This window comes from Candidatus Comchoanobacter bicostacola (assembly GCF_024172705.1).
Lineage (GTDB): Bacteria > Pseudomonadota > Gammaproteobacteria > Comchoanobacterales > Comchoanobacteraceae > Comchoanobacter > Comchoanobacter bicostacola.
Genome location: NZ_CP092900.1, coordinates 921163 through 978833 on the forward strand (window position 1 = coordinate 921163; position 57671 = coordinate 978833).

Here is a 57671-nt window from a genome sequence, read left to right on the forward strand (position 1 = left end):
TAACTTGTAATTTGACTGGCTGTTTGCCCCGTTAGCGCATCATCACAGTGCGCAGTAATCTCAATACGTGAAAACGGCTCCTCTTGAACCTGCCTGAAGAGCGACCTTAGTACCAACACTGCTTCTGGGCGTAATGTTACACGATCAGGCTCAAAAAACAAATTAGAGTTAACCACCAAACGAGTTCCATCTACAAAGTAAGATACCTGAGCAAATCTCTGAAACTCTATATCAACTTGTCTTGGACCGCCACAACCAGTTAGCATGAGTAATAAGCCAACTACGAAAACCCTTGCATTCACGACCTTGCACCTTTTCCATTCATATCTAAATATACTATAACGTCAATTCACAAGAATGAACAGTTTTTTTCATTTAATCCATTAATCTATTTTTTTCAAGACCACCCCTCGGGCCAGACCTTCTGGATCTATAATTTTTTTCTCAAGGACAAATCCTGCTGATTCTCCCAGCATAATTACAGCATCTTGCTGTTTATACCCATGTTCTATAATGAGCCACCCTGCTTGATTCAAAACAGAGTTTGCTTGCTTAATAATTTGCTTAATATCCGCCAACCCTTTATCTCCACTAATTAATGCAGTCTCAGGTTCATACTCAGCAACTTGCGTACTTAAGTCTGGATCCCCTTTTTCTATATAAGGTGGGTTAGCGATTAGTAAATCAAACCCCTGTGGCAAAGCATCATACCAACTACAGCACTTCAGTGTCACTCGCGCTTCACACTGATGCCTTAAAATATTTTTATGCGCAAGTGTAATCGCCTGAGTTGAACAATCAATACCCAATACATCCACTTGACGGTGTTTTGCTAAACTACACGCAATAATCCCTGAGCCAACACCACACTCAAGCACACGATCTCCAGGCTTTAATACCGCTAAAGCTGCATGCACTATTGATTCAGTCGCCTGCCTCGGAATCAACACCCCTGGAACAATCTCATAATCAAGCCCCATAAAATTAATGTATTGTAAAATATAAGCCAGTGGCATGCCTTGCTCATACTGAGCTAAATACTTTCTAACACGCTGTTCTTGATCATCCGTGCTGGTTATCACCTGACCTTTATGTAAATCTGACCATGATACCGATAAACAATGCGCGATAATCCAAAAGACCTCCCGATAGCTTTGCTCACTACCGCCTGTCTTTTCTACCCATTCGCGATGCAACTGGGCAAGATCAATCCCCATCGTTTAAACCTGACAACTGTCGGGCCTTATTTTCACGAATCAATGATTCAACCAACTCATCAATATCACCTTCCATCACCTCACTTAAGCGATAGAGTGTTAACCCTATTCTATGATCGGTTAATCGACCCTGTGGGAAATTATAAGTACGAATCCGCTCTGAGCGATCACCGGATCCTACTTGAAGTGAACGCTGACTTGCAACTTTCGCTTGCTGCTGCATACGCTGCTGCTGCAATATTTTTGCAGACAACAAAGACATCGCTTTTGCTTTATTTTTATGCTGTGAGCGCTCATCTTGGCATTCTACAACAGTTTGTGTTGGAATGTGGGTGATTCTTACTGCAGAATCAGTCGTATTAACGTGCTGTCCCCCAGCACCACTCGATCGATAGGTATCAATTCTTAAATCAGATGGATTAATATCAACCTCTGCAATCTCATTCACCTGTGGCAAAATAGCAACGGTACAAGTCGATGTATGTATTCTACCTTGTGATTCTGTCTGAGGAATTCTTTGCACCCGGTGTGTCCCACTTTCATACTTCATGAACCGATAAACATCATGACCTTTTAGTGAGTAAACAACCTCTTTATATCCCCCTGCAGATGACGTTGATTGGCTAATCATCTCACAACGCCACTTATTTCTATCCGCATACATCATATACATACGCAGCAAATCCCCAACAAATAAGGCTGCCTCGTCTCCACCTGCACAGGCTCTGATCTCTAAATAAATATCTTTATCATCATCTGGGTCTTTCGGTAATAGCAAGAGCATCAACTCTTGATTCACTTCACTCAATGCTTGTGTTGCTTCTTCCAGCTCCTGCTGCGCTAAATCACCCATTTCCGGATCATTCAACATCATTTCAGCTTCTTCCTTAGAGACTTCCAGTGACTGATAGCGACCATACGCATTAACGATATCTGCAAGGCTATGCATTTCTTTAGCAACTTTCTCATACATTTTATGATCAACCATAACCTCTGAGTCTGATTGCATGTTTTCTAACGTCTGGTATCGTTTAACCATTTCATCCAATTTTAGGCGAATCGACTGTTGCATATACATTTATCCAAGTTTTTGACATCATACGTTATATCACAAATAAATCAACTAACAATTAATGACTTATCCCTCTTCCTAACCCATAGCATATAACCAAAAACCGTTAACTCTATCAACAACCACAACGGTAATGCCATCGCTAATTGAGACAATACATCGGGCGGTGTTAGCACCATAGCCATGAAAAACAACCCAGGCACCCAGTAGCTTCTAGATTGTCTAACTTGGACTGGCGTTAACCATTCTTGATGTAGTAAAAATAATAAAATCAGTGGTGTTTGTGCCATCAAACCAAACAATAAACAAATATGAACGGTTAATATCCAAAGTGTACTTACATTAGGTAAAAACAAAACACCCATCGGGATCCACTCTTTGGTAAACAAAAGAACCAACGGAACTACTTCATATAAACCAAAAACAGCCCCTAGAACAAAGAGCAACCAGCTAGCTAATGCAACAGCATAAACTATTTTTTGCTCATGAGCATAGAGTGCTGGCGCTACAAATACCAAAACATGGTAGAGTACTACCGGGATTGTGAGCCATAACGCTAACCATGAAGCAAAGTGCCAGGGCAACATTAATCCAGCAGAAACATCACTCACAACCAACTGATGCGCCACGGGACCCCAAACCCCCGTAAAAAAATTAAAGATGCTTTGATACTGAATCACACATAATAGCCAAGATACCGCATAACATCCTAAGCACTGTAATAACCGAGCTCTTAGCTCATACCAATATTGCAGCATACTAATCTATTTTTTCAGCTTCTTCTTTTAAAAGCTTAACGGTTTCAGACCAACGACGCATTAAAGCCTTAACCTGCTTAGGGCCCATAAAAACCATGGCGACACACGCCAAAACCAGCCACTCTCCTGTACCTAACTTAAACATTATTTCTCCTTATAAGTAACTCAAATATCCAGAGGGTTGCACATACCCCGTTAAAACCAGCGCAACAATTAACACAAAGCAAGCAATAGAAACGCCTACCCGCATGAACCAAATTTGATTTAAACGCTCGGCATCTCCTTTTGCCAATAGGAAAACACTATGAATCACCAACCCCAGTGGAATCAGCACCAATCCAATGATTAGCGATTTAATCGTATCCATAAACCCTCCATGATCTTTACGACAATTTACACCGCTTGCATTCTGGTTACAAGCAAGCTATCGTGAAAAAAAGAGACGCGGATGTCCATTTTACTCTATTTAATCACTACACCCATACTACAATGGCTCTGGCCCAATTTACAGATTGAGCACCCTCCATTGCCCACCATTCATTATGAAATCCTCAATATTTACCCGCATAACACTGAATGTTTCACCCAAGGACTGGCGCTACACCAAGGCAGCCTTTATGAATCCTGTGGTTTATACCATCAATCCAAGTTGATTCGTTATACACCGGGATTCACAACCAGCCAACCCATTGCCCACTTACCTTCATCTGTATTTGCCGAAGGGATCGCCTCTGACCAACACACACTCTACCAGCTTACTTGGAAGAATGCAGTCCGCTACCATTATGCTAACCAGCAAGTTAGAACGCATATACACACAACTCAAGGCTGGGGGCTTACCTATCAAGCTCCTAGTTTTTATGCAACGGATGGTTCTCATCTACTCTATGTCTATGATTCTAATTTTAATTTAAAGCAGACCTTATCTGTAACAGATCGCAACCAACCCGTTGCTCAATTAAATGATCTAACCTATGTGCATGGATTTGTTCTAGCCAATATTTGGTATGAGGATAGATTAGCGCTCATCAATCTTGAAAACGGATCTGTCATGGCATATGTTGATTTATCATTTTTAAGAACAGTGACTCCAGGTATTTCACAAGCAGATGTAGTTAACGGACTATGCACCCTACCAGATAACACCATACTGATTACTGGAAAAAATTGGCCTAACTTATTTAGAATCAAACTCTATGGACTTTAATGATGAACCGAGCCACACGATCTATTTGTATTATATTAACGCTGATTCTCACGAGCATACTCACTTATTGGCAAGCCAGTAAGGCGTATAATCAGTATCTCACACTTAATCAAACAGAGTCAGCCTACTTCCCTATTGCACCCGGTGATAATCATAAGCATATTGAGCTCACTGGTGAATTTCAGCCGCATTTATTTATACAGCCTAGAAGTCATCAGCATAAGCCTGGGTATTCTGTATGGGCGCCTTTTGTGCTACCCGATAAAACCTGGATTATTGTTAGTTTAGGATTTATGGAAGAACCCAGTATTCCATCTACACAGCTCGTCTCTGGGATCATTCGTTACCTATCGAGTCCTCCTTTTCAGCTGAGTCAGCAAGCATTATCAGAGTTTCCAGCGATTGTTCCGCAGTTAGACTTACCATTATTTGCGCAAGCACTTGATCAAACACTTGCTCCTTATGTCATTTTAATGGATGGTTATGATGATCAAACATTGGTACAAGCATCTACAGATACCATACTCAAGCATGTTAATTATGCCTTTCAGTTCTTAATTATTGGCAGCATGATTGCTTTATGGATTTTACTCCGTGGCCCCCGGGGTATTCGAGGGCGAACCTCCAGCATTCCTTCGGTGAGCCCTTAATCTTGGCTGGGCACCGACTCCTTTTACCCCTAAATACACTAGGAAACACACTAGAAATACTCTATAGTTAATCATCAAATGGATGATTGATGACCAATGACAAAACAAAACCAAACACTTGGATTAATTTTAGCAAGCTTTTTAGTCCCGATTCTAATTGCCAGCATTCTTGCATATACCCAATACACAGGAGAAACCGCTAACCTAGGCACTTGGATAGAAGAAAAACAGTCCCTGAACACCCTTTTAACGCCCCTACCCGAAGCCAATAATTACCAGTGGTATGTTGTTTATAACTGTCAAGAGTGTCCCTACGACCAGTCCATTAAAAATGCTTTAGTTACCCTCAATACCAAACAAGACTTAGTCTGCTACATCGGTAAAGAAGCCATAGAAACAATGAGCCTTTCCCAACAAGACATCGATGATCAAACCCTCTTACTCGCCGACCCACATAAACAACTGATACTGTCCTACCCGGCTGAACAACCACTCGATTTAATTAAAGACCTCAAGAAAATATTAAAGTCCGTCTCTAAATGAAACAATCTATCTACCTTTCACTCCTTATACTTGCACTAGGTGTCGTTGGCCTAGGCGCCTATACCCGTCTTAAAGATGCGGGCCTTGGCTGTCCAGACTGGCCAGGATGCTATGGTTATCTACTCTACCCAACCACCCCAGAGGCCATCACCAACGCCAACAACAGCTATCCAAACACACCCTTTGTAGAAGAAAAGGCTTGGCCTGAAATGTATCACCGTTATGTTGCAGGCATACTCGGTCTAGGTGCCATTGCCATCGCCATCCATCAAATCAGACATAAAGTACGAACACGCAGTGCCTATGCATTAATTCTATGCGTAGGCGCACAAGCACTATTAGGCGCCTGGACGGTTACTATGCTCCTCCACCCCATCGTAGTCATGAGCCACCTACTCGGTGGATTCACCATCACCAGCTTGATATTCTACCAGCTATTACGTCAACACCATCAACCCACCCGACTTAGCCAACTTACATTAGCACTCATCATCGCACAAATTATAATGGGCGGCTGGACCAGTGCTAACTATGCAGCCCTAGTATGTCCCAACTTACTCACCTGTGCGAATCAATTCTTCCCCCCACTAAACGTATCAGCTGCTTTTTTTGATGGCTGGTCCATTGGCACCAACTACGAGTACGGCATTTTAGATTACAGTGCCCGTGTTACCATCCATATGCTCCACAGATACCTGGCACTCATCACCTCATTCATGCTGATCTTTACCCTTATCAAACAACGCAGAACATACAAACTATCCGAAAGCATTCTCCCAATCAGCGTACTATGCTTGCAACTTGCACTCGGTATCGCTAACATTAAGTGGTTATTACCCATACACATTGCCGTCGCACATAACTTAGTTGCTTTATGTTTACTACTCAGCTGGATAAGATACAGTCAATTACAGCCCATCTCTCAACGATTATCCACACCCTCAGTACACTGAGTAAGTCCAAAGTGGTACGACTCATGCTACTCACAGCATTAACGGGTATGAGCTTAACCCCAAGCATATATTGGGATCCCTACACGATATTCTTTGGTTTATTAGGGATTGGGTTAGCAGCCTCCTCAGCTGGCATGCTCAATCAAATATTAGAGGTTGGTCTTGATACCCAAATGCATCGAACACGATCTAGACCCCTAGTTCAACAGAAAAACCTTCACCAACACGCAAAACAGCTGTGCTTTTTCCTTGCATTATCATCAGCTATTATACTCATTAGCTTTACTAATCTTTTAACCGTAATACTCACCAGTATCGCTATGCTAGGTTATAGCTGGTTTTATACACAAATATTAAAGCCCAATACCAGCCAGAATATTGTCATTGGTGGGTTATTTGGTGCGATGCCCCCACTGCTCGGTTGGTGTGCTTTAGAAGGCTCAATCAGCTATCAACCCCTAATCCTTGTTACCATCATCTACACCTGGACGCCACCCCACTTTTGGTGCTTAGCACTAGCTAAACTTGAAGACTACCAGCGCAACCAAATTCCTATGCTCCCCGTGATCTATGGCACACCCTATACCCAAACACACATTATTTGCTACAGTATCTTACTCATTCTAATCACCCAGCTTCCCTACCTAACACAAATGAGTGGTGTTTTTTATGCAATAACTGCCAATCTTGCTAATATTTACCTCATGAGAAAAATGATTCAAGTACGTAATTCTAAGAACCCAAAAATCTACTTAAGCGGTTTCTTAGCCTCTAATTTCTACCTCGCCGCCCTATTTTTAATCATTATGATTGATCAATGCTTATGAACATTACAGCCACCCCTAAATACCAAACATTAAAACAAGAAATTGAGCAATCTAACTCAACCCCAAAAGAATTAACCCTCCATCTTAAAGACCCGCACCATGAAGTGGTTTTAGATAACTGCACATTCAAATTAGACTTCAAAAAAGCGAAATGGCGCAGTATGACCATGAACACTGACCACCCCTTACTGCGTGCAATCGGAAGAGATGACCATATTCTTGACGCATTTGGCGGGCTAGGTAAAGATGGCTGGATTATCGCCAACCAAGCAAAGCAAGTGACAACCTGTGAGCACCAAATAGTGCTCTTCTCGATCTTAAATCAAGCAGCCCAACACCATAGCTTAACAAACTGGAAAATATTACACCAAGACGGTCATAAGCTCTTTGACCAAAACTTTGATGTTATTTATTTAGACCCCATGTTTGAACACACCAATACAGCAAAGCCAAAGATAGAAATGCAGGTGATCCGATTACTTGCACATATGCTACCCGAAACAGATTGGAAAAAAGCCTATCAATGTGCAAAGAAGCGGCTTATTATCAAACAAAACTATAAAAGTCCTATACTGGGTTGTTTACCCAAACCCAGCTACCAAGTCACAAACGGTAAAAAATCACGCTATGACGTGTATATTAAACCTTAGGTGTGTGTCCTTTTTTAGACTGATTAGCGCGATCTAAACTAAGATCGTTATCATTCGCCATATCACCCATATTTCCGAGAGTTTCAGAACGCTCTGATTTACCATCCTTAGGTAAAAAATCATCATCGATTGATGCCAATACTGATGACAGTACCTGCAGCGACCCTGCTGTCATTAAGCTACTCACAAACACGCCTTGTAGTAAGTCACCTTGTAAAAACATCGCAGCTAGAATCGCCATATCACCAGATACGGGACCATAATGCCCTATAGGGCTCACTGCAAAGTATTTAACTAAATTCTGAACTTTCATTATCCTCTCCCTGTTTCTAGTATAGGGGTATAACCATGGAAAACCATTTGTCAGAAAAAATTACATTTATTTATATAAACTAGAAAAAAGTCCTAATTGAACAAAAAAAAGGAGGCCCAGAGGCCCCCTAAAAAACTTTAAATTTTCTAACTTACAGCACTTTCTGCCTCAAGCCTACGCTTTTCAACCATATTGCTGTATAGCACGTTGAGTCGGGTTGCAGAAACCAACCAACCGATAGACAAGAAAAAGAGAATCACAGTAAGGTAAGGCATAATTTCTGTTTGCCCACCAGCAACCACCGCATAAAGAATCATTTGTATCCAGCTAGCACCAGATTTACCTAGTCGACCAGCCACACCATCAGCAGCAGCTTTACCACTAATTCTTAGGTCGTAATCTAAAGGAATAAAAGCCATTTCTTTAGTTGGGTCGAAGAATGAGTATTTGGAGCTCTTACTCAATACGACACCCAACATCCCAAACATAACAGTAAAGGCTAGCGGAGAGGTGAATCCTGCTAAAAGCATCCAAGGCTCAAAGGCTCCTGGGAACAATACAGATGCAAAGTATCCAGCTCCAGTAACACTAATCATGATAGGTGTTACCAATGCACAAGGTAACCAGCCGAAGCGTCGTAAGACTCCTTTACTGATCATTACTAAAACAAGTCCTGAGTATCCTGTCATTTTGGAGTAGGTTGCCATCATAGCTAAGTAAGCATCCTGGGTAGGATAATATGATTTAGCAGCTGACTTCCAGCATACCTCAATCATATTGATAGACATACCATATGCAAGGATTAGGATTGATAGATAACCAATATAAGGAGAAGAAGCCAACTGCTTCATACTGTCGACAAAACCTAACTTCATCTTTGACTTTTTCTTACCTTTATCTGCAATATCTTTCACAAACATAGGATCAGTCAAGACACGGCTGTTAACATGATTAAACAGACTGAGCATTACTACACCCATACCAATAATCATATAGGTTGAAAACAGCACCGTGTCATATTCTATACTACTGGCGTACTCTAAGAAGTTTCCAACACAGATCGTTGCGAATGCATTTACAAATAAGAATAAAGGATAAAAACGCTTTGCTTCATTGGTTCCTACGTTGTCATTAGCAAACTGCCAGAATAAAATAGACAGGCAAAATGTCCCCCAAAGTTCAGCAGCCACATAAAATAAGGAGTAACTCCAAACCCCAATAACTGGAAACACAAACTGTATGCGCGGAAACGCAAGTTTCCACGCCATTACCTGCTCTGGCGAAAAGTGTATTGCCTCCGCATTAGGATACAGGAAGAGCGCAAATAGAGTAAAGAATGACAAAAATGAACCTACAATAATATAATAGGACTTCTCGAAATCACACGATTTTCTGAGCTTTACGTACATAGCACTTAGAAATATAACTGATGGCAACACTGCTAGTGTTTTAAGGTAGGTGACCGCCTCAGCACCTGATTCAGGCGCAGTCAAAATAAGCGCATCCTTCATGTTACGAAGTACGGTAAAGTTAAAAACAGTTATCCCTATAATCAGTGCAAAGGGTAAAAACTTTTTTATTTCCCAGTTCTCAATAGGGAAAATTGATTGGCGCAGAGCGCTCATATTGGTGGACTCAGTATTCATAGAAAGCTAAAAAAAAATTAAACAATCTGCAGTCAAATGCAGCACTAGCGCAGGAATCCTCTCCGAGGCATCTACTTCATAACCTTACCAAAACATCCCTCTACTTGCAACACCTAGCAACCACTTGACTTCAACACCCAACCCAGATATAATAAAAAAAACAATATAAAACATGGGACAACAACATAAAAACTAAAATAACTGGAAGATTGATTCCTGACGATCAAAGCACAATATAAAAGACAGCTAGAGCCCGGCTCTCTAAACATCACCCCCAAAGAAATATTGAGCACAAAATCATGAAGATGTATAAAAAAGCCAAGATTAACAAAGGCGCTTTCGTCTTAGATAAACTTGCTCGAAAAATCGTAGCATACAAACTTAAGTTTCCGGAAGCGCTATATCGTAAGAAAAGTAGAAGTGAATTTGTAGAGTGGATGAAAAGAGAGTCCCTTAGAGGAAACACACTACCGATTGCTAGCGGTCTGATCCGCCACCTCAAGCGCGCTTCGAATAATAAAGAAAGAGTTTCTAAACTAATGAAGACTACGGTAGCCTCTTCTGCTGTGCAGAGAATTTTATTAGAAAACAATGGAAAGTTAACATCTGGAACACGCTCAGGAAAATCTTTCTAGATTACTTTAAATTTGAGCCAAGTCACCCTCTTCTTCCAACCAAGATTTTCGGTCCTTGGCTCTTTTTTTAGCCAACAACATATCCATGATGACACAGATATCCGAGTCATCATTTTCAGTGAGTTGTACCAATCTACGCGTATCAGTATGCATCGTTGTTTCCCTCAACTGCTTAGGGTTCATCTCACCCAACCCCTTAAAACGCATTACCTGGATATTTTTTGCGCCTTCTGATTCAAGTTTTTGCTCATAATGCATACGCTCATCGTCATCTAATGCATACACTACTTTCTTACCTGCCTCTATTCGATACAATGGCGGCATCGCAACATATATATGACCATTCTTAACCAGCGCTGGGAAGTGGCGTACAAATAACGCACACAATAGAGACGCAATATGTGCTCCGTCAGAATCAGCATCAGCTAAAATACAAATCTTTCCATATCTTAAACCAGAGATATCCTCACTTGCAGGATCCACGCCAATCGCAACCGCAATATCATGCACCTCTTGTGAAGCAAGTACACGATCTGAATCAATTTCCCATGTGTTAATAATTTTCCCACGAAGCGGCATAATCGCTTGCGTATATTTATCACGTGCTTGCCGGGCTGATCCACCAGCTGAATCTCCTTCTACTAAAAATAGTTCAGTCGATAAATCTTCTTCTATACAGTCTACTAACTTCCCAGGGAGGGCTGCAGTCTGATGGGTTTTAGCCCTTGTAACTTTTTTAGCTTGTCGCATACGGGTTTGGGCCCGACTCACCCAGTCTTCAGCCAAACATTTTGCATCATTAACATGCTCATTCAACCACAGACTCATCGCATCTTTTGCATTACTACTTAAATATGTATATGCACTTCGTGAACTCAAACGCTCTTTTGTCTGCCCCACAAACTGAGGATCCTTCATTTTAAATGACATCACATAATGACAATGCCCAGTGATATCTTCTGGCTTGAGCTTAACTGATCTCGGCAATAACTGGTGAAGGTCACAAAATTCACGAACAGCATCTACAATTCCAGCCCTCAAGCCATTTTCATGCGTACCACCATCTGCTGTAAAAATCAAATTGACATAACTTTCTTGAAAAATACGCGCATCTCCCTCTGGCGCATTCCACGCTACCACCCAATCCACCTGCATATCACTGGTTTCATGACTATGCACAATCGGTTTTTTAGGAAGCAGCGCTTGGTCTTTTAAAACATTGGATAAATACGCCTCTATCCCTGTTTCATAGTGCCAAGTAACTTGCTCACCCGTTGCCTCTATAAACAGCTCAGTCGTTAAATCTGGACAAAGGATTGCTTTAGTTTTTAGTACACGCTTGATTCCATCTATAGGAAATGCTGATTTATCAAAATACTTAGCATCTGGCCAATAACGCAATGCTGTTCCCGTGGTACGCTTCGCAGCACTCCCAATAACACTCAAAGGTGATTGTAATGCGCCATGTTCAAAAACAATTTGGTGAATACTTCCGCCCTGCTTAACACTCACCACTAATTTTTTAGCGAGCGCATTAACCACTGACACGCCAACCCCATGTAAACCACCTGAAAAAGAGTAGCTATCATTTGAAAACTTAGCGCCTGAATGCAGCTTGGTTAAAATCATTTCGACTCCGCTCATGCCATATTCAGGGTGCACATCAACCGGCATGCCACGGCCATCATCTTCACAAGAAAGAGATCCATCTTCATGCAAAACAACCTTAATACGAGAAGCATAACCATTCAGCGCTTCATCTGCAGCATTATCAATCAACTCACATGCTGTGTGCAATGGGTCTTCGGTATGCGTATACATACCGGGCCTTTTTTGAACAGGCTCTAAACCTTCTAAAACTTCTATTGAGCTTGCTGTGTATTGGGTCATAGTATCGGATCTTGACAATTCATCGTTGCACTTAAAATAACAGCTTTAATTATAGGAAACAATGGATTTAATTAGATTTACCCAGCATGCTGTTTTCTAATCACCTTTCTGTATTCCGTAACCATGTCTCGTATTTCAGGCGCCATGGTAGAAGGGTTAAAGCGACGTGTTTTTTCATCCCAAGGGGCAATGTGACCCCCTTCACCTTTAATAACAGGGACATCCTGTTCAAAGTCTTTTGATGTTAACTGGTGTCTACTCTCAATACTCTCATCATTGTTTGCACTTAAAATTTTTGTTCTTCCTGGATTGACAGCAGGTATTCTTACAGAGTTCCCTGTTATCCAATAACCTATTTTAAGCAATTTTTCCCTGAATGGAGCAGATTGAGCGGCGGAATATATAACCATCGCTACCAAAATAATAACCCCGGGAACTGTAAGATATGTGCTAAAAGTAGACAGAACAAGAACCCCACCTAAGAACAAACCCATGCCCGGCAGCTTGAATCGACTGCTACTCATTGGAAGCAATGCATCAGGCTTCGGCGCACGATCAAAAATTATATGTGAGGAACCAACATGACCCTTATCATTGTTCTCGATGTTCAAGAACTCCATTAATGCAAGGTTACCTAACGAATGTCCCTGAAATGTGATATTTTCTTCACTGAAACCTGCTTTATTTAGAGTCTTTGATACTGAACGTATATTGTACGCATATCCCTTAATCGAAAAAACAGCATAAGAGAACGGCAATAACAACAATAAGGCCGGAACAACAATTAATGAAGAGACGTAGATTAAAGCAATCGGTGACGCACAGATCGCAAGCCAACCAATAATACGAAGATACCAATGGTTTCCTACAAATCTAGAGTCAGCTATGCCTTTCTGCTCAACAAAAACATGATAAGTATCTTTTTCTAACGTTGGTAAAACCCTTGCTATGCAAGTGGAGACATTATCTGCAGACCCTAGAGCGTAAACTTTAACCTTGTCACGCGCTCCATCAATTGAGTCTAAATCTTTAACCTCTTCGCCATTACGTATAATTACAGCAGGTACTTTAAATAATTTAGAGTAACGCTTAGTTGAAAACAATCGTAAAATCTTATCTTTACCAACAGCTATCCCTTTCGGAAATATAACTCGGACCAACATTTGAATAAGAAAAAAGCTTAAAAATATCGCAGAAAAAACAGCCCCCGCACCTACTGGTATAGGCAAGAACCACATCCCAATTAAACAAGCCAAGCTAACAACGAGACCAACCACATACTTAGGCAAAACCCTACTCTCTAATGGCTTGTAACCCTTAAAATCATCTTTATGTTCTAAGGTTATGTTTGGAACCTGATGGCCAATACTGATGAGCGGGCCCGTAGTGAATTTTAAAACAAAACCAAAGATGGTTCTAGGTAGAAATGTAATAATGCTCAATATATCCATAGTTTTTCTTTTTTAATTAATTTATAGAACTATTATACTAAAAAATATAGAAAATGTCAACCAAAACTGAATTTGGCAATCGACCCTAAGGTCTTAACATGCTGATTTTAAACCATTATTTTTGAATCCAAAACGGTTTTTCACCGGATCCAGATATCATGATCAGCAACTCATGCCCTGCCAGCCCACTTGTTGCGCGCGCAGATACACGACCCCCATCACTGCAAACCAAAGACCCCGAATGAACCTTACATTTGATTGAATCGATATACTCCACCTGGTTGCTTTTTATTTGTAATAGCAACCGATCTGTTTCCGATGGCTCCGTTTTACCAAAGATATGAATATTGAATATTGTCCCCTCATCTGAGAATACCGATCCATTCATAACCTGATATGAATCTGGTGAAACTTGGATCCACGGCCACTCCACCACACTTACCCCTCTGCCATCATGCAGATGACCTGCTCGCCCAGGAATCTGCTCAAACATGACATCAACCGCTGAACTTGAATCGTTCTGGACTGAAATACTCAAGTCCAAAAAATCATCCGCAATTACACAGCTACATGCCAATAACAATATTTTAATAACCTTCATAATATCCGCTCCCTGGAATTACTTATTTAAGTATTTAATACACTCAACCACATTATTCTTGATTATAACCAAAGAATATGTTGATCTTATGTTTAAGTACCTAACCTTATCACATAATGTCAAATAAAGTCTTTTTATTTCTTTTCACTGTATTATCTACTTGCTCACAGGCAGATCAACATAGCCTAGCGCACATCATGCGTGATGCCAGGGAGCACGACGCTGGATACCTAAGTAGCAAAGCAACCTTTCAATCAAAAAAAATCAGTGCACAAAAAGATATGAGAGCGATGCTACCAACCGTAGACTTATCAAGCAAGCTCATTAACAAATATGGAGACACCCAAACCAATCTAGAAAGCAAATTCAGTGTTTCTGTCCCAGTTTATAACCCTAAGTCACAACTCAAAGCAAAGTCTGGACACCTATCAATGGAGAATATTTTGCTGAGTGAGAGAGCATTTGAGCAAAATTACACCCTGGACGTTGCACGCGCATATTTCGACCTGTTGAGCAAGCACGCTCTTCTAAATGCAGCAAACATAGAAGAAGCTCAATACCAAAAAAATTATGAGCAAGTTGTAGAAATGTATGAAAACGGATTAAAAAGCAATATTGATGTACTGAGTGCTCAAACTAATTTAAACCTATCTACCGTCTCAAACCTTGAAGCAAAAAGTGCATTCAACCACGCACGAAGCACTCTAGAGAAAATGATCAATCAACCAATTACCGAGCTTCAATCTACTGACACCCAGAATGAAATACAGCTTCCACTATTAGAACAAAGTGACATTGTGGACTTAGCGCAGTCAAACAACTTAGCGCTAAAAATTTCACAAAACAATCTAAGGCAAGCACAAAATACTTACAACCAATCTACTACTGACTTCTTACCCAGCCTAAATCTGATCACAGAAGCTAAATTCGCAGACGGAAAGTTCTGGGACGAGGATGCTTATACCTCTAACGTATATTTAAACTTTTCAGTCAATCTTTTTAACAAAGGCAATGACCAATTAAGCCTAAAAAGTTCTGGGAAAGCACATGAAGCAGCTAGCTTGTCTCTTAAGAATAATGCTTATGACCTAACACTAAACACACAAAAAGCGCATGCTGATATAGCAAGTGCACAAGCACGACTTCAAGCCACTCAAACTGCCAATGAAACAGCTAAACTGAGGCTAGAGGCAACCTATGAGCAACATAAAATGGGTGAAGAATCTGAACTAGACTTATTCCACGCGATTAACCAAGCCAGTCTTGCGCGAAGAAACTATATCAACGCTCAGCACACTCTAGTGATCAAGCACTTAGAAATGCTTCAGATACTAGGCGAATTATCCGAACCCTCTATTGATGAAATCAGTCACCAGCTAACAAAGACTGTTTATCTTGATGCAAATGGGCATCCTTCTTCAGCCAGCGATCTCGCAGCCAATTTTTTACCTCCGTATGCGCAAGATAGTGCTGACTAATTCGTACATGCACAGCAGATACCCGACCCAGTAAGAAATCCACAATCTTATGTTGGCTTTCCTTATACGCAAGAGATACATCAACAACGGTTACTGGCATTGGCATATTTTCAACCAATATATTTAATCCACTTGCCTTAGGATTAAGTAAATTCCGATAGCTGGTTTTAGGCAACTGATCATAAATATTATATCTCGTACCTTCTGGAAAAATCGCAATACCATATCCGTATTCAACCGCTTTTTTGACAGCACCCTCTAGCGCCCAGTGGTTGAGCAACCGCCCTCCCTTTCTCTTCCGGTCTTTACGCATTAATGGATGCCCAAGCCCCCAACAAATGATCCCAATCATTGGTAACTTCAACAAGCTACGCTTCATCACAAATACAAACCCCGGGGCTCGACCATATAGCACAGTATAAAGAATAAGAATATCGAGCCAGCTGTAATGATTAGCAATAATTATATAAGCCCCTTGAACATCTAAGTCACCTTCTTGAGCAACCTCAATATTTGGGATAAGTGTGCGCACATGAGAGGATAACTGGCCGACCCAAGATTGATACAAGTGCCACATGATTTTATGTATACGTGCAGAACCTGTGATAAGAAATAGCACTGCGCACAAAAAACAAAAAATGCCACGTGTGAGTAAAGAACCAATCAACCACAATATAAACCTAACCATCTGCATCTCCTCTATTGAGTCTAATTTGCCATTTACAACTAATTAGCGCAACGAAAAGCCTTAGTTTTTTTCATGATCATGCTGCTCATGTATTTCAGCCCAGTAAACTAAATCCAGCCGGATCATAATCAACACAAATATTGCCAAGAACCCTAAAACCCAAGGCGCATAAGCATATCTATCTGCTTCAGAAGGGTCTGAAGCATAGACTAAATAGGCTACAATAGACGTAACATAGTCTTCAAACTCCTGCGGCGTCATTGTCCCTTTTGTCTTCAGATCCAACACCTCAAACAAACGCTTATGTGCTATATCTTGTGTTAATAAAACCTGATCACCTTGCATTAAAGAAAATGGATTGGGCATTTGTGTGCCAGGCATTACAATATTTTCATAACCGCCTTCTACCTCAGCATCAAGATAATAACCTCGCAAGTAACTATAAACATAGTCTACGCCACGATAAGCAGTAACCAGCGACAAGTCCGGTGGTGGGTGACCCATCCAACTATCTTTTGGCCACGCCATAGCATTCTCAGACTTAATCCCTGCTGCTAATGTTAAAGCATCTGTCCGCATATAGTTCATGCTGTGACAACTAAAACATGATTGAGCAAAGGCTTTTGCCCCAGCTTTAATTTGTGCTTCTTTTTGATATGAAAAATCAGGTGCATCTAGTATGGGTTGTGCTACAGAAAAAAAACAACCAATTAGTAATAGTAGAATCATATTGTCAACCTGCTAGGAGGCACTTTGTGCCAATCATAATAAGAATAAATAGGCATTAAAAAGAAAAATGAAAAATACAATATAGCGAATATACGTGCAGAAAACGTTGCCCAGTAAGTTGCAGGAAGACACCCTACGATTAAAAGCCCTAAAAAAGAAACTGTAAACAACCCCAGTGTAATTCTTGAGAGTGGTCCCTTGTACCGCATAGATCGTACCGGAGACCTGTCTAACCATGGCAACAAGAAAAACATAAGTAGTGAAGCAAACATTGCAATAGCACCTAAAGACTTATCCGGAACAGCACGTAAAATTGCATAGTAAGGCGCCAAATACCACGATGGTTTAATATGTAGAGGTGTCACCATAGGATTGGCTATCTCAAAGTTTTCAGGCTCTAAAACTAACCCCCATCCCCTTGGCGCCAAAAACACAACCGATAAAAATATAAATAAAAATATCCCCACCCCCATAACATCTTTTACTGTATAGAAAGGATGAAATGAAACGCCATCCTTAGGCTTTCCTTGAGCGTCTAGGTTATCTTTTATTTCTATACCATCCGGGTTATTTGAACCCACAGCATGTAAGCATAGTGTATGAAAAAATACAAAACCCAAAATAATCAATGGAAATAAAACCACATGAAATGAAAAGAAACGATGCAGTGTCACCTCTGATACTTCATAGTCACCTTGTATTAATAACACAAGAGGCTCCCCTATTACTGGGATTGTCTTAAATAGTGAAGTAATAACGCGTGCAGCCCAGTACGACATTTGTCCCCAAGGCAGCACATAACCCGTATAAGCTTCAGCCATTAACAACAACAGCATCACACAGCCACTTAGCCATAATATTTCTCTCGGTGCTTTATATGAGCCATATAGTAGCGCTCGATACATATGCAAATACACAACCACAAAGAAAAATGACGCACCTGCAGCATGCAAGTAACGAAACAACCACCCGAAGTTTACTTCTCTCATCATAAATTCTATTGAAGCCATTGCATCCGCTGCAGTGGGCGTATAATACATTAATAACCAGATCCCTGTAAGCAATTGATTGCCTAAAACCAACAATGAAAGCGCACCAAAAAAATACCAAAAATTTAGGTTTTTAGGAGCTTGATAGTGCTTTAAGTGATCTAAAAGATCATACATAAAAGGAACACGCAAACGCAGCCAATCACTCACCTTCTTCTCCAATCACTAGCGCACCATCCTTAAAGTGATAGGGCGGAACTTCTAAATTAGTAGGAGCAGGTACACCATCAAACACCCGACCCGCTAAATCAAACTTAGAACCATGACACGAGCAAAAAAAACCGCCTTGCCACTCACTGTCGATTGCCCCCTTTTCAGGCCGATAAGTAGGCGCACAACCTAAATGTGTACACACACCCAACAAAACTAAGTAGTTGGGGTCAACTGATCGATACTGATTTTGTGCATAACTGGGTTGAGAGGATGATTCTGAGCCCGGATCTCTCAAGTTGCCCTGTAACACATCTAAAGAAGCCAGCATTTCTTTAGACCGCTTAATAATCCACACGGGTTTACCTCGCCACATCACTGTTTTCTGCTGCCCTTCAGACATGTTGCTTACATCCACCTCCACCGGCATGCCCTTCAAACGAGTAACCCTGCTCGGATTCAGCGATTGCAAGAAAGGAACAGCTGCACCTACAATACCCAGAACACCCCATGCACCCGCACTTTGCAGTAAACGCCTTTTTTTCAGATCAACTTCCGACATGAACTTCCTTGCTCAAATGAATACAGCTTAAAATTTTCTCCCGACGTAATCAACCAAAGACCCCCATATTATTAACAATATTTATTTCTGACAATTTCAAAGCATGCGCTACAAGCCCATTAAAGGAATAGTTATGGCTGGAATCATCACAATATTTGGAGCCTCTGCTTCATGCGAAGCGCTCATTGAGCAACTGGTACAACTCGGTTACCAGATTACACTTGTTGATAATGATTTGTCAGCACTGACCCATTTTGAAAAAAACTATAACATTATCACAATACACGGAAAACCATCACACCCTGAAGTTATTAAGTCTAGCTTATCTGATGAAACACAGTACCTAATTGCAATGACGCAAGATGATGAAACCAACCTACTAACTTGCTATATTGCAAAATCTATTACTGCAGTGACAACCATAACTTGTATACACGATTCAGCATACCTCTCAAAAAGCGAGAATATTTACACGCATGCAATTGATTATACGATTCACATCAATCAAAGCATCATCGAAGACATTAAGCATATTTTTATTCACCCTGAATTCATCCATGCAAACTATATTGGAGGGGGCTATTTATCAGCCTCAGTAAAGCTAACTGAGGACCATCCTTGGACTGGGATTTCCTTAGAAAAAATGGAAAACAGCACGCCTAAATCTTGTGTGATTTCTGGCCTGTACCGGGATGGGGTATGGCGTTCATTTAGAAAAAACACCCGAACAACTGAAGGCGATATTCTACTCGTAGTGATTCACCAAGACCAGCTCGCCAGCATTGCCAACCAACCACCTTGCACGGAAATCCTTTTTCTCGGGAATAGCACCCTTGCAATAAGCTGCTGCCAATATTTTTCAAAACAAAACACAACTACGTTATTGGAACCCAACAAAAAATTATGTAATCTTGCTGCCAGTCAATTACCGAAAACAGAGGTCATACACACCAACCCAGAAAACAAAAAAACACTCATGACAATGATCAGTAGAAACCAAACCGTTGCTGCACTCAGCCCCGACGATGAGAACAATCTAGTTTATTCCTTTCAAGCTTATGACACGGGTGCGCTGCAGACATTTAACTTAATAAATAAAATACGTGAAGGGCATATATTCGAATCCAGTCCAATCAGCCATATGGTTTTAAAAACACAAATCATTAGCGATCATATTATGCGTAACATTTTATCTGAAAAAAAGGTTTGTTATTACTATACACGACCCAATCTACTACAACTTATTATATTAGAGATATTGCCTGAGCACCCTTTTTGTAACCAGACCATTAACGACCTAAGCCTTGACCCCCATATCATTATTGGCTGCATTATTCGTGATGAAAAACCCCTGTTTACTGAAAAAACCACAGCCCTGTTAGCTGGCGACAAACTACTCATCTATACACCCCACAAAGCACATGATTCAAACCCTGCTATCAAAGCGCTCTTAAGCCAATGATTCGAGAAGAGTCAAGGTATGGTTTAAACATAACCAACGCACAATACTGCTTAGTTGTTGCCTTTTTGCCTATGAAGTTATGGCCGCTAACCTTCATTGTGCTCTACCCAATTAAAGCCCGATCTATCCTGTATAATCACTCAAACCTTTTTCTCATTCAAGACTGTGGAACCTTGAGCAAACCTGAAAAAGTCATACGCAGGTATCAATCAAAACATATCTCAATCATACGCACCTCCTTTGCAATTCATTGCATATTATTCCCAATTAAACATTGAGAAAACGACAATACATGTTAAAATCTCAAGATATTACAGGAATCAATTGATATAAGGACAGTATGATACATCTGATATTACAAAAAATAGTCAACATCACGCTTGATCGAATACAGCTATTCTCACCCTCAGCTTCATCAGCACCCTACTGGCTCTTCATGATATTATGTGTTGTGTTGCCCACATCTTTTTTCTCAATCCATATTAAGCTAACCCTTTTACTCAGTACAGTATTATTGGTGATATTTTACCCAAAGCTTGCAAACCCAATATTAATGCCCACCAATGTTCCCAGCTATGATACGCTCAATCAGTGGGTTACTCAGAACCATGAACCTGTTCCTGAGGTACTAAAAAGAGAACTACCTAAAGGCATATATGAGCAGGTTGATGAAGACGCAGAAGCTGAATTTAGGTGCCCAATAACACACTCAGTGCCTGAATACCCTATAAAAATTGGCGAACAAGTTTATGAGCTGGGTATGCTCAAACAATGGGTCGATGAGCGTAAAATAGACCCTTATACGAATGCTCCGCTTAACTCAACGAGCCTCATACATGCAATGATTGATCCCGAAACAGGTGAAGACAAATTTGGCAAAAATCGAGAAGAATTTATTAATCGTATAAAGGCGCATTATAAACCATAGACAAAAATACGGACTATGATATTCTTAATTAAGTTTTATTAGACATTATATGCAGCATATCCGCAACTTTTCAATCATTGCCCATATTGATCATGGGAAATCAACAATATCTGATCGCTTTATTGAGATGTGCCAAGAGACAACGCCGAGGGACATGAAGGCTCAATACTTAGATAACATGGATATCGAGCGAGAAAGAGGGATTACCATTAAAGCTCAAGTTGTAACCCTTCATTATAAAGCCCAAGACGGTCAGTCATATCAACTAAACATGATTGACACACCAGGACACGTTGATTTTTCTTACGAGGTTTCACGCTCTCTAGCTGGCTGTGAGGGCGCTATGTTGGTTGTAGATGCAGCTCAAGGTGTTGAGGCGCAAACAGTAGCCGTTTGTTTTATGGCACTTGAGCAAGACTTAGAGGTTTTCCCAGTACTGAATAAAATTGATTTACCACAGGCACGTCCAGAAGAAGTAAAGCTTGAAATTGAAGAAATGATCGGGCTTGAAACAGAGAATACCAACCTTGTTAGTGCAAAAAGTGGTGTAGGCATTGAAGAATTGCTTGAGACCATTGTCAAAGAAGTTCCCCCACCTAAAGGAGATCCTGATAAACCGCTTAGAGCACTTATCCTTGATTCATGGTTTGACAGCTACTTAGGCGTTGTTTCCTTAGTGCGAGTCGTTGATGGCCATTTAGACTCTGGAACTCGTATTCAAGTAACCTCTTCTGGGAAGATACACACTGCAGAACAAGTGGGAATATTTGCACCCACGCAAACCAAACAGGAACAACTATCTTGTGGACAAGTAGGCTATATAGTCGCTGGCATTAAAGACATTTACGGCGCACCGGTTGGGGACACCATCACAACCGCCAAAAATGGGGCCTCTGAAGCACTCAGCGGATTCCAAGTCGTCAAGCCTCAAGTCTATGCCGGGCTATTTCCAGCATCCACTGAGCAGTATCAGCTCTTACGGGAGTCCCTAGCCAAGCTTAAACTTAATGACGCTGCTTTATTTTATGAATCAGAAACCTCTCAAGCTCTAGGGTTTGGTTTTAGATGTGGGTTTCTTGGTATGCTACACATGGAAATTGTTCAAGAACGATTAGAAAGAGAGTATAAGCTTGACTTAATTTCTACCGCACCTACTGTGATCTACCAGGTTGAAACCAAAAATGGTGAAACTATAAATGTCGACTGTCCCTCTAAGCTACCGGAAAAAAACCAAATTGCGTGTATCAATGAGCCCATTGCCGACGTTACCCTACTAACCCCTCCAGAATACGTAGGGGCACTCATTACATTATGTATTCAGCGAAGGGGTATACAAAAATCAATCAGCTATGTCGGAAAACAAGCAACGCTCAACTTTCAGATTCCTATGAATGAAGTAATTTTAGACTTCTTTGACCGAGTCAAGTCATTGTCTAGAGGATTTGCGTCACTTGATTATCATTTAGATCACTATGAAGCAGCTCCACTCGTCAAGCTTGATATTATGATCAATGGGGACCCTATTGATGCACTCGCAATTATTGTGCATCAGGATGGGGCCTACCGACAAGGTAGAGCCCTTGCTGCCAAACTAAAATCCCTGATTCCAAAACAAATGTTTGCTGTTGCTATTCAATCCGCTATCGGTTCAAAGATCGTAGCGCGTGAAACGATTAGCGCAATGCGAAAAAATGTAACCGCTAAATGTTATGGTGGCGACATTTCACGTAAGAAGAAACTTTTAGAAAAGCAAAAAGCAGGTAAAAAGAGGATGAAGCAAATTGGGCAAGTTACCATTCCCCAAGAAGCTTTCTTAGCGGTAATAAAATCTGACAATACAGACTAAATGGAGAGTTAACAATGCAAATGAACTTTTACTTTATATCCTCCCTACTGCTATGCACGACCTTAGTTCTTAGTGCATACCGGCTTTTTACAAACAAAGGATGGCTTTATAAAGCATACGATAAACCAAATTGGTTATACCATATGCAATATTTTTCTATATTTGCAGCAGCCTACCTAGCCGTTCAATACTTTAACTCAAGTATATTCCTTACATTTGCCATGATTATTTTAGTCATCGTGCATTTATATGATCTATATGCAAAGAAGCATTTTCCTCAATCAGAGCTCTCTATTTTAAGAGACTTTAGTCGCGGAACATGGCTGTTCGTAGTCATATTTACATTATTCCGCGCTTTAGCTTATGATTACTCTCTAGTACCTTCTGAATCAATGGAGCCCACCTTATTTGCGGGCGACATGTTAATTATTGATAAAACGCACTATCAAAGCAAAATCACACCATTCAATGGCGTTAGCATTGCTTGGAGAAAACCACAACGTGGTGATGTTATTGTTTTTTCCAGCCCGGACAACCCTAACATAAATTATATAAAAAGAGTCATAGGCATAGCTGGTGACCGCGTTCAATATAAAGACCAAGATAAAACATACATTGTTAATGGTGAAGCATTATCACAAAACGAGCATGAATACATATCTACAGACTCATATATAGAACAGGCAGATGAGTACATTGATGGCCAAAAACACAGAATTCAACTTGATGACCTATTCTACCCTTCCTTCTCCAAGGAAAATCTCGACATTACAGTGCCAGAAGATCACTTCTTTGTATCTGGAGATAATCGTGACCACAGCTTTGACTCCCGCTTCTTTGGCCCTGTCCACGAGAGCGCTATCGTTGGCAAAGCAAGCCATCGTTTATTTCAACTCAAAACACCCAGCTTTAAACATTGGTTCATTTCATTTAGCAAAAGCGGGAAGTTAGAATAAAGCATTGATTTGAATAGGTTTTTAATGTATACTAAATTCAAATAAAGTATTAACTATTATGAACTCAAACCTTTTTGGCTATACATTTAAAAACCCTAAACTGCTTAAGCTAGCACTGACACACCGCAGTCAGTCATCGCAAAACTATGAGCGTCTTGAATTTCTTGGAGATAGTGTGCTTTCATTATGTATTAGTGCACATATTGTTCATTCAACCAGCCTCGATGAAGGACAGCTATCTATTATTCGCTCAAAAATCGTAAGCAAATTCAACTTAAACAAAGTTGCAAACACGCTTAGCTTAGACCACCATATTATTGCGGCTCCCAAACAAACAATCAGTCAAAATATTAGAGCAGATGTACTTGAAGCATTTATTGGCGCTCTATATTTAGACCAAGGCTTAACTGCATGCTCTGAGTTCATTTTCAAACATTTTATCACCGAGTCATTTGACTACAACATTAAAAAAGACAGCAAAACACGCATTCAAGAATGGGCGCACAAAAATAAGAAAAAGCTACCCAAATATTCAGTGATTGAACAAACCGGACAATCTCACAATGTAATATATACCATACGCTGTGAGACTTGCTGTGGTCTCCAGGCAACAGGGTCTGGTCGCTCAAAACAGATTGCTGAGCAGCAAGCTGCCTCTTCACTATATGAAAAAATCATGGAACACAATTATGAAACCTACAGCTAACATATGCTTTTCCGGCCGCCCTAACGTAGGGAAGTCAACCTTAACCAATCAACTCCTCAAAACACCGATTGCGATAGAAAGCAACAAGCCACAGACGACCTGGTATACTGTACGTGGACTATTCAAAACACCACAGACTAATTTTATACTAACAGACACACCTGGAATCCATCAAAAGATACACCGCGTTCAGAACAAAAGAATGAACCACATTGCACTAAATGCAATGAACGATGCTGATATTATTTGTCATATTATTAAACCTTGTACATGGCATGCTGAAGATGAGAATGTTTACCAAGCTATACAATCATCATCCGCGCCTAAAATACTCCTTGTTAACCAAATCGACCTTTTCTCGGAACATAAACTACTCCCTTTTATTCAAACCTTAAAAGATAAAGCATATGATCGCATTCTACCCATCAGTGCACTCAATGGGTTTAATGTCGATTTATTAGTTGAAGACTTGCAAGCCCTGCTCCCTAAAGACACTAAGGGCCATAACGACCAAATTCACCATACAGAGCGCTTTCTTGCTCAAGAAATGATACGAGAGCAGCTCATGCAACAACTAGCAGCTGAAATGCCTTATGCAACGTTTATTGAAGTGTCTCAAGTGACTCAAGAAGAAAAGCGGTTGGTGATTAATGTTAATTTGCATGTACAACATATAGGACAGAAAAAAATCATTATTGGACAAAATGGACAGCAATTGAAAAAAATTGGTGAAAGTGCTCGGAAAAGACTGCAATCCGTATTAAAAAAGCGTATTCTTCTTAAGACTTGGGTAAAAGTAAACCCTAAATTGACAGAAAACCAATATATAGATAAATATTTTGAACAGTAATCCCACCACAGAACAAAACGTATATCTGGCCGCCTACTTTACAGAACAAAACTTATACCTGGCTGCCTACTTTGTAATCTCTCTTATTGCATGGTGCTTAACTAATGAAGCTACTGCACACGCCTCACGTTGGCTTAATAACCAGATTGCTTTTGGTGAGTTCAGTATATCACTACGAATCACTCATAACTTAGCACATTTATTTGTTATGGGCCAAGAAGCTACTTTGCTGATGTATCTATCCAAATACCATGCAAACCCTGAAAAAAAATCAGGTCTAATTTATTGGATAGCCCAATCTACACTGATAAAAACTGTAATTCTGATTATTACTGTTTCCTGCACATTAATCTTTTCCTCTTTATACCCTGAGGAATATAATAACATCAGCATTACATTGCCGATACTCAACACTAGTATCAATATGCCTAGCCAACAACTGCTTACTATTTTTTTTGCTATGCCCTTTATTGTGATAAGTGGAATATTTGAGCGATTTTTCCTGTTTCTCAAACGGTTTTTCTCAGCATTTTTACCTAGAGGCGTTTATCAGCCCATTTTATTTTCTACCTTACTATACTGCCTGCCGCAAAACATGACACCCAATGTCATTAGCGCACTGATTATTTATTGCGTTAGCTTTATCATGTCTTCCATTATTTACGCACTCTTTTCGTACTACAGTGGCTTTTCAATCAGTGCAAAGAAAGACCTTAGTGACAAAAAAACATGGCATGCATCAGGACTCCTTTATACATTAAGTACCTTAATTATTAAAGGAACCCCCTCACTTTCATTATTTTTCCTAAAACAACTGGGCCCTGTAGAAAACGTAGTTGGTTTTTATGCAGCAATTGCTACACTCAATTATGGATTCCATCTACTAACCAAACCCTTTGATAGCTATCTAAAACCTTCCATAGCCACACTCTACCACCAAGGACAAATCCAAGAGCTCCAAGATAAAATCAATCAAATCAACAAACTTCGCTGGCTTATTATTCTCACACTTACCTTAACACTAGCTATAGCTGGTCACTATTTACTTGGCCGATACGGTGAAGACTTTCCACTATATTATAGTGGACTTGTCATTGCCTCAGTACTGTCTTGCTGTCAATATTTAGGACAACTTGCTCATGAAACCTTGAACTATACCAATAACCAAAGCACCTTATCAAAGATAATGTTATTTCAATTAATACTAATCGCCCTATGTGCCAAAATACTCATCCCTAAATTTGGCCTTATTGGCGCCATTATTAGCCAAGGGCTCCCTTGTGCGCTGTGCACCTTCCTCAGTGCATACATGCTAAGAAAAAAGACCGGATTGAAAGTATACTTCGCTTTCTGATTGATTCACACCCGCGCATAGATTAAGCTATAAAAAGATTACACCCTGGATTGTTGTGAACAAAACTACAACCTTATATTTTACAGTGGTTGCTTCACTCGGAGCTTATCTGCTGTTTTTTTATGCTAACATCCATTTACTTTCTCAACTAGGAAGTGCAGAATATGGTGACTTTTATCGCATAAGTAGAACACTGTTGCTCGTATCAACTTTTATTATTATCGCTAAACAGGCGTCTCTAACTTTTTATAAACCACAATACGAAAAAACACATAAAAAGCTTATGCGTCGTAATATTCTAGCGTGGTTCTCTGAAAATATGATACTCACGGCTGTTGTGCTTGCAATCAGTGCTGCAACGATTAGTAGCGTGCTCTATCTTATGAACAACACTGTTTTTACTAGTGCGTTTCAAGGAAAGCCCTATCAGTTTGCTATTTTTTTCGCGCCTATACTTGCATTCTTTTTTATTCTTATTAGCCTAAGCCTGTCACAAGAAAACCTTTCTTCTGCAGCTATAGCATCCCTAACAATTATACCGAGCATTACTGTTGCAATCATATTTACATTGGCTCTAGCTATTATCCAGCCCTCTCATATATCAATGTTAGCACTCTGCTTATTCAGCCAAATAATCGCACTCTGCTTGTACTTTTTTATAAGTCAAAAATTCAATAAACACCGATTTCTAACCAACTACTCTTCATCTGAACATGCACATGCATACAGCACGAACAGAAACTTTTGGCTATGCACTTTATTTTATCATTTATCATTTGGTGTCTCCCTACTCGCATTAGAACTCTTTTCCTCTGAAAGTAGCGTTGGCGAATATGCAAGCCTCATTACAATTGCGATTGGATATTATGCGATTATGTCACCTCTGTATACTTATCTATCCTCTCAGGCATCCATCCATATCGAAACAAACTTATCGGCTTTAGAGCCTATTTTAAAAATGATCAAAAACATACATATTGTTTTTACCTCTGGGCTAACATTAGTTATCTTATTTTTCGCCCAACCCTTGCTTAACACCTTAAACCTAGCAAGTAACGCCAACCTGCTGATAACCAGCACCCTTTTATTTTTCATGTGTGCTATATCCAGGCCTTATATCAGAATCGTATTGCACTCCCGCTATGAAAAAATCGGAATGAAGCTACAACTTATCCAATTTTCCACTACTTTGCTACTGCTTATTATAACAATTCCCAAACTCGGTATTTTAGGCGCACTTCTTTCTGATACACTACCCGTAATACTAACAAACCTTATGGCTTATTATATATGTACGCAACACCTGGGACTGTATCAAAAACCTGTCAACAGCTAACCGTTGGCTATCTGATACATGTTAGGCCACATAATGAAAAAACTCAATTTATTGTATTATTTACCCACCAGGAAGGTCTTGTTTCTCTGGCATGTAGCACTAAGAAAGTATACCACCCGTTTACTCGGTACCAAATCAGCAGGACCGGATCGAAGCGCTCAGCTAAAATAGAAGCTACATTAGATGCACCTTATCTATTCACGCACAAAAAGCTATACTGTGCACTCTATCTCAATGAGCTTATTTATCACTTTTGTAAAGAAAAAGACGCTCACCCTCAGCTATTTATTTACTATGCAGAGTCATTAGCCCAACTTGAACAACAAAAAATAGTAGAGCCGGTACTTCGTCGATTTGAAATCAACCTGCTCAAAGAAGCTGGCTATGAATTATCGACAACTGGAATCAATCAGCCCTATTGCACGTTTTCACCGAATAATGGCTTAATGGGATGCATGAATAAAGCACCTAACGCAATTGCTGTACCAGAGCTACAGTCAACACTCAATAATTACACCAGCAGCGCCGAGGGAAAACAGTTTATCCGAAACATCATCAACCTCATCTTAAGCAAACAAACTAAATCCCGTCTATTTTATGAAAAAATAAATTAAATAAAAACTGACAACCTAAAAATCCAAAGTATAAATCACATAGTTTATAGGAGTAGATCAATGCAGATTAAACACAAAAAGATAGCAACGGGTGCAACCATTGGAAGTGTGACTGGATTTATAGTCAGCGGATTATTTTATACCAACCTCTTTCCCATATTATTATTTTTAGCCCTTGGCGTTATTGTCGGAGGCCTAACCCCATAGCATTAGTGACTCAAAAAACGTCCCTTAACGGAACGCTCAATGAGTTGCGCAGTATCTAATAAGCTTTCCCCACTTTGTGCAGCAAGATATGAGCGAACGTACAATAAATCTGCTTCATCTGGAGCCCGACTTAACGCTTTATCCAAGACTTGTATTTTATTACTTATAGGAAGCTCGGAGTCAATAATCAACCCTAAAATACGCGGGTCCTCTAATAAGGTCAGCTGAGACAGCTGGTATACAAGCTGATCCCACTGCTTTGTATGACTCAAGCTATACAACTTATAATACGCCATAGTTTTATCCTGACTAATATCTCTAGATAAAGAGCCTACCTTTTGAACCAGCCCCCTGATATCATCCCTTTTAATGAACCGATCAAAGAGTGCCGCATAACTGAGGCCCAGTACTGAAACTGCTTCAGAATGGGGTAAAAACCTTCGAATGACAGATTCGTGCTCAATCAAGATAGAGTAATGATTGCTTATATTCACATAGCGAACCAATGATTGGACAATATCTTTAGTATGTATATTACGCTTAATTGCATCTTCTAAAATACTGACTGCTCGATCACTTTGCTGCTGCTGATACGCCAAATAAGCACGGAACCAAATCAACCAACTCGATGAGTAACGGCCAGAGTGTACAATCTTAGCCAACACTGTATCTAATTCATCCACCATTTGAGCCTGATTCATCCATAAAGCAATCCACAACTGATCAGACACACTGAGGGATTGAATCATTTGCATTTGCTGCACAGCACGCACATACTCTTCATTCAATGCATAAATAATTGCCTGTTGCCTGGCCTGTTCAGCATCCTTAACTTTACGTGTCTGCCAATAAAACTTAAAACGACTGGGTAGCAACCTTAAGTCACGAATACGTGCAGTCAGCCAATTTAGAACTAAGATCAATAGCACAAATAAAACAACTGCAAACCATAAATCAACCCCTACCTTATTTTGACCTACTATTAAGATAATTTCACCATGATAACTGGTGTATAAAATAGCAAACAAGCTCATTGCCAACGCTGAGAAGAATGCAATCAATTTATTCATCACTACCTCCTACACGCTTAGTCATAAGCAATGATATGGATGGATTTTCTTGCCACGATAGATCCGATTGATCTAACCAGGTCTGTAACATCACCTGGATGTCATCCCAACCAACAAAACCATTTTGTGCAGACAACCATCCCAGTTGTAGAATCATCTTTAACTCCTTCAAATTTTCATTCTTAGCCGTTGACTCAAAATAAAAAGGACCTTTTTTTGCAGACAGAGTATCCGGTGTATGCAATAAATCATTAATAGCTGCTAAAACATGCTCCCTTCTCTCTCTCTCTTCCTCTATTTGAGAACATAAGCGTTGCGTCTCCGCCTCCGGTAACTCGTCTATCAGGGCTAATACTCTGTCATACTGTCCCAGACCCATCCATATTGGAACTTCATTAAAACCCTCCGGCATTTGGTACACCTGAGTCACTTGTGGGTTGATATGACTGAGCGCATGCAACCTATACTCTAGCCGAACAACATAACCTAAAAAACACAGAACAAACAAACCCACAGACACTGGCATTATTTTTTTTAACATCATATTTTATCATAGAAATAATTTATTATAGCAAATCCAATAATGAATACCAGAGCATGTCCAATTGATATATATAACATTAGCCAAAGACTGGTATTTTTTGATTGTGCTTAACCATAAGCCACTTTATTATTTATAGAGAGTAAAATTAATTAAACTATGGCTAATTCATCACAAGTTCATAACCTGTATGAACAATTAAGCGCATTATTTTCATATGAGGCATCCGATTTAAAACAAGGGACTCTTATAAAAAATAACACGCTTCACTTTCACTTCCCAGTAGATGATAAACAGCAAGAACTAACAAAAATACTGACTAAATTTGATTTAACATTCAAACAAGATATCTTAACACATAAATCCAAGCACACCGCCCATCCTAATATTAGCAACATTATTGCGATTGGCTCTGGCAAAGGTGGCGTTGGAAAGTCAACTGTGACTTATTTAATCGCACAAGCACTCATCCAACAGGGTGCACGTGTTGGCATATTAGATGCTGATATCTATGGCCCCAGTCAAACGCTACTGCATCAAACAACAGACACACCTAAAATCACAGACAACAAGATGAATCCTATCAAGGTGCAAGGGGCTTTTCTTATGTCTATTGCTCTAATTTGCTCGGTTAAAAAGGCAATGATGTGGCGCGGTCCAATGATCGCTAAAGCCATCACCCAAATGTATCAACAAACACTTTGGCCCCAGCTGGACTACTTACTAATCGACCTTCCTCCTGGTACAGGAGATGTACCCATTTCAATCTGCCAAAACTTACCTTTAACCGGACATTGTACGATCAGGCAACCTCACCCACTTACTGAGATGGATGCCATTCGGTATGAAACGATGATGGAAGCACTCAATATTCCAAGAATCATCCATATTGAAAACCATGTATACCCTTGTATCAGAAAAACAAAACCAACGGATCATGCCATACATACTTTGTCCTATAACCCAGATTATCAAAAAGTATCACCTATAGGTGACACAGCCGTACATGAACTAGCCCGATCTATGGCCATTCAACTATGTACATTGCCCGTTGCATGCCATGCATTCAGTGGGTTTACAGTTAAACAACGAGAGGAGTAAAGCATGTCTGTACTATCTGACAAAGAGATTCATTACTATGCCACCCAGCATAATATGATTTCACCCTATCAAAAGGAGTTAAAACGCAAAGGCGTTATTTCTTCTGGGACTTCAAGCTATGGCTATGATGCACGACTGGATAACCAGTTTAAAGTATTTACTAATATCCACTCTACACACATCGACCCAAAAAACTTCGATGAAAAAAGTTTTTTATTCTTAGAAACTGATGTCTGTATTATACCCCCCAACTCATTCGCACTTGGAAGAACTGTGGAAAAGTTCAAAATACCTAGAAATGTCATAACGATATGCCTTGGAAAATCCACCTATGCACGTTGTGGGATCATTGTAAATGTCACCCCTCTAGAGCCAGAATGGGAAGGACACGTAACATTAGAGTTCTCGAATACGACACCGTTACCAGCCTACCTCTATGCAGGTGAAGGAATCGCCCAAATGATATTCTTAACGGCTAATGAAGTATGTGAGACATCTTATAAGGACAGGAACGGTAAATATATGGGACAGACAGACATTACACTGCCCAAAGTAGAAACGGTTGGAGAGCAATAAAAAAAAGGCGCCTTAGGCGCCCTTTTTAATTCAAAGCTTTAAGCCTCTTCACGAGAAGGCCTGGTTTCCTTTATCTTCTTGATAGGGAACTTAGACTTAGATGCATCAACAACCTTACGCATATTACGCCCTGCTCTAAAATGAACACGACCACGCACACCCACTTCAACCTGCTTTCTGGTTCTAGGGTTTCTTGCTGTTTTAGCGGATCTCTTTCTTACTTCAAAGGTCCCAAAGCCTCTTAACTCAATCCGTTGCTCTTCAATTAAAGCCTCAGATAGAATTTCAAAAAACAGCTTGGTAGCAAGCGCTACATCACCAGCTGGCCAATGAGGAAAGCGCTCTGCCATATTTATATTAACTTCAGATCTAACCATCACGAACTCCAAAATAAAATTATTTTACATAAACTTATATAGAAATTAGCACACAGCCCTATTCAGGTCAAGTCATGCAAATAAAAAAGAGGCTTAAAGAAGCCTCTTTTTACGATATTAAAGGAAATTAAGCCATACTAATACCATTAACAGGAGGAGCACCTGCTGCTGTATCGTCTGTCATAGCATTGGCTGGCATCTCTTCGCTACTGAAACAATCCGAATTAACTGCATTATCAAAACAAGCTCGTAGCTGCTCTTTTGCACCTAGAGATTCCTTTACCTTACCTGGAATAAAGATATGCTTAAGCGCAGATAAAACAAACTTGAATGCAGAAATTATCACACCCACTGTCATCTGTTTTAGAATCTGGTGGTATTGGCCTAATTTTCTAAATACACTACTCAAGAATGAGCGTTTACCACGTACTGCATTTTTCGCTTTTGTCTTATAGCTCTCAGCAAGACCTTTTGGCGTGTCAGTCATCTTGGCGCGTGCACAAACCTCTGCAACCAAACCTTGTTGCTTCAAGTTTCCGTATTGAGTTTTGAAATGCTCTAAAGGTTTTTCAGACTTACTTACTTTCATTAGACCATCTTTAGGAACTAATGCATTAGCAATCGCTTTAAAGGCGCGCTTTAATGCAGCAAAAATCTTTTCGAAGAATGCGGCAGCTCCTTTTTCGGTCACAGTAGCTTCCTTTAGCTTTTCAGTTAACGCACTTAATTCGTCAAACTTAGCAACCAATGCAGATTTAGGAGCAACAGTTAAATGCTTGTTTAATGCCTCTTTGAACGCTTCTTTTTCATCATCTTTAAAATCCTTTAAAAGATCACCACCCTCGAACTCTTTCAACAAGGACCTTAGGTCTTCATTCTGGTAATCTTCCAGGCTGTAATCCTTCGCTTCTTTTACTGCTGTAAGTAAATCTTTTAAACGACCCTTCGCTTCATCATTCAAATCGACTGCTTCTTTTTCCTCAACCTCTGCCTCAACAATCATATTATCAAATGACAATTCTGAAATCCCTGAAACCAATTCTTGTATCTGCTGAGTCAACTCACCTGACACAGGAGCTGTCTTAACCTTTGCTTCACCTTCTGCTGTAATCGCTTTTAAACGATCAGTTACCTTATCGTATAGAGCTTTTGCCTTATCATTATCCAACGCTTTTAAGTTCTCATGTTTGAATCCACCATCTGCGTAGTCGTTTTTCAACCCTTGAAGCGCTCCACAACTGAGATCTTTAGCCACTTCATATCCTGTCTCATTAACTTTGGCATCATCCAGCAAACCCTTTAACTCATGTAAATATTCATCATTTAATTTAACTTTTGCACTATCAGCAGGCTTGTCCTCTTTTTTATCAGAAACTTTAAGCTCACCAGAAACTTTAGAAAGTTTACTGATCACTGCCATAACTTGACGTTGAAACTTAGTCTGAGCATCCTGAGTGCCTAATGCTGTAGGCTTGGATCCCTGAACAGCTTTGAAATCCTTAACTGCAGACTCTAACTGACTCTTGTACGAGAGAACATCCTCCAGCCTTTGTATATCAGCTCTGTTGTCTATGTTCATATCTAATAACTCCTATTACTTATTAAAAACAAATTAACCACAAACCCATGAGGCGATCAAGAACAGATCCTTTATATATGCTTAAATAATTTATATCCATATAGCTAATGTAGACAAACTCTAAATCGTTATCAAACACCATCTAAAATGACTGATTACAAACAATAAAAAGCAACTACCCTAGACATTTAACGCTTTCCAACCTAAACTCTATTTAAGTGAACAATTATACACCAGTATTATGCAGCAAACCCTTGATTTACTCACCAACCCTGAACAGTCATTCGACAACTTTATCGGATTAACTAATGACGAAGTTAAAAGAAAAATAAACTTTTTTTTAAGATCAAATGATATGCTCCATTGTGTTATCAAAGGATTGAAAGGAAGTGGAAAAACACATCTTATTGCTGCTTGCTGCCACCAAATTACTGCTCACGGAGAGAAAGCATGCTTAATTAACCTTAAGCGTCCTCAGCATATTGAAAACCTATTAAAAAAAGAAACGCTACCTCAGCTGGTATGTATTGATGACACACAGCTAGCCACTAACAATAAAGAGCTCGAGGTTCTCTTATTTAGACTCTACAACCATATCGAACAATCAGGTAAAAAGATGATTTGGGCCAGCAGAGACTTTAACCTCAGCCCCTTTTCACGAAAAGACCTCAACTCTCGTTATAGTGCTATGCTATCCCTAGAACTACATCCGAACTCACCTGAGGAAAACTACCTTATTATAAAGCACTTTATCCAGCAATCCCAAATTGTTATTTCTAATGAAGCGTGCCAATTATTAATAAAAGAATACAACCGAGACTTAAGCGCCTTAACCAACAAATTAAAAGAAATCAGCGCCTATGCTTGTTCTCATAAAAAGAAAATCACCCTGAAGATCTGCCGGAACCTGATCGGATACGACTTGCATCAGCTTGCTGAATAAGTTTGGAAAAAAGCTCAGATGTAATGGTTGCATCATACAGTGCACCATGCGCTTGTGCATCATCAAAAGGAAGCCTTGCTTTCCTAACCGCTTTAGCCAGTACTGTTTCCCCTAGCAACGCTGCACTTAAGGTTGCTGTGTCCATCACCAAAAACCGATGTAACTGAAGTGGAAGCTGATGCCGCTCTGCCGCTGCTTGCAGAAAAGACAAATCAAATTGTCCGTTATGCCCTACCAAGACTGACCGACTACAACCTAAAAAATCCATATACTTACTAATTTCTTCATTCAGCAACTGAATAACTTCAGCTTCTGGCTTTGCCATTCTAAATGGATGATCTGGTATAATTTGCGTAAACTCAAGCGCTGCCTCATCGAGCTCAAGACCCGGTTCTGGAATCACATGCTCATGAAATATATGGATAGGTTGTAAAATACCCTCATCATAGTTCATAAATACAGCAGCTACTTCTAACAATGCATTTTCATTTGGGTCAAAACCTGCTGTTTCAATGTCAATGACAACTGGAAGCAAGCCTTTAAACCGCCGATCTATTGTATACTTCATTATTATACCCCACAGTAATGACCACAGTATGGAGAATAATCCTAAAAAACTCAAGTTAATTAATAGTTAATCATTTCAAAACCTGACTTAGACCCCACAAACAAATGATCAAAACGCCTAATTGAAAACACCCCATTATCGATAACACCTGGGATGCTATTTAACCTAGACTCTACTAACTCAGGGTCTAACAGTGAGGCTCCATGGAGGTCTAAGATAACATTATGAGCATCAGTTAAATAACCCTCTCGATAAACCGGAGTTCCATACTGTGCTGCCAATACTCTAGCAGCTGAAGACCTCGCAGCCTCCAATACTTCAATAGCCACTGGAAAATCCAATAACTCAACACACTTTGATGCATCAACAATACCTACAAAATTGTCTGACGCATGCGCTAAGCATTTTTCCATTGTATGTGCGCCACCACCTCCTTTAATAGAAACGCCACTTGGCAGCACTTGATCTGCACCATCTACATAAACATCTATACGACCGACCTCATTAAGCTCAACGACATTAAAACCTCTTTCTTGTAAGCGCTTTGTTGTTCGATGAGAGCTAGAAACGATATACTGCGCAACACCTTCTTCTAATTGATCAATCAAAAGATCGACTGTAGTTCCTGTACCAATACCCAATACTTCTACGGGCTGTAGCCAAGATAAAAAACCATTAACTGCTTGTCTTTTTCCTTCCATCTTTCTGCTCCTGCTTACAACTGTAGCCTTTATGGTTTGTCATATCATAACCCAGCAATGACCCACCATATACAGCGCCACCGTCTAAGTTTCTCCAAGTTTCACCTGAAGCCCCGTTTAGCCGAGCCCAGTGCCCAAAATAAGTAAAATAGGGATCCTTTCTCAGCGTCTCATACCACGGAACTAAATGAGGATGCTCTTCAGGGTGCCCGGTAGCAGACAACTCAAGCATGCCTTTGTTTGTATAATAACGCGCACGAACAAAAATATGCAACGCTAACTGAAGACACTCACCCTCAGATAAACCAGCTGACCACTTGAGTTCAAGAGGCTCCGACAACCCACCAAACAACTGCCCTGGGTTTTCTTGGATAAGCTGCTCTAGCTTTTGTGCCCACAATAACGCCTCATCTTGAGACCATGACGGCTCAAGTGAAGCATGCACAATCCAACAATTATTAATTAACTTCAAGATAGACTGTTTGGATAAATGTTCATACCATTTGCCCGCAGATACACCACTATGCTTGCCTAAAAAAAAATCCTTCATCCAATACAAGTCATGATTTCCAAGCACACACTCAATATTATTGCTACAAGCCCAATCCAGTACTTTTTCATCATGGGGACCCTTGCCCACTAAATCACCCAGTAGAATTAAACGATCTTTTACAGAATCATAACCCATTTTTTTCAGGAGTGCTTGCAGTGTCCAATAGCAACCATGTATATCACCGACTAGCAAGACCCTCATTACAAGACCCATTGAAACAAGTGAAAGAAAAAGATTGAAAGCAAAGCACCCGTTGGGATTGTTATCATCCAGGAAAAGAATATGCCCCTAACAATAGCTAAATCAACGGCTGCTAATCCACGTGCCAGACCAACACCTAAAACCCCACCCACCAAGGTTTGGGTAGTAGAGACTGGAAACCCTAGAAATGAAGCAGTTAATACAATAATCCCTGTCGAGAGCTGAGCGGCAAAACTACGACTCGGTGACAGCACTGTTATACCAGACCCTACCCGCTCCATGACTCGATACCCATACATACAAACACCTAAGGAAACACCAACTGCACCGTATAAAACAATAATCGGTGGTGTATTTGCAACATCAGATAAACGACCATCAGATAGTATATCAAAAATCAAAGCCATTGGACCTATCGCATTAGCGACATCATTCGCTCCATGTGAAAATGCCATCACACAAGCAGAAACCACAACCAACAACGCAAACACCCGCTCAATACTCTCCAGTGTTGCACTAACAGTACTTTGATCAAAACTATACCCAGCAATCAGTCGACTGGCAACCCACCAACTCACCAAAGATGACAGTGCAACAACCACATATAACCCATAATCTAAGTCAGAACTCACACCCATAATGCTATAACTTCCTTCAAAGACTAACTTAAAGATAGGTAACGATATCAATGCAACGGCTACAGGTGCATAACGCGTCATCAATGCTAAAGGGTCAGAACGTGAAAAAATAAAAATTTGCATCAACCGAAACACACTCCACGAAACCAATGCTGAAGCAAGTGGTGTCACAACCCAGCCAACTGCAACAACCCGAACAGCATCCCAAGGTAAAGAACCCATGCCCTGAGTTGCCACACCAAAGCCCACAACAGCTCCAATAATTGAATGCGTGGTAGAAACAGGCCAACCACGAGTTGATGCTAAAATAAGCCAAAATGCAGATGCATAGAGCGCTGCTGACATACCGTAAACCAAAGTCATAGGATCATTGGCATAATAAGCAACTGGAACCAACCCCCTTTGTATGGTCTGAGTAACCTCCTGACTCGACAACACTGCACCCAGTGTCTCAAACAGTGCAGCAATAATGATCGCTTTTTTTATTGAGATAGCTTTTGATCCTACTGAAGTGCCCATCGCATTAGCAACATCATTAGCACCCACAGCCCAAGCCATGATCCCGCCACCTATCAGTGCAATATAAAAAATAATCTGCATATATTTACCTCGATGATAAAATCATTAGCTGAGTCCCCAAGCGCCGAGACCAATCTGCTAAACTGCCAATTTGATTAATACAATCATACCAAAAGACGACATCAAGCGCTGGATAAGATGACTCAACCTCATAAAGCACCTTTCTAGCCTCCATTTGCTTTTGATCCACCCTACCTTCTAAAACACACAAATCATTGATGAGCTCTTTTGATAATTTCATAGATAGGCCTTGGAAACCGGTTTCAACTAAGTCCGCTAATTCACCTGATACGCACTGAGAGCGTTGTGCCACTCTAATTGCCTCAGCCAATAGTGGCTCAATCTTCACCCGGATATCTTGAGGAAACTTCATTTTTCTAGCTACCATCAGCAATGCGATATCTTCGGCCTTGTTGGCCAACTGATCTTGCATATCTAAAAGTGTTAATAGTTCTGAACGTGAGACCGGCAGATATAAATCATGATGTATTTTTAATTTGATTTTATGCTTCATCGTATCTGCAATAGACTCTTGCTTTGCGATATACGCATAATGGTTTTTTGCCTCATGCCAGTCCTCATTCTGGCAAGCAACAAATAACGCATCTAGCGTCCCAACACATTTTTGTACAACAGACATATGCGCCTCTAAACGCTTGAATGGGGATTTTACAAATAAATTTAAAAAAGTAGAACCTGTCATTACATAACCCTCAACAGCATGATACATATTAATACCAAGAACAATAATGCAATTGCAAGCCAGAGCAATGTGCCCATAGACTTAGTAATTGCCCGCTCCGAAAACATTTCTGGATAACTTTTTTTATAACGCACCAAAGCAAAGATAAAATACCCTGAAATACACAAAAAAACAATCTCATATAACACAACTATCCTCGCTTACCACACCTGAAATGAGCGCACGCTCTACTTCTGTTCCCTCTATTAAATAATCAAACTGATCACTCAGCCCTAACAGAACCGCTGCACTAATAATGTCTTTACCCACTAATACAGTCTCTGACTTTGACTGTGCAAGCGCTTGCAGCACTAAATCTGTACCTCGTGCAAACCGTGGGTCACTATACTGACCCAAAACGCCTGCACAGATGACAACATCAACATCTTCTTTTATTCTATCAATAATTTGATCTACCGTTCTTAAACAAATATCCTTTACCTGCTCATTTGGACCAATATCATGAATGACGCAAATTCTACTCCTGCATAAAGCCTCGTCATACACAACGACCTCATAGGGATAAAGCACATTTTTTTTATCCAAACTCAGCTGATTTAAAGCATCTACTACACTCTGATCAAATAAAGCATCAAATACATGCTCAGAGAAGCAAGCTGATAAAAAAACATGACCCAAACCAACATATGCCAAATTGGAAGACAGACCTTTTGCTAAATCCAGTTGACTCGCTACCTGACTACCACCTAACAGCAATCCTATTTTTTTCCCAGGCAATGTTTTGATCCAGTAATCAAAAGACTGTAAAGACTTTCCTAAATAGAGTGGAACCCCTGAGTTCTTTAACCCTTTGGTAGAAGCATAATGTGTATCCCAATTATTCAGTGAAACTAAAACAATTGCGTCAATTTTCTGCAACCATTGCTGCACTAACCTCTGACTTACGTTTTTCTCCCCCTCACTGATACAAGCATCATCCGTTAATTGAATAGAACCTAGCTTTAACTCTTTTTTTGCCAACTCAGACACAGGCACATAATCAACGGGACATTCAAGTGCCGTTGCCAATGCCTGACAGACCGTTCTCATACACACCGAGCTATTTGGCAAAAATGGGTTGCCTATTGCAAATAAAACACGTACAGAACACCCTTGAGACAATAAAACCTGAATCGTTTCTATACAATGCCTAAACGTACCATGGCGCTTAAGCTCCATCTTTGAAAGACCCAACCAAATTAAGTCTGATCTAATTAACACGCTCTTTTTTGTAAGGCCCTTTAAGCCTTGAGGTCCATTCACCACTATTCCACAATCAACTGCTTTAGTTTCTCACATACCTGGTCAATATGAAACCCCATATTCTCTTGTACAACCGGCCCTGGTGCTGACTGACCAAAATCGTTGACACCCACAATTTGTGAAACATCTGTCACATACCCCCTCCAAGCCATGGAACATCCCGCCTCTAACACCAGCACTCTTGCACTTGCAACCCTAATCAAATTCTGTTTATTTTTAATTGAATCAAACAAGTCCCAGCAAGGAACAGAAAGCACATCAACCTTGCTTTCCAGCTCATCTTCTATCTTATCTGCAGCCGCTAGCGCTAACAACACTTCTGATCCACTAGCCATAATTGTCACGACAGGATTCTTTGCCTTTTTCAATAAATAAGCACCTACACGTATTTCATCAATCCGCTTATTATCAAGTGGTGGTAGCGTTTGTCTAGACAAAGCCATAACCGTTGGCCCATCCTCTCGTTTTAATGCCTCTTCCCAAGCCACTGCAGTCTCCCATAGCCCACATGGTCGCCATAATCTGACATTAGGCATCGAGCGACAAGTCGTAAGCTGCTCTACTGGTTGATGGGTGGGCCCATCTTCGCCAACGGCAATAGAGTCATGTGTCAATACATAAATAACTCTTTTCTTCATAAGTGCCGCAGTCCTAAGTGCGCTTTTACCATAATCCATAAACACTAAAAAGGTACCTACATAAGGAATATAACCCGACAAAGACAAACCATTTGCTATAGCAAACATAGCAAACTCTCTGACACCATACGCAATATTCTTTGCCCCAACTCTGCTATGATTAAGGGTCTCTGACTGTTTAATCAACGTCAAGTTTGATGCTGCTAAATCAGCACTCCCTCCAACAATTCCTGTTTGATCTTTCAAGTATGTATTAATGATAAGCGATGATGCTTTTCGCGTTGCCAATGTATCTTGAGCGTATTGATCCAGCAATGTATAATCAAAACCTGCTATAGTCTCAGCAATATCTACCTTATTTTTTGCATTTGCATAGCGCAAGCGCATATCCCAAGCTGCCCGCAATTCATCTGGAATTTCGAAGGGTAAATGCGGCCACTGCCTATCTTTTCGCATCTGATCCAGCGCCTCTTGGCTCAAAGGTTGGCCGTGCGCCTTAGCAGACCCCTCCACCGATTCACACCCTTTCCCTATAACAGACTTAAACTGAATCAAACAGGGTTTATCCGCATCTACAGCCTGATTAAAAGCAGCCCGAATTTCTGCAAAATTATGAGCATCTACTGCTTGAATCACCTGAAAACCATAAGACTCAAAACGCTGACATACAGAACGCTCAGCGCAATGATCTACTGAACCGTCTATTGAAATCCCATTATCATCCCAGAGGACTATTAACCCCCTTGAAAACAAGTGCGGCGCTAAAGAACAGGCTTCATGACTAATTCCCTCCATAAGGCAACCATCCCCGACGAAGCAAAATACCTTAGGGCGATCCTTATCTTTTTCAAATCGCATCCAGTTTGCTGCAGCCATTCCCACGGCCATTCCCAACCCTTGCCCCAAAGGACCTGTTGTTGCCTCAACGCCTCGCTCAATATCATACTCAGGATGACCACACGCTGGTGAGCCATATTGTCTAAAACGTTTTAAATCATCAATATCCCACTGATAACCTGATAAATAAAGCGCTGAATACAGCAACATTGAACCATGTCCATTCGACAAAACAACACGATCCCGCTCAGACCAGTTGGGGACCGTAGGCTCATGTCTTAACACCTCTCTAAACAACACAGTCATAACATCCGCCATACCCAATGGCATGCCAGGATGCCCAGAATTTGCGCAATTAATGGCGTCTACTGATAAAAACCTCAAACAGTCTGCTAACTGCTGATCCATATCAATGTGCTTCATCCCAACTATCTCCAACATAAACGTCTACTACTAACGGTACCTTTAAGGGAATAGCCTCTTCCATGCAAGCACTCACCTGCTTACAAAATTGTAGCACCTGCTCTTCTTTTACCTCAAATACCAATTCATCATGCACCTGCATGGTCATTTTATAATCAAACTCAGATAAACGCTGATCAATTAACAGCATTGCACGCTTGATTAAATCTGATGCTGACCCTTGCATAGGCGCATTAACTGCTGCTCGTAAAGCAGCCTGTTTTTCCATACCCTGTCCTGAGCGAGCGCTTGGCATTTGTAGCCGCCTACCTAAAACGGTTGACACCCAGCCATCAATTTGCACCTGTGTCCGCACAGAATCTAAGTACTGTTTCACACCAGGATACGCAGAAAAGTACGCATCTATTAATGTCTGCGCCTTTTCTTTATCAACCCCTAATTGTTTACTTAAACCATGCGCCCCCATGCCATAAATCAAACCGAAATTTACAGCCTTAGCATTTGATCGCTGCTCTGGTGTTACTTGATCTAAAGGTATATTATGCACACCTGCAGCCGTAGCCACATGAATGTCTTTACCCGCTTCAAAAGCTTGACACAATGCCGCATCTTCAGAAAAGTGAGCCAATATTCTTAACTCAACCTGAGAGTAATCAGCTGACACCACTTTATATCCTTCAGGTGCAATGAAAGCACTTCTAATCGTTCGACCCTCTTTTGTTCTAACTGGGATATTCTGCAAGTTAGGCCCTGCAGATGACAGCCTTCCTGTAACGGTAACCGCCTGATTAAACCGTCCATGTATACGCCCCAGGTCCGTTGCATCTCTAACCAAGGGTATGGCATACGTAGATGCTAGCTTACTCAAGCCTCTGTACTCTAAAATTGTATTAACAATGAGGTGTTGATCACGCAAGCCTTGCAATGCTGACTCTGATGTAGATAAATCTCCAGTCGGCGTTTTTTCACGCGACTCAAGACCCATCTTTTCAAACAAGATCCCTCGCAATTGCTTAGGAGAGCCTAAATTAAAATCTTCACCCGCCAGATCGTGTGCCTTAGCGACCAATTTCTTCATGGCAGCATCTAATTCTTGGGCATAGCTGTCTAATAAAGCTACATCTATTTGAACACCACAAGACTCCATACGTGCCAAAATAGTCATTAATGGCAACTCTATCTCTTCAAGATAACTCAAGCCAGAAACCGCTACCAACTTAGGCAGCAAATACTCTCTTATCATAACAAGCGAACCTGCCACAAGCGCACCAAAGCTTGCCTCTGGCATCTGTTGATAGTGATAATCACCTACCGCTGAGTTTAACATATCTTCAAGCTTATTAGACGAAGTGCTGTCGATGACATACTGAGCCAACATAACATCAAAAATGCGTGCAGGCATGTATTGAGAAACCACCCCCCAAGAGGACTTTACATCATACATAACCAAGACCCTAGGTCCTAGCCAGCTAAAGAATACAGGCAACAAGTGATCACTAAGACTAACCTTTAAAACTTTTGAGGATATACCAATATATGCACTTTCTTTATCAACAAATAACCCCACCTCCAAACAACGAGCCAGAGCAAGCTGCTCTATTAGCCTATCCTCTGAGTCAATGTTGGTAAAATCAATAGAAATTGCCTCTTTCTTTCCTAACTCAGACAACCACTTTTTAAACCCAAGTTCCTGAAAGAAATCTTTTAAACGTATATTATCGGGGGCATTCGTTGGAATATCTGCTAATGAATCGGCTACTGGCACATCATAAACCAACGAGACCAGCTGCCTTGATAACTCGATATCTAAAATATGAGCCCTAAAAGATTCTCCAACCTTTCCTTTTAAAGCGTCTTGCTCTGCTATAATACCTTCTATATCACCATACTGTTGCAGCCACTTAGCAGCTGTTTTAGGCCCCACACCAGGAACTCCAGGAACACTATCTGATTTATCCCCCATTAATGCTAAGAGATCTCGCATTTGCCCTGGTGATACACCAAACTTATCTTGCACCCCCTGAGGGTCTAAATATTTATTATGCATGGTATTCACTAAATGCACATTATCGGTTACCAACTGGGCCAGATCTTTATCTAAGGTTGAAATCAAAATAGATGATTCTTTGCCTATTTTTACTAATGATGCTATTACATCATCTGCTTCATAACCCTCTTTAACAATTAACGGGAACCCCATTGCCTGTATAATTGTATGTACATAAGGTATTTGTACCGCTAAATCATCCGGCATTGCACCTCGATCAGCTTTATAACCCGAATAAAGCTCATTTCTAAAGGACCCCCCTTTAGGATCAAAGACCACGATGATTTTAGCCCCCGCATAATCCTGCGTTAACCGCTTAATCATACTGACCACCCCATAGATTGCGCCGGTTGGCAACCCTGCAGCGTTATTGAGTGGAGGCAGTGCATGATAAGCCCTGAAAAGATAGGACGAACCATCTACTAAAATATACTGATATTTTAAAGCCATGTTAACCCCGTGTGATTCGTTTCCAATATTGTGGCAAGAATAACACACATACAGCAACCAACTCAACTCTACCTAACAGCATGATAAGCGCTAATACTAGATTCTGGAACACCGACAAGCCAAAAAAGGAGTTTTGCGGAATAAACGCCCCCACATTGGTGATCATACTCAGCACCATTAAACCCGACTCTGCTAATCCAGCGCCTGACAATGAAAGCAAGATGATCCCAGCGAGTGCTGTAGCAAAAAACAACCCCACGTATGAAAAAATTTGATTGATATGCTTCACGCCATAGGCTCTACCATCAACAAATACAGTTGCTACTTGATCAGGCTCTCTTGCCGTATTCAGCAAAAGGTAGATCCCTTGTAGCACAACATGAAAACGATACAGCTTAAGTCCTCCGGCTGTTGATCCGACCGACCCGCCAATGATCCCATATATCAACATTAAAACAAATGCCCCGTCAGGCAGGATATTTGATACAGGCACAAGGCCTGTTGTTGACATACTTGATACAACCATAAACATAACTGAGCCCATCGACTGGCTAGGCTGTAAAACAGAAATATACACCACCCCAACCATGAGCATGTAGAAAAGATACTGCACTTCCGTACGTGCAAGGCGATGCCACATTCTACGAATTAAAAACTCATATAAAAGCAGTCCAGTAGATCCTGCCAACATAAACACAATAGCAACCCACTGCTGGCCAGATGACTCATACAATGTAGGGATCACTGGCTTCAGAGAGAATCCTCCTGTAGATACAATCGCAAATGATTCTAAAAGCGCATGCCACCAACCCAAGCCTGCTACCACGAAAGACAACACACACAGTGCTGTCAAAATAAAATACACCAGCAACATTCTTTGCGCTAATTTTGAGACTCGTTGTGCAAAACCCAACTGTCTTAAATCTAACCCATAATCAGTCAAATAATGACTATAAATAGACTGGTCGTACAACGATAATAAACTAACCGCTAAAACAACAACCCCCACGCCACCTACCCAGGTCAACTGCTGACGGAAGAACAACATAGAAGCTGGCCAGCTTTGATCCAGGCCGATCAAATCCACTCCTGTTGTTGTCAATGCAGAAACACTCTCAAAAATAGCAACGTCTATGGCAATCGGGAATATAGCATACCACGGGATTAATGATAACAATACAACCCCTATCCAACTACCCAATAAAACTAAAAATGCAGCCTGCTTGCTACATGTATAACCACTAAACAACCAAGAAAAACCTCGGCAGACAACCATCCCTAGCACAAATACCAAGGAAAACACCATCGCAACTTGATACTCTTGAAACAAGAGCGCTACAAACATCGGCAATAGTAATGTATAAAGATAATAAGTTAATATCTTAAATACTTCATGTGCTGCTGACTTCAGACTCATTCAACCTCTACCTGCAAAAAATAAAAAACAGGACACTCATACGGATGAGCTAACTTAAGCGCTGCCACACATGCATCTTTGTGCTGAGCCTGTATCAGCAATTCAACTCGGTTCTCTGCAACCCGAGACAAAACCCCAGGAGAACCTTCACTAGGATGAGCCTCTACATCCGGAACAAACTGTCCCGTACCCAAAACCTGCCAGCAGCATTTTTGGTATGAACCGACCACACCGCCTCCTGCTGCAAACAACGCCTCTTTTACAGCATCCGTATGTGAATCAGGCACATAAAATACCATTTGTAACACGCAAAACTCCCTTTTTCTAAGACTAAAATAAAGGAATCTATCTTGCAACTTGAATTTAATTTAAAAAACCACTAGCATAACTGAACGATAAGGAAATTAAAGGCTAAAAAATGGATAGAACCACAGCTGTTAGTATCAGTATACTGTTAACAAGCATGACGTTTCAAGCTACGCATGCAAAGCAAATAACGCCGATAACCATTGCCAATGAAACACAATGCACACTCACACTTGTGGCTTTAAATGAGCAATCTGCAAAGCTAAACATACCCAATGTAATACCTGAAGACAGTGAAGATTCCAATAATAGCATTGTATTTAATACCGGCTGGTTTTCTAACAATGCTCAAAGTGCATATGCTGAGTACAGCATCACCTGTGGAGAAAACATATCTTCTGCATCGATTAGATTTGCAATTGATGACCAAAAGTCTGGGGTTTCACAACATTACATGCTGATAGAAAGCGCTTCCCCTCATGTTATTTTCTTCCCTAGCAAAATGATTCCCATTAGCGCCAATCCCGTAAAAATTACTGTTGTACCTAAGACCAAAAATAATGTAGAAACAACCGCTCCAGACGTTCAAAGCTCACAAGCAACGGCGGCAGAAAACAAACCCTCCGACAACACCCATAACCATATACAAGAGGCCCAACAGACCTGAGAGCGCTAAAGAAAACAAAAAACAAACACCTAGGAATGCAAAAGAGGTTTCTTTATCCAGTTGGTCAATTAGCTCTAATAACGGCTTTAAATAATTTTTGATCAGTTGAATGCTGGGCATATTATGGCTCCTATTATTACTCGTTTACATGAGTACACTATCTCTCAAATAGAAGTCAGTAGCAATAGCAAACAACTAATTCCTGAAAATTGGCAGGGAATACTTATCAGCGGTTAATCATTCAGCACACAAAGTGTGCGTCACAATCTAGTTATTATACATCTCAACTACAGAAAGCTATGAATTAATAGCCAATGATGTTATAAGTTTTTATATTTATATGTACATAAATCAATAAGACTACATGTCTGGCACAAGGGTCTTTGTGCTTTACACGCATAACGACCATGATGTATAAGCCACAAATGTAAATCTTGCTTATACTCTGAATCTGTTTTTCTAACTAAATCAGCCTCCACTTGGTCTGGAGTTTTCCCATTAGATAGACCCAGTCGGTTTGAAACACGAAATACGTGTGTATCTACTGCAATTGTTGGCAAACCGAATAAGACATTCAGCACAACATTAGCCGTTTTACGACCTACACCTGGTAGCTTAATAAGCGCCTCCATCGTATTCGGGACTTGGCCGGCATGTTCAGATACAAGAATTTGAGACAACGCCATAACATTTTTAGCCTTAGTGTGATACAGCCCAATTGAACGAATCATTGATACCAACGATTCAAAGGGAAGCTCTACCATATCTTGTGCCTCCCTAACCTCGGTAAACAAAGACTTTGTTGCTTTGTTTACCCCTTTATCAGTAGCCTGAGCAGATAACACAACTGCAACCAATAGCTGGTAATGAGTTTCATAGTCTAGCTCTATGACAACATCGTGATAGCGCTCAGCTAGCCGTGCGCAAATTTTATTTCTTTTATCTTGATTTAATCGCGCCATTATTTAGAAACTAAATCTAATTGCTCTTGATCAACACGCTTAAACAAATGTGAGAAATGTTTAACCGGCTGCCCATATATCGGCTGAGTCAGTCCAACGGCATCATCCCCAAACCCATCGCTCACTACTGTAGCAAACTCTGGCATAATAGGCGCTAAAACACTTGTGATATATCTAAACGCGTTCAAGGCTGTTGATGCTACATATACAGCCTTTTCCTCTTCGCCTTGTTTTGCAAGCTGCCAGGGTTTATGCGAGTCAATATACTGATTCACTAAATCACAGGCATGCATCGCATGTTTTGTCACTGAAGCAATATTTACTTGCTGATACTCAAGCTCAACCTGCTCTTGTATTTGCATTACAGTATTTATAAGCTCTTGATCAATCGTGTCTGAAAGGCGTCCTTGGTTAAACTTATGTATAAAACCTTGTGAGCGGCTACACATGTTTGCAAGCTTACCGACTAAGTCTGAGTTTACCTTTACCATAAAGTCATTCCAATCAATATCAATATCAGCAACGGTATTAGACAGACGCGCGGCTAGGTAATACCTCAACATATCTGCAGGCAAATGCGCCATATATTGTTTAGGAGCAACATAGTGTCCTTTAGACTTTGACATCTTTGCCGAAGTTAATGTTAAAAAACCATGCACCTGGATTCTTTTAGGAGGATTTAAGCCAACTGAATTAAGCACTGATGGCCAAAAAACGCCATGAAAGCATATAATGTCTTTACCGATAAAATGCGTTACCTCATGATCATTCCAGGCTTCAAAGGTTTTGCTGGGCTCTGATAGACCTAAATGCTGTGCCAAGGCTGTCACATAGCCAAAAGGTGCATCCATCCATACATAAAAGTATTGTGCGTCACGCCCAGGGATTTCAATTCCAAAATAAGGCGCATCACGAGTAATATCCCAGTTTTGTAGACCCGGCTCAAACCACTCACCTAATTTATTACGAATTGATGACTGGAGGTGAGCCGTTTCTACCCAAGACTCAACAAAACTTTGTTGGGTTGATAATGCATAAAAAGCATGATTTGTATCTCGCCAAACTGGCTTTTTGTTCGATAAAATAGACTTAGGATCTTTTAGCGCATCAATTGAATACGTTTTTCCACACACCTCACAATGATCACCATGCTGATCTAAGGCGCCACAAAATGGGCAGGTTCCCACCACATACCGGTCAGGCAAAAACATTTGCTCTTGTTCATCATATGCTTGAGAAACTGACTGTGTAACAATCACATTTTCTTGAACCAACTTATTATATGCATAACTCACAATTTCAGCGTTTAGGTCATCATGCGTTGATGTATAACAATCAAAATTAATATTAAATGCATCAATATCTAGCTTATGGTCTTTGTAAATATCAGCAATAAGCTGCTCAGGGGCAATCTTTTGTTTCATCGCATTAAGCATAATAGGCGTTCCATGTGCGTCATCCCCACATACGAAAACTACTGATTGCTTATTTTGGCGCAAAAAACGCACGTAGATATCAGACTGAACCATCCCTAGCATATGCCCAAGGTGTAATGGGCCATTCGCGTAAGGCAATGCATATGTCACTAACTTTTTTGTACCACTCATTTAAATGTCTCAAATTGCTAACATTTAAACTACCACACCCTGTGGATATAACAAGCCCACAATAAAAAAGAGGCGCATAATGCGCCCCTTCCTTGTCGTGGTTAAAATTAATCTTTAAAGATCATTCTTGGGTACTTATCGGTTACCAACAACACTGCATAAGATGCAATACGCAAGTAAAAGCGAATCACTGCAGTTTGATAGCGATAAATAAACACTGGTAGCTTACCTGTCAATAAGATTGATACAAAGGTAACTGGAACCAACAAGAACGCAACCATTAATGTGACTAAGTATACAAACAGATATGGCAATACCAAAATCCATTTAACCAGTGGCATAAATCGGTTTAAACGCTCCATCTTAGGATCTGGCAAAGCCAGAGATATTTCACTGTCTTTTGATTCCAATGCTGGCGCCCTATCCGTCAGAAATAGCGTATAGCAATACACTCTTAAGACAAATGACTGTAATGACTGATTCCAAGCAAACCACCAATCTGGATACTTTTTACGGAATAACAAGGTCATAGCAACAGCTATATTTACCACATAAAAGAACCATAGGCTAAAGGCCACAAATGGGACTAGCAAGAAATAACTCAGTAAGCCAAATGCTACATCTGATAGACTCATTTCATGTCCTAATACTCCAATGCTTCTATCATAACCAGCCTCAGCAAAAGCCTGATTAAATGAGGCCTTCATGCTCACAACCAATGAGAACCAATCATGGTATTCTGCCTCAGCTAGAACAGGTGTTCGCATACGTCCACCTCTAGAACTAGATCGAACTTCTTGCTTTGCATCCATATCACTTACATATGACATAGTCTGCGCACCAGTATCAAACAAACGTTTTGTGCTTATACCAGGGTTTGGGAATATCATTAAAAACATAATCATTACAATTGGTAATGCCAATAACGGTCTTAACAAAACTGTAAATCGACTATGTATTTTCTGATACGGGATATCTACTTTAACTTCACTCACTTTAGTTTCCTCCATTTAACTAAGCAGCTTTATGCTATGCAATATTAACTTGTCAGATTTTTTTTAATTTTTTTTAAAAAACCTTCTAACACGTTAAAATAACCTCTATTTATTGCAACTCTAAATTCATTTGTGTTAGTTTAATCATTGAGCATATCAATGGAATGACTAACATGCCCTACTCAAACTTTGCTGATGGACTTCTATCACCGGGACATAGGAATACTCAGCAAGAATGGATAGAAAAAACGGCCTCATCACTCAAAGCAATTGCTGCTGAAATAACTGGGCACCCCCTAGCATTATTAGACAGCAATACACCCTGGTTAGAATTTTTATCACAAACCAGTGCTGCCTCAGACCCTTTTGCGCATTACGAAAAAGCAGAAAAACATAGCTCTAGAGATAAGAATATTTATGCTTCAGTGCCAACAGGTGAAGAAAAAAAGCTTCGACTAGCCATGAAGAGCGAACTAACCACAGGTCTAGCTGCATATTTAAAAGCATTTGAAACAGACCCCAGCGTCTGCAGTCCTCCAGCATTGGTGTTATATTTTGACTTTATAGCACAAGGCGTCAGCATTGAAAGCGCTGCATTAGAATTACTCCCCCTTGCTCAACAAGAAAAGCTCAATGGGTTAAAAATAGCACATACTAAAATGACCCACTCGGGTTTGTCTAGACTTCCCGGCAGACAACATGCCAGCTTTGTATTGGCACACCTAGGTAAACTGGATGCAATGGAGATATGTGCCTTATTCACCCATATGGTTACTGCCAAGCAATCAAGTTTCATTGCTGCAGCTAAACGACATAAAAACCTAATTTCAGAAGGCATTCAGACACTTGCCGGCCACCAAGGTCATGAACTTATTATAAAAGAGATAATGTATGACGCTTTAAACGCATCATTGATTGCCGTTATACACAAGGAATGTACTGATCGCATCCAAAAACATGACATCTCCTCCATAAAAGATCTCCTGCCTTCTGGTGTGTTTAAAAAAGTTGAAAGCCTACTGAGAAAAAAATCTTTAGACGCCCCTAAAACACAGATACAATTACGCGAACTCATTCAAGAAAATCTTCTAGAAGTTATAGAGTGCTCAGGCACCTTTTCACTACTTAACAGCACCCCTGAAGAGGCTTTAACTAGCCACATTGATATACAACCTGTCGTAGAGTATGTAAGCGCTGTTATTAAAGACAACCTCAAAATAGGAAACCCCATTCATTTAAAAGAGCTTGAATTAGATACTTATGTCCTCGACGAAGAAACGTGCCGCATCGATACTGAAAAACTGAATGTAGATATTAGTAGCACACTATTTGAGCTTTTTGAGTCTCAGAAGAAGTGGCATAATAAGCGTTTAACACATAGCAAAGCACTAGCGATTAACCCCTACCAATGGGCCCAAACCTTGAACTGTATTAGTGCAATTGCACAGTTCCCTGAATTCCCATTCATACAAACACCGCAAAGCACTTTAATTGAAGAAGGAAAAGATAACATCATACAATTAGATCCTAGTTTTATCAGAGATCCTAAACTGAGGGCCCGCATCACAGATTATATTCGAGCAACTGAACATACAATTTCAGGCAACGGGATCAATAATGCACAGCTTTTATTTGTAGGGTCAGAGTGTATTATTTCTGGTGAACGTGCCAGCTTACGCCTACCTAGAGCAAGAAAGCACCTGGGAGTCCTGCGTGCGGCTGCAGTCGATTACTTCTTCAAAACAACCGCTCCGTTACAGCATACAACCCAGTCACGCAAGATCGATAAGCTAACCTCTCTCATAGACACCCTTGTTTCAGCTCAGTCTGGAATCAGTGATAAAGGCCATCAATCCTGGGTAAGAGACCTGTTTTTCACACCCTATCACAGATCTACAGCCCTTTGGAAAAACCGGGCTGCATATGCGCATATTGACCAAATGTATGGACAGGTCTCACGTTTTTTTGAAGACAACAAATTTAATGAAAGTGAACAACGCGCAACTATTGCCTCTTTAGCCTACCTCCATCCAGAAGCAATAACCTGGGGGCTAACTAAATCAAAAGACCCTGTGCTTAAGCAACTACATGGCGTAATTGAGCCATTTTTACGTTGCTCATATGCAGATATGGTGCCTTCATGGAGCACCCAGGTAGAGTCTGCATATGATTTAGTTCCTGCTGAGTCTAGAGGTAGCATAGGAAGCTGTCTTACTGCAATACATCGAAAATCTAACATCACATCCAATGACTTTTACCTGTGGCAAACTAGCAAAGAGCATATCGGCAAAAAAGTGAGCGAGCTTAAATCTGGCGACTGTATCCTGATCAATAAAAAACTACTAGAGCTAACTCGGGATCCTATAATCAAAGGAAAAGTCATTCTAACTGGCATAAATAAGATCACCAATAAAAAAATGACTCAGTGTATAGATAAAGAAACAACCTTAAAAGACGAGCCCTGTCCTGGGCTCATTCATTGGACATTACCCACTAGAGAAATAGCTAGTAATTATTGCCAACATTTAGCAGAGCATCTTGATGCTTCAAGCTTAAACCCCTGCTTTCATCTTCTAGCTACATCTGTTTTAGATCCACTCAAAGCTTATCTATTTAACAAAATAAATACTTTTAGAAACGCTGACCAATGTTCTATCCGCTCCACGTTTACTAAAACTTTAGACGCTATGTGGAATCACTCTACTTTTGCTTATACTGAAAAAACCGGCATAATAGATGCATACAGAGAGAGCCCAAGAAGTCTTAACCACACCCTTAGTGAAGCTCTTGAAGCACAGCGTTTATATAGCGGAGAAATAACAGTCAGAGCAGCAACGCCTCCCCCACGCTCTACCCAAACGAAGGTTACGCCAGGATCTTGCTCACAATACTTATCCGATGTTAGGGCAGACATAGGCCATACACGGCGCACCCTAAACTTCTAGCGACAAACAATCATGTCGCAGCGCGAACAGTCTATCGATACCAAAAGATACGCCTGAGCAGTCAGGCAGACATTTAATATCGTCAAATGATACAACCTGACTTTTCTTAATCTTGGTGGTTTTAAGCAATTCAGTAAAACGATCTTCTAACCCTTCTTCTGTCAGCTCATGATAGCCATTTGCTACTTCACATCCATCAATATAAATCTCAAAGCGCTGTGCGTGCGGATAGGGCGACTCAGCTATCTTAGCCAAAGCTGCTTGCTCTACCGGGAATTTAGAAACCACATGGATGCCAGAAGAAAAGGTAGGCTCTACTTTATTGACCCAGATTAAATCTAGCCAGCCATTGATCTGATCTGAATTAACGAGACCATCAAAAACAATCTGCTCCTGAATACAATACTGCTCAAGACCAGAGATTGACGCTTGATGAATATTCATCCCGCAAATATCTTGGTATAAGTCTGGGATGTCATGATAAAAAACGGGTTGCTTGAAACCCAGTGTGCCCAAAAATGAAACACATTCTTCAATAAGGGCGCGATCATCAAAGCCAACGCGATACCATTCTAACATGGTAAATGCTGGCTTATGCCAACGTGCATTTAAATCATCTCTAAAGACCGTACCTAAGTAGTAGATATCACCAGATCCTTGACAGAGCAAACGTTTCATCTCCCACTCTGGAGATGTATGTAAAAAAGAAACACCCTGTGCTACGGTTTCTATCTTAAGCGCATCCACTCCAGCGTCAGGAACTCGGTGGCTCATTATTGGGTTTGTGATAACCTCTAAGATATCCTTGCCTTGCATAAAGCTACGTATCGCTTGCAGGAACTCAGACTTTTTTCTAAGGATGGTTGAGGAACTAGGCTCTGGAGACATACTCACCTGATCGGGTGTCAATTTTTATTTTTTCACCTTGTTCAATAAACAAAGGAACTTTAATCTCATGCCCTGTTTCCAAAACAGCTACCTTAGTACCACCGCTAACTGTATCACCTTTAGCATTCGGTGCACATTCAGAAATATCAAGCTCAACAAAAGTTTGAGGTACTACAGAAAGCACCTTACCCTGCCAAACAACAATTGTTGCTACAGCACCGTCAACCAACCAACGCTTAGCCTCTTTCATTTGATCTGAGGTAACGGTTAATTGATCAAACGTTGTATCGTCCATGAAGTGCCAGCCCTCATGATCTGCATATAACATACGCATATCAGACTCATGAACATCTGCCAGATCTACAGAGGCACCTGATGGATAGGTTTTAGTAACAACACGTCCAGTCACCATGTTTCTCGCCTTTATTCGGTTAAAGGCCTGGCCTTTTCCTGGCTTTACATGCTCATTATCTAGAACCTCTGCCGGACTCCCATCCAGCATGAACTTAGCACCCGACCTTATGTTACCTACGCTACTCATTTTACGGCTTTATGGGGCTGACGTTAGCCGCGACTTGTGCCCAGCTCGGAGCCGTTTGTTTCTTTGATGATGCTGCAATAGGCTCTTCTGTAGCTGTTAAAGCGGTAGCGTCATTGTTTATTGGTGACACAAGCTCGGCAGAAACTAGAGAAGATTCGAGCCCTTTAAGACCAGGCCCTGCCTCAACGACAGCTTTCACTCTCAATACATTCTGTATTCCTTCCTTTAGATTGCTTAGTGCCTTTTCTAGTCTAAGGCCTGCACCTTCCTTTCTAGCCAGATACCCTCTAAACACTGACTGAATCACTGTTGCTGCTGCCTCTTCTTTTGCTGCTACCTCTTCTTTTGCTGCTACCTTTTCTTTAGGCTCTGTCGCTATATTCTTACGACTTCCGCCTGCTGTCTGAGCTATTATTTCAGGCTCCGCATTTGTGGCTAGCTGGTAAATAGTGTAAGAAACTGTGAAAGCAACAAATAATCCAGCAAGGATATTGGCCCATGGCGCCATCGCTAATGCTGCCACAATTTTTCCAGCATAAGCAGCTAGAGCAGATCCAAACCCTGTGAATAACCCAGGAAGCGCAGCAAAAAATGATGCTACATAAGCATAAGCTTGCGCTGCATAAACCGAAACTGAGCTCCAAATCCCTAATGCTGTACTTGTTACTATATTCATCACACTGTCTCCAAATAAAATGTTGCCCTTTAAAAATACCACCTATAAGCACTACGCTTCAAACAAAATTCTTAATAAATAAAAAAACCCCTATTTATTATCAGCCAACTGTTAATGCCCTCTGATGTTTATAGTATGCGTTTACTACACGCAGATTAGTGTTTACTTTCCATTTGAGTGCGTGTAGTATTGTTACAAGCTTTAGGGCCCATAGCTCAGTTGGTTAGAGCAGGGGACTCATAATCCCTTGGTCGTAGGTTCGAGTCCTACTGGGCCCATTAATACAACGCTGAGTTTATGATTCACTTATATTCTGCACTCGGGAACATTATTGTACTCTTCCCTGCCCTGCCTCCACTCAAAAAACACACAGCTATCATTAAAGCGCTACTATCTAAAGCCTACTTTGATCAAATTATTTACTATGAGCGTACAAACAAGCAATGTAATACCATCATCCAAAATCGTGATGGATCCTACGCTCAGCAGTGTGGTAATGGGCTAAGAGCGCTAGCTCACCATCTTCGCCAACCCCGTTTAGATATTGTTATTAACAACAACGCCTATTTAGCCCTCCAAGAAGATGGGTGCTATTGGGTAGATATGGGCGCCCCAAGCTTTGTTAAACAATTGAATGATCTATTTGAGGTGTCTCTGGGTAATAACCACATAATCTCACTTTCCCCTACGCGTGAAGACCTAATCAAGCAGTGGTCTCAAACGCATAATATTAGCTTTGTACAGCAAGTCACTCAGAATACGTTTAAGATTAAAACCTATGAGCGAGGATGTGGATGGACGGCCTGCTGTGCAAGCGCATCAACAGCTGCAAGCATTGCCCTGTATAAACTAAGCCCACAACACATATGGCACGCCTTGCACGATGAGGGCACCCTCAACATCCACAAGCAAAACAGACAGTGGCTGCAAACAGGCCCTGTTGAGCATCAAAAAATTATATGTCGGACCGAAGATATTTAACCAACGACAGTGCCAACAAAACTGAAATTAATGCTCTAAAAAACTGCTCAAACTGAGCCACAACCAACACATGCCCCGAGAACCAAACTTCATCTGTAGTAACTGGCGAAAGAACGATATAAATTGCGCCCAACACCAATATCACAACACTTGGTAAATTTTGCATAACTACCCCCCTCTTTGCTCATAAGTTTCTGCAATAGTTTTACACTTAATGCACTCATCGGCTGTAGGCCTAGCTTCTAAACGACTTAACCCAATTTCTGCGCCACAACTCTTACAATAACCATACACTCCGGACTTAACCCGTAAAAGCGCTGACGTAATTTTTGACTGTAGACGCCGCCTTCGGTCAGAAGACCTAAGTTCCATCCTTTGACTTTCCTCAAATGCTGCACGATCAATCTCATCAAAAACCACGAGCTCTTCTTGAAGCGAGCTCACAACCGAATCAACCTCTTTAGATAACGCTAACAACCAATATTTTAAGACGCGCTCGAAATGATCTTGCTGCTCCTTAGACATATATAG

At 40.6% G+C, this 57671-nt stretch carries 62 protein-coding genes and 1 tRNA gene (2 of these 63 only partly in view); 25 read left to right on the forward strand and 38 right to left on the reverse strand.

Translation table 11 applies throughout. The features are described from left to right. The 6 genes from MMH89_RS04455 to MMH89_RS04480 all read right to left on the reverse strand — a co-directional run. A protein-coding gene (locus MMH89_RS04455) for an OmpA family protein (RefSeq protein ID WP_258568248.1) crosses the window boundary here: on the reverse strand, positions 1-302 show its 5' portion. Its footprint begins 154 nt before the window's first position; only the first 302 of its 456 coding nucleotides appear in the window; its start codon is at positions 300-302; its stop codon lies off the left edge, out of view. 81 nt (positions 303-383) lie between these two features. Continuing rightward, the gene (prmC, locus tag MMH89_RS04460; protein WP_258568249.1) at positions 384-1217 is read right to left on the reverse strand and encodes a peptide chain release factor N(5)-glutamine methyltransferase; all 834 of its coding nucleotides are present in this window, start codon (positions 1215-1217) and stop codon (positions 384-386) included. Then, positions 1207-2289: a peptide chain release factor 1 gene (gene prfA, locus MMH89_RS04465; RefSeq protein WP_258568250.1), complete on the reverse strand. Its 1083-nt coding sequence runs from the start codon at positions 2287-2289 to the stop codon at positions 1207-1209. Before prfA ends, prmC begins: the two co-directional genes overlap by 11 nt. Positions 2290-2336: 47 nt before the next feature. After that, a complete protein-coding gene (gene tatC, locus MMH89_RS04470) occupies positions 2337-3047 on the reverse strand; it encodes a twin-arginine translocase subunit TatC (RefSeq protein WP_258568251.1) in 711 nt (236 codons plus the stop codon). A gap of 1 nt (position 3048) precedes the next feature. After that, positions 3049-3192, reverse strand: a complete 144-nt coding sequence (locus MMH89_RS04475; protein ID WP_258568252.1) for a Sec-independent protein translocase subunit TatA/TatB — start codon at positions 3190-3192, stop codon at positions 3049-3051. 9 nt (positions 3193-3201) lie between these two features. Further along, entirely contained in the window at positions 3202-3414 is a 213-nt protein-coding gene (locus tag MMH89_RS04480; RefSeq protein ID WP_258568253.1) for a hypothetical protein, read from the reverse strand. An 81-nt stretch (positions 3415-3495) separates the two neighbouring features. On the opposite strand from MMH89_RS04480, the gene MMH89_RS04485 reads away from it, so the two are divergent. The 6 genes from MMH89_RS04485 (at position 3496) to MMH89_RS04510 (ending at position 7877) form a co-directional block, all read left to right on the forward strand. Continuing rightward, positions 3496-4254, forward strand: a complete 759-nt coding sequence (locus MMH89_RS04485; protein ID WP_258568254.1) for a glutaminyl-peptide cyclotransferase — start codon at positions 3496-3498, stop codon at positions 4252-4254. Beyond that, complete coding sequence (locus tag MMH89_RS04490) at positions 4254-4904, forward strand: SURF1 family cytochrome oxidase biogenesis protein (RefSeq protein ID WP_258568255.1); 651 nt, start codon at positions 4254-4256, stop codon at positions 4902-4904. The genes MMH89_RS04485 and MMH89_RS04490 overlap by 1 nt, the downstream gene beginning before the upstream one ends. Before the next feature lie 96 nt (positions 4905-5000). After that, positions 5001-5447, forward strand: coding sequence for a hypothetical protein (locus MMH89_RS04495; protein ID WP_258568256.1), 447 nt, complete (start codon positions 5001-5003; stop codon positions 5445-5447). Next, on the forward strand, positions 5444-6400 hold the full coding sequence (locus tag MMH89_RS04500; RefSeq protein ID WP_258568257.1) for a COX15/CtaA family protein: 957 nt from the start codon (positions 5444-5446) through the stop codon (positions 6398-6400). Before MMH89_RS04495 ends, MMH89_RS04500 begins: the two co-directional genes overlap by 4 nt. 11 nt (positions 6401-6411) lie before the next feature. Next, entirely contained in the window at positions 6412-7227 is an 816-nt protein-coding gene (cyoE, locus tag MMH89_RS04505) for a heme o synthase (protein ID WP_258568258.1), read from the forward strand. Then, positions 7224-7877, forward strand: coding sequence for a class I SAM-dependent methyltransferase (locus tag MMH89_RS04510; protein ID WP_258568259.1), 654 nt, complete (start codon positions 7224-7226; stop codon positions 7875-7877). The genes cyoE and MMH89_RS04510 overlap by 4 nt, the downstream gene beginning before the upstream one ends. Here MMH89_RS04510 and MMH89_RS04515 read toward each other — a convergent pair. Then, a complete protein-coding gene (locus MMH89_RS04515) occupies positions 7867-8190 on the reverse strand; it encodes a hypothetical protein (RefSeq protein WP_258568260.1) in 324 nt (107 codons plus the stop codon). The two genes, MMH89_RS04510 and MMH89_RS04515, sit on opposite strands and share 11 nt — an antisense overlap. A gap of 146 nt (positions 8191-8336) precedes the next feature. Further along, the gene (locus MMH89_RS04520) at positions 8337-9836 is read right to left on the reverse strand and encodes an NTP/NDP exchange transporter (protein ID WP_258568261.1); all 1500 of its coding nucleotides are present in this window, start codon (positions 9834-9836) and stop codon (positions 8337-8339) included. Between the two features lie 299 nt (positions 9837-10135). On the opposite strand from MMH89_RS04520, the gene MMH89_RS04525 reads away from it, so the two are divergent. Further along, positions 10136-10471 (forward strand): hypothetical protein, encoded by a 336-nt coding sequence (locus MMH89_RS04525; RefSeq protein ID WP_258568262.1) that lies wholly within the window; start codon positions 10136-10138, stop codon positions 10469-10471. A gap of 6 nt (positions 10472-10477) precedes the next feature. Here the strand turns inward: MMH89_RS04525 and parE are convergent, their stop codons facing one another. The 3 genes from parE to MMH89_RS04540 all read right to left on the reverse strand — a co-directional run bounded on the left by parE (position 10478) and on the right by MMH89_RS04540 (position 14413). Then, positions 10478-12361: a DNA topoisomerase IV subunit B gene (gene parE, locus MMH89_RS04530; protein ID WP_258568263.1), complete on the reverse strand. Its 1884-nt coding sequence runs from the start codon at positions 12359-12361 to the stop codon at positions 10478-10480. Between the two features lie 77 nt (positions 12362-12438). Further along, positions 12439-13812 carry a hypothetical protein gene (locus tag MMH89_RS04535; RefSeq protein WP_258568264.1) on the reverse strand — a complete coding sequence of 458 codons (1374 nt, stop codon included), beginning with the start codon at positions 13810-13812 and terminating at the stop codon, positions 12439-12441. Between the two features lie 115 nt (positions 13813-13927). Beyond that, positions 13928-14413, reverse strand: coding sequence for a hypothetical protein (locus MMH89_RS04540; RefSeq protein WP_258568265.1), 486 nt, complete (start codon positions 14411-14413; stop codon positions 13928-13930). A gap of 116 nt (positions 14414-14529) precedes the next feature. Here MMH89_RS04540 and MMH89_RS04545 point away from each other — a divergent pair, with 116 nt between their 5' ends. Beyond that, positions 14530-15891 carry a TolC family protein gene (locus tag MMH89_RS04545; protein ID WP_258568266.1) on the forward strand — a complete coding sequence of 454 codons (1362 nt, stop codon included), beginning with the start codon at positions 14530-14532 and terminating at the stop codon, positions 15889-15891. Here the strand turns inward: MMH89_RS04545 and MMH89_RS04550 are convergent. Genes MMH89_RS04550 through petA form a run of 4 tightly spaced genes read right to left on the reverse strand, consistent with a single transcriptional unit; the run spans position 15779 to position 19069 of the window. Beyond that, the gene (locus MMH89_RS04550) at positions 15779-16579 is read right to left on the reverse strand and encodes a 1-acyl-sn-glycerol-3-phosphate acyltransferase (RefSeq protein ID WP_258568267.1); all 801 of its coding nucleotides are present in this window, start codon (positions 16577-16579) and stop codon (positions 15779-15781) included. The two genes, MMH89_RS04545 and MMH89_RS04550, sit on opposite strands and share 113 nt — an antisense overlap. Positions 16580-16639: 60 nt before the next feature. Continuing rightward, complete coding sequence (locus MMH89_RS04555; RefSeq protein WP_258568268.1) at positions 16640-17308, reverse strand: cytochrome c1; 669 nt, start codon at positions 17306-17308, stop codon at positions 16640-16642. Further along, positions 17305-18507, reverse strand: coding sequence for a cytochrome b (locus MMH89_RS04560; RefSeq protein ID WP_309477194.1), 1203 nt, complete (start codon positions 18505-18507; stop codon positions 17305-17307). Before MMH89_RS04560 ends, MMH89_RS04555 begins: the two co-directional genes overlap by 4 nt. Continuing rightward, positions 18500-19069 (reverse strand): ubiquinol-cytochrome c reductase iron-sulfur subunit, encoded by a 570-nt coding sequence (gene petA, locus MMH89_RS04565; RefSeq protein ID WP_258568269.1) that lies wholly within the window; start codon positions 19067-19069, stop codon positions 18500-18502. The genes MMH89_RS04560 and petA overlap by 8 nt, the downstream gene beginning before the upstream one ends. A gap of 133 nt (positions 19070-19202) precedes the next feature. Between petA and MMH89_RS04570 the strand changes: the two genes are divergently transcribed. From MMH89_RS04570 to MMH89_RS04615, 10 genes are all read left to right on the forward strand, one after another. Next, positions 19203-20531, forward strand: coding sequence for an NAD-binding protein (locus MMH89_RS04570; protein WP_258568270.1), 1329 nt, complete (start codon positions 19203-19205; stop codon positions 20529-20531). Between the two features lie 340 nt (positions 20532-20871). Next, positions 20872-21459: an RING finger protein gene (locus tag MMH89_RS04575; protein ID WP_258568271.1), complete on the forward strand. Its 588-nt coding sequence runs from the start codon at positions 20872-20874 to the stop codon at positions 21457-21459. A gap of 49 nt (positions 21460-21508) precedes the next feature. Further along, the gene (lepA, locus tag MMH89_RS04580; RefSeq protein ID WP_258568272.1) at positions 21509-23305 is read left to right on the forward strand and encodes a translation elongation factor 4; all 1797 of its coding nucleotides are present in this window, start codon (positions 21509-21511) and stop codon (positions 23303-23305) included. A 14-nt stretch (positions 23306-23319) separates the two neighbouring features. Beyond that, the gene (gene lepB, locus MMH89_RS04585) at positions 23320-24261 is read left to right on the forward strand and encodes a signal peptidase I (RefSeq protein ID WP_258568273.1); all 942 of its coding nucleotides are present in this window, start codon (positions 23320-23322) and stop codon (positions 24259-24261) included. A 58-nt stretch (positions 24262-24319) separates the two neighbouring features. Further along, a complete protein-coding gene (gene rnc / locus MMH89_RS04590) occupies positions 24320-24967 on the forward strand; it encodes a ribonuclease III (RefSeq protein ID WP_258568274.1) in 648 nt (215 codons plus the stop codon). After that, on the forward strand, positions 24951-25817 hold the full coding sequence (era, locus tag MMH89_RS04595) for a GTPase Era (RefSeq protein ID WP_258568275.1): 867 nt from the start codon (positions 24951-24953) through the stop codon (positions 25815-25817). The genes rnc and era overlap by 17 nt, the downstream gene beginning before the upstream one ends. Next, positions 25807-27171 (forward strand): lipopolysaccharide biosynthesis protein, encoded by a 1365-nt coding sequence (locus MMH89_RS04600; protein ID WP_258568276.1) that lies wholly within the window; start codon positions 25807-25809, stop codon positions 27169-27171. Before era ends, MMH89_RS04600 begins: the two co-directional genes overlap by 11 nt. A 55-nt stretch (positions 27172-27226) precedes the next feature. Then, positions 27227-28507: a hypothetical protein gene (locus MMH89_RS04605; RefSeq protein WP_258568277.1), complete on the forward strand. Its 1281-nt coding sequence runs from the start codon at positions 27227-27229 to the stop codon at positions 28505-28507. Continuing rightward, a complete protein-coding gene (gene recO / locus MMH89_RS04610; protein WP_258568278.1) occupies positions 28462-29121 on the forward strand; it encodes a DNA repair protein RecO in 660 nt (219 codons plus the stop codon). The genes MMH89_RS04605 and recO overlap by 46 nt, the downstream gene beginning before the upstream one ends. Before the next feature lie 60 nt (positions 29122-29181). After that, entirely contained in the window at positions 29182-29328 is a 147-nt protein-coding gene (locus MMH89_RS04615) for a hypothetical protein (RefSeq protein WP_258568279.1), read from the forward strand. Positions 29329-29330: 2 nt separating this feature from the next. Here the strand turns inward: MMH89_RS04615 and MMH89_RS04620 are convergent, their stop codons facing one another. Both MMH89_RS04620 and MMH89_RS04625 read right to left on the reverse strand, forming a co-directional pair. Further along, complete coding sequence (locus tag MMH89_RS04620) at positions 29331-30398, reverse strand: heme biosynthesis HemY N-terminal domain-containing protein (protein ID WP_258568280.1); 1068 nt, start codon at positions 30396-30398, stop codon at positions 29331-29333. Then, a complete protein-coding gene (locus MMH89_RS04625) occupies positions 30391-30939 on the reverse strand; it encodes a hypothetical protein (RefSeq protein ID WP_258568281.1) in 549 nt (182 codons plus the stop codon). Before MMH89_RS04625 ends, MMH89_RS04620 begins: the two co-directional genes overlap by 8 nt. Positions 30940-31098: 159 nt before the next feature. Here MMH89_RS04625 and MMH89_RS04630 point away from each other — a divergent pair, with 159 nt between their 5' ends. Next, positions 31099-32040 (forward strand): Mrp/NBP35 family ATP-binding protein, encoded by a 942-nt coding sequence (locus MMH89_RS04630; protein WP_258568282.1) that lies wholly within the window; start codon positions 31099-31101, stop codon positions 32038-32040. 3 nt (positions 32041-32043) lie between these two features. After that, a complete protein-coding gene (dcd, locus tag MMH89_RS04635; RefSeq protein WP_258568283.1) occupies positions 32044-32616 on the forward strand; it encodes a dCTP deaminase in 573 nt (190 codons plus the stop codon). A gap of 38 nt (positions 32617-32654) precedes the next feature. Here the strand turns inward: dcd and MMH89_RS04640 are convergent, their stop codons facing one another. Together MMH89_RS04640 and MMH89_RS04645 are read right to left on the reverse strand one after the other, a co-directional pair. After that, complete coding sequence (locus MMH89_RS04640; protein ID WP_258568284.1) at positions 32655-32993, reverse strand: HU family DNA-binding protein; 339 nt, start codon at positions 32991-32993, stop codon at positions 32655-32657. 127 nt (positions 32994-33120) lie between these two features. Next, positions 33121-34572, reverse strand: coding sequence for a hypothetical protein (locus MMH89_RS04645; RefSeq protein ID WP_258568285.1), 1452 nt, complete (start codon positions 34570-34572; stop codon positions 33121-33123). Positions 34573-34813: 241 nt separating this feature from the next. Between MMH89_RS04645 and MMH89_RS04650 the strand changes: the two genes are divergently transcribed. Continuing rightward, entirely contained in the window at positions 34814-35515 is a 702-nt protein-coding gene (locus tag MMH89_RS04650; RefSeq protein WP_258568286.1) for an nSTAND3 domain-containing NTPase, read from the forward strand. Here MMH89_RS04650 and MMH89_RS04655 read toward each other — a convergent pair. From MMH89_RS04655 to MMH89_RS04705, 11 genes are read right to left on the reverse strand one after another with little or no spacing between them, the layout of a single operon-like run. Continuing rightward, positions 35457-36083 (reverse strand): exonuclease domain-containing protein, encoded by a 627-nt coding sequence (locus tag MMH89_RS04655; RefSeq protein WP_258568287.1) that lies wholly within the window; start codon positions 36081-36083, stop codon positions 35457-35459. The genes MMH89_RS04650 and MMH89_RS04655 overlap by 59 nt on opposite strands. A 59-nt stretch (positions 36084-36142) precedes the next feature. Continuing rightward, entirely contained in the window at positions 36143-36784 is a 642-nt protein-coding gene (gene rpiA / locus MMH89_RS04660; protein WP_258568288.1) for a ribose-5-phosphate isomerase RpiA, read from the reverse strand. After that, positions 36759-37550: a metallophosphoesterase gene (locus MMH89_RS04665; protein WP_258568289.1), complete on the reverse strand. Its 792-nt coding sequence runs from the start codon at positions 37548-37550 to the stop codon at positions 36759-36761. Before MMH89_RS04665 ends, rpiA begins: the two co-directional genes overlap by 26 nt. Next, the gene (locus MMH89_RS04670) at positions 37538-38776 is read right to left on the reverse strand and encodes an inorganic phosphate transporter (protein ID WP_258568290.1); all 1239 of its coding nucleotides are present in this window, start codon (positions 38774-38776) and stop codon (positions 37538-37540) included. Before MMH89_RS04670 ends, MMH89_RS04665 begins: the two co-directional genes overlap by 13 nt. Before the next feature lie 4 nt (positions 38777-38780). Next, on the reverse strand, positions 38781-39458 hold the full coding sequence (locus MMH89_RS04675; RefSeq protein WP_258568291.1) for a TIGR00153 family protein: 678 nt from the start codon (positions 39456-39458) through the stop codon (positions 38781-38783). Continuing rightward, on the reverse strand, positions 39458-39646 hold the full coding sequence (locus MMH89_RS04680; protein WP_258568292.1) for a hypothetical protein: 189 nt from the start codon (positions 39644-39646) through the stop codon (positions 39458-39460). The genes MMH89_RS04675 and MMH89_RS04680 overlap by 1 nt, the downstream gene beginning before the upstream one ends. After that, positions 39636-40760, reverse strand: a complete 1125-nt coding sequence (pgk, locus tag MMH89_RS04685) for a phosphoglycerate kinase (protein WP_258568293.1) — start codon at positions 40758-40760, stop codon at positions 39636-39638. The genes MMH89_RS04680 and pgk overlap by 11 nt, the downstream gene beginning before the upstream one ends. Positions 40761-40762: 2 nt before the next feature. Then, positions 40763-42658, reverse strand: a complete 1896-nt coding sequence (locus MMH89_RS04690) for a transketolase family protein (RefSeq protein WP_258568294.1) — start codon at positions 42656-42658, stop codon at positions 40763-40765. After that, positions 42645-45155, reverse strand: a complete 2511-nt coding sequence (gene polA / locus MMH89_RS04695) for a DNA polymerase I (RefSeq protein ID WP_258568295.1) — start codon at positions 45153-45155, stop codon at positions 42645-42647. Before polA ends, MMH89_RS04690 begins: the two co-directional genes overlap by 14 nt. A 1-nt stretch (position 45156) precedes the next feature. After that, on the reverse strand, positions 45157-46572 hold the full coding sequence (locus MMH89_RS04700; RefSeq protein ID WP_258568296.1) for a potassium transporter TrkG: 1416 nt from the start codon (positions 46570-46572) through the stop codon (positions 45157-45159). Further along, on the reverse strand, positions 46569-46871 hold the full coding sequence (locus MMH89_RS04705; protein WP_343218879.1) for a YqfO family protein: 303 nt from the start codon (positions 46869-46871) through the stop codon (positions 46569-46571). The genes MMH89_RS04700 and MMH89_RS04705 overlap by 4 nt, the downstream gene beginning before the upstream one ends. 119 nt (positions 46872-46990) lie before the next feature. Here MMH89_RS04705 and MMH89_RS04710 point away from each other — a divergent pair, with 119 nt between their 5' ends. Then, entirely contained in the window at positions 46991-47545 is a 555-nt protein-coding gene (locus MMH89_RS04710) for a hypothetical protein (protein WP_258568298.1), read from the forward strand. Between the two features lie 320 nt (positions 47546-47865). Here MMH89_RS04710 and nth read toward each other — a convergent pair whose 3' ends face one another. The 3 genes from nth to MMH89_RS04725 form a co-directional block, all read right to left on the reverse strand. After that, complete coding sequence (gene nth / locus MMH89_RS04715) at positions 47866-48507, reverse strand: endonuclease III (RefSeq protein WP_258568299.1); 642 nt, start codon at positions 48505-48507, stop codon at positions 47866-47868. Next, on the reverse strand, positions 48507-50114 hold the full coding sequence (gene metG, locus MMH89_RS04720; RefSeq protein ID WP_258568300.1) for a methionine--tRNA ligase: 1608 nt from the start codon (positions 50112-50114) through the stop codon (positions 48507-48509). Before metG ends, nth begins: the two co-directional genes overlap by 1 nt. A gap of 107 nt (positions 50115-50221) precedes the next feature. Further along, positions 50222-51109: a DUF4389 domain-containing protein gene (locus tag MMH89_RS04725; RefSeq protein ID WP_258568301.1), complete on the reverse strand. Its 888-nt coding sequence runs from the start codon at positions 51107-51109 to the stop codon at positions 50222-50224. 173 nt (positions 51110-51282) lie between these two features. Between MMH89_RS04725 and MMH89_RS04730 the strand changes: the two genes are divergently transcribed. Next, on the forward strand, positions 51283-54054 hold the full coding sequence (locus MMH89_RS04730; RefSeq protein ID WP_258568302.1) for a hypothetical protein: 2772 nt from the start codon (positions 51283-51285) through the stop codon (positions 54052-54054). Here MMH89_RS04730 and MMH89_RS04735 read toward each other — a convergent pair. The 3 genes from MMH89_RS04735 to MMH89_RS04745 are packed head-to-tail and all read right to left on the reverse strand — an operon-like array spanning position 54043 to position 56159. Then, positions 54043-54942 carry an amino acid--tRNA ligase-related protein gene (locus MMH89_RS04735; RefSeq protein WP_258568794.1) on the reverse strand — a complete coding sequence of 300 codons (900 nt, stop codon included), beginning with the start codon at positions 54940-54942 and terminating at the stop codon, positions 54043-54045. The two genes, MMH89_RS04730 and MMH89_RS04735, sit on opposite strands and share 12 nt — an antisense overlap. Next, positions 54926-55483: an elongation factor P gene (gene efp / locus MMH89_RS04740; RefSeq protein ID WP_258568303.1), complete on the reverse strand. Its 558-nt coding sequence runs from the start codon at positions 55481-55483 to the stop codon at positions 54926-54928. The genes MMH89_RS04735 and efp overlap by 17 nt, the downstream gene beginning before the upstream one ends. Before the next feature lies 1 nt (position 55484). Next, positions 55485-56159 (reverse strand): IQ calmodulin-binding motif-containing protein, encoded by a 675-nt coding sequence (locus MMH89_RS04745; RefSeq protein WP_258568304.1) that lies wholly within the window; start codon positions 56157-56159, stop codon positions 55485-55487. Between the two features lie 204 nt (positions 56160-56363). On the opposite strand from MMH89_RS04745, the gene MMH89_RS04750 reads away from it, so the two are divergent. Together MMH89_RS04750 and MMH89_RS04755 are read left to right on the forward strand one after the other, a co-directional pair. Next, positions 56364-56437 (forward strand) — tRNA-Ile (locus tag MMH89_RS04750). A 19-nt stretch (positions 56438-56456) separates the two neighbouring features. After that, entirely contained in the window at positions 56457-57140 is a 684-nt protein-coding gene (locus MMH89_RS04755; protein WP_258568305.1) for a diaminopimelate epimerase, read from the forward strand. Here MMH89_RS04755 and MMH89_RS04760 read toward each other — a convergent pair. Continuing rightward, on the reverse strand, positions 57115-57306 hold the full coding sequence (locus MMH89_RS04760) for a hypothetical protein (protein ID WP_258568306.1): 192 nt from the start codon (positions 57304-57306) through the stop codon (positions 57115-57117). The genes MMH89_RS04755 and MMH89_RS04760 overlap by 26 nt on opposite strands. A gap of 2 nt (positions 57307-57308) precedes the next feature. Beyond that, a protein-coding gene (dksA, locus tag MMH89_RS04765; RefSeq protein WP_258568307.1) for an RNA polymerase-binding protein DksA crosses the window boundary here: on the reverse strand, positions 57309-57671 show its 3' portion. The gene runs 99 nt beyond the window's last position; 363 of the gene's 462 nt are visible here — the last part of the coding sequence; its start codon lies beyond the right edge, outside the window — the gene reads right to left on this strand; the stop codon is at positions 57309-57311.

Bases quoted from the DNA above. Each gene is read 5' to 3' on its own strand.
- prmC (WP_258568249.1), bottom strand. From the start codon at position 1,217: ATGGGGATTGATCTTGCCCAGTTGCATCGCGAATGGGTAGAAAAGACA.
- prfA (WP_258568250.1), bottom strand. From the start codon at position 2,289: ATGCAACAGTCGATTCGCCTAAAATTGGATGAAATGGTTAAACGATAC.
- tatC (WP_258568251.1), bottom strand. From the start codon at position 3,047: ATGCTGCAATATTGGTATGAGCTAAGAGCTCGGTTATTACAGTGCTTA.
- MMH89_RS04475 (WP_258568252.1), bottom strand. From the start codon at position 3,192: ATGTTTAAGTTAGGTACAGGAGAGTGGCTGGTTTTGGCGTGTGTCGCC.
- MMH89_RS04480 (WP_258568253.1), bottom strand. From the start codon at position 3,414: ATGGATACGATTAAATCGCTAATCATTGGATTGGTGCTGATTCCACTG.
- MMH89_RS04485 (WP_258568254.1), top strand. From the start codon at position 3,496: ATGTCCATTTTACTCTATTTAATCACTACACCCATACTACAATGGCTC.
- MMH89_RS04490 (WP_258568255.1), top strand. From the start codon at position 4,254: ATGATGAACCGAGCCACACGATCTATTTGTATTATATTAACGCTGATT.
- MMH89_RS04495 (WP_258568256.1), top strand. From the start codon at position 5,001: ATGACAAAACAAAACCAAACACTTGGATTAATTTTAGCAAGCTTTTTA.
- MMH89_RS04500 (WP_258568257.1), top strand. From the start codon at position 5,444: ATGAAACAATCTATCTACCTTTCACTCCTTATACTTGCACTAGGTGTC.
- MMH89_RS04510 (WP_258568259.1), top strand. From the start codon at position 7,224: ATGAACATTACAGCCACCCCTAAATACCAAACATTAAAACAAGAAATT.
- MMH89_RS04515 (WP_258568260.1), bottom strand. From the start codon at position 8,190: ATGAAAGTTCAGAATTTAGTTAAATACTTTGCAGTGAGCCCTATAGGG.
- MMH89_RS04520 (WP_258568261.1), bottom strand. From the start codon at position 9,836: ATGAATACTGAGTCCACCAATATGAGCGCTCTGCGCCAATCAATTTTC.
- MMH89_RS04525 (WP_258568262.1), top strand. From the start codon at position 10,136: ATGAAGATGTATAAAAAAGCCAAGATTAACAAAGGCGCTTTCGTCTTA.
- parE (WP_258568263.1), bottom strand. From the start codon at position 12,361: ATGACCCAATACACAGCAAGCTCAATAGAAGTTTTAGAAGGTTTAGAG.
- MMH89_RS04535 (WP_258568264.1), bottom strand. From the start codon at position 13,812: ATGGATATATTGAGCATTATTACATTTCTACCTAGAACCATCTTTGGT.
- MMH89_RS04540 (WP_258568265.1), bottom strand. From the start codon at position 14,413: ATGAAGGTTATTAAAATATTGTTATTGGCATGTAGCTGTGTAATTGCG.
- MMH89_RS04545 (WP_258568266.1), top strand. From the start codon at position 14,530: ATGTCAAATAAAGTCTTTTTATTTCTTTTCACTGTATTATCTACTTGC.
- MMH89_RS04550 (WP_258568267.1), bottom strand. From the start codon at position 16,579: ATGGTTAGGTTTATATTGTGGTTGATTGGTTCTTTACTCACACGTGGC.
- MMH89_RS04555 (WP_258568268.1), bottom strand. From the start codon at position 17,308: ATGATTCTACTATTACTAATTGGTTGTTTTTTTTCTGTAGCACAACCC.
- petA (WP_258568269.1), bottom strand. From the start codon at position 19,069: ATGTCGGAAGTTGATCTGAAAAAAAGGCGTTTACTGCAAAGTGCGGGT.
- MMH89_RS04570 (WP_258568270.1), top strand. From the start codon at position 19,203: ATGGCTGGAATCATCACAATATTTGGAGCCTCTGCTTCATGCGAAGCG.
- MMH89_RS04575 (WP_258568271.1), top strand. From the start codon at position 20,872: ATGATACATCTGATATTACAAAAAATAGTCAACATCACGCTTGATCGA.
- lepA (WP_258568272.1), top strand. From the start codon at position 21,509: ATGCAGCATATCCGCAACTTTTCAATCATTGCCCATATTGATCATGGG.
- lepB (WP_258568273.1), top strand. From the start codon at position 23,320: ATGCAAATGAACTTTTACTTTATATCCTCCCTACTGCTATGCACGACC.
- rnc (WP_258568274.1), top strand. From the start codon at position 24,320: ATGAACTCAAACCTTTTTGGCTATACATTTAAAAACCCTAAACTGCTT.
- era (WP_258568275.1), top strand. From the start codon at position 24,951: ATGAAACCTACAGCTAACATATGCTTTTCCGGCCGCCCTAACGTAGGG.
- recO (WP_258568278.1), top strand. From the start codon at position 28,462: ATGTACGCAACACCTGGGACTGTATCAAAAACCTGTCAACAGCTAACC.
- MMH89_RS04615 (WP_258568279.1), top strand. From the start codon at position 29,182: ATGCAGATTAAACACAAAAAGATAGCAACGGGTGCAACCATTGGAAGT.
- MMH89_RS04620 (WP_258568280.1), bottom strand. From the start codon at position 30,398: ATGAATAAATTGATTGCATTCTTCTCAGCGTTGGCAATGAGCTTGTTT.
- MMH89_RS04625 (WP_258568281.1), bottom strand. From the start codon at position 30,939: ATGTTAAAAAAAATAATGCCAGTGTCTGTGGGTTTGTTTGTTCTGTGT.
- MMH89_RS04630 (WP_258568282.1), top strand. From the start codon at position 31,099: ATGGCTAATTCATCACAAGTTCATAACCTGTATGAACAATTAAGCGCA.
- dcd (WP_258568283.1), top strand. From the start codon at position 32,044: ATGTCTGTACTATCTGACAAAGAGATTCATTACTATGCCACCCAGCAT.
- MMH89_RS04640 (WP_258568284.1), bottom strand. From the start codon at position 32,993: ATGGTTAGATCTGAAGTTAATATAAATATGGCAGAGCGCTTTCCTCAT.
- MMH89_RS04645 (WP_258568285.1), bottom strand. From the start codon at position 34,572: ATGAACATAGACAACAGAGCTGATATACAAAGGCTGGAGGATGTTCTC.
- MMH89_RS04650 (WP_258568286.1), top strand. From the start codon at position 34,814: ATGCAGCAAACCCTTGATTTACTCACCAACCCTGAACAGTCATTCGAC.
- MMH89_RS04655 (WP_258568287.1), bottom strand. From the start codon at position 36,083: ATGAAGTATACAATAGATCGGCGGTTTAAAGGCTTGCTTCCAGTTGTC.
- rpiA (WP_258568288.1), bottom strand. From the start codon at position 36,784: ATGGAAGGAAAAAGACAAGCAGTTAATGGTTTTTTATCTTGGCTACAG.
- MMH89_RS04665 (WP_258568289.1), bottom strand. From the start codon at position 37,550: ATGGGTCTTGTAATGAGGGTCTTGCTAGTCGGTGATATACATGGTTGC.
- MMH89_RS04670 (WP_258568290.1), bottom strand. From the start codon at position 38,776: ATGCAGATTATTTTTTATATTGCACTGATAGGTGGCGGGATCATGGCT.
- MMH89_RS04675 (WP_258568291.1), bottom strand. From the start codon at position 39,458: ATGACAGGTTCTACTTTTTTAAATTTATTTGTAAAATCCCCATTCAAG.
- MMH89_RS04690 (WP_258568294.1), bottom strand. From the start codon at position 42,658: ATGAAGCACATTGATATGGATCAGCAGTTAGCAGACTGTTTGAGGTTT.
- polA (WP_258568295.1), bottom strand. From the start codon at position 45,155: ATGGCTTTAAAATATCAGTATATTTTAGTAGATGGTTCGTCCTATCTT.
- MMH89_RS04700 (WP_258568296.1), bottom strand. From the start codon at position 46,572: ATGAGTCTGAAGTCAGCAGCACATGAAGTATTTAAGATATTAACTTAT.
- MMH89_RS04705 (WP_343218879.1), bottom strand. From the start codon at position 46,871: ATGGTATTTTATGTGCCTGATTCACATACGGATGCTGTAAAAGAGGCG.
- MMH89_RS04710 (WP_258568298.1), top strand. From the start codon at position 46,991: ATGGATAGAACCACAGCTGTTAGTATCAGTATACTGTTAACAAGCATG.
- nth (WP_258568299.1), bottom strand. From the start codon at position 48,507: ATGGCGCGATTAAATCAAGATAAAAGAAATAAAATTTGCGCACGGCTA.
- metG (WP_258568300.1), bottom strand. From the start codon at position 50,114: ATGAGTGGTACAAAAAAGTTAGTGACATATGCATTGCCTTACGCGAAT.
- MMH89_RS04730 (WP_258568302.1), top strand. From the start codon at position 51,283: ATGCCCTACTCAAACTTTGCTGATGGACTTCTATCACCGGGACATAGG.
- MMH89_RS04735 (WP_258568794.1), bottom strand. From the start codon at position 54,942: ATGTCTCCAGAGCCTAGTTCCTCAACCATCCTTAGAAAAAAGTCTGAG.
- efp (WP_258568303.1), bottom strand. From the start codon at position 55,483: ATGAGTAGCGTAGGTAACATAAGGTCGGGTGCTAAGTTCATGCTGGAT.
- MMH89_RS04745 (WP_258568304.1), bottom strand. From the start codon at position 56,159: ATGAATATAGTAACAAGTACAGCATTAGGGATTTGGAGCTCAGTTTCG.
- MMH89_RS04755 (WP_258568305.1), top strand. From the start codon at position 56,457: ATGATTCACTTATATTCTGCACTCGGGAACATTATTGTACTCTTCCCT.
- MMH89_RS04760 (WP_258568306.1), bottom strand. From the start codon at position 57,306: ATGCAAAATTTACCAAGTGTTGTGATATTGGTGTTGGGCGCAATTTAT.